Genomic DNA, 57,003 nt, shown 5'->3' with positions numbered 1-57,003 from the left:
ACGATCGCGGCGCGGCTGTCGTACAACGTGCTCAAGTCGGCGCGCGTCCGCCGCGAGGCGTACCCCGGCCCATGGCTGCCCGAGCCGCTCCCGACCGGCCCGGACACCGCCGACCAGGTGATCGCGGACGAGTCGATCGGCACCGCGATGCTGCTGGTGATGGAGGAGCTGACGCCGCCGGAGCGGGTGGCGTTCGTCCTGCACGACGTGTTCGACGTGCCGTTCGACCAGGTCGCCGGGGTGCTCGGGAACTCGGCGGCGGCGTCCCGCAAACTCGCGTCGCGGGCCCGCAGACGCGTGGCGGACGCCCGCGAACAGCACCCGACCGCAAGCCGCACCGAGCGGGAGCGAGTCCTGGCGGCATTCCGCGCCGCAACAGAACAAGGCGACTTCGACCAGCTCGTGAAGCTGCTGCACCCAAACGCCGTCTACACGGCGGACGGCGGCGGCAAGGTCGTCGCGTCCCGGCGTCCCGTGGCCGGCGCGGCCCGCATCGCACGCCTCCTCGCACGCATCACAACGCACTACCGGGCCGAACGAATCGACTTCATCGAATTCAACGGAGAACTCGCGCTGGCCACCTTCCGGGACGGCGAGGTCATCTGGGTCGACACGGTCGAGGTCGGCGACGACGGCCGGATCACCGCCGTGCGCCGCGTGGCGAATCCGGAGAAGCTCGGTCACATCTGAGCCGTCCGTCTTGTCTCCCTGGCGTTGATCGAGCTGAGAGGGAGAACGGAATGTCGCACGTGGTGATCGTCGGTGGCGGTTTCGCCGGAGTGTGGAGCGCCGCCGCGGCGGCCCGGGTGCGCGGGTCCGGCGACCTGCGCATCACGCTGATCGCACCCGGCGCGGACCTCGTCCTGCGGCCCCGCCTGTACGAGCCGGAGCCAGAGCGCGCAACCGTCGCACTGAAGCGGGTCCTGGACCCCATCGGGGTCGACCATGTCCGCGCGGCTGTCCAAGACATAGACGTGGACGCCCACCGAATCACAGCGGACGGTGTGGACATCGCCTACGACCGCCTGGTCCTCGCCGCAGGAAGCCGTCTCGTCCGTCCCGTCCTCCCGGGCGCCGATCGCCTCTTCGACGTAGACACCCTGCCCGCCGCCCAACGCCTCAGAGGTCACCTGCGAAGCCGCGACGGATACACGGCCGTCGTGGTCGGCGCCGGTTTCGCCGGCCTCGAAGTCGCCACGGAACTGGCCGGACAGGGACGGGTCGTCCTGGTCGAGCAAGCCGGAGAGATAGCCCCCGACCTGGGATTCGGCCCCCGCCCAGCGATCGAGGTGGCCCTAGACCACCTAGCCATCGAACGACGGCTAGGCACAACGGTCACCGAAGTGAAGGAGAACGGCGCGGTCCTGAGCGACGGCTCCTTCATCCCCGCAGACGCGGTCATCTGGACGGCCGGTCTCCAGGCGAACCCGCTCACCGCGCAGATCCCCGGCGACCGCGACCGCCTCGGGCGCCTCATCGTCGACGCGCGCCTCCGGGTGGACGGCGACGTGTTCGCTGCCGGTGACGTCGCCGCCGCCCGCGCGGACGAGGGCCACTGGACGGTGCAGAGCTGCCAGCACGCGGTCCCGATGGGCAAGACGGCTGGGCACAACGCGGTCGCCGACCTGCTAGGCGTCCCCCTGGTCGACTTCGCCCCGGCCCCTTACGTCACAGGCCTGGACCTGGGCGCGGCCGGCGCCGTCTACGCCCGCGGTTGGGACCGCCTGATCGCCCTCTCCGGCGCCGAAGGGAAATGGGTGAAGCGCTGGATCATGAACGTGATCCACCCACCCCTGGACGACCCCGCAACGATCTTCGCCCACGCCGGCGTCATCACAACCCCGATCCCGTTCTGAGCCGCCACCCGCACCGAATGAGCAGCACGAACAGCAGGAAAGGAGCGACGAGAACGGCAGCGCGCAGCGTCGTGAGATCGGCGAGCGTCCCGAGGACCAGCGGGGCGACGCCGATCGCGACACCGGACGCGAGCGCGCACCTCGCCGCGGCCCGGACGGGCTGGGACGGCCACGCCGCCAGCGCCTGCCCCAGGATGACGGGGTAGAGCAGCGCGACACCGAGCCCGACGACCAGGAGTCCGGCGACGGCGAAGGGCGCGGGCGCCGTCCACAAGACCGTGAACCCGGTGACGCCGATGAGGGCGGCCACGGCCAGCAGCCGGTCGGGCCGCCCGGCCGCCCGCACCATCGGCGCGGAAACAGCGCGTCCCGCCGCCATGCCCAGGACGAACGCGGCCGAGAACGTCGTCGCCGCGCCCGAGCCGAGGTCCTTCACCGACCGGAGGAAGTCCGCCGCCCAGAAGACCATGCAGAACTCGACGCCGACCGCGAGCACGAGGTCCAGCCAACGGCTGACGAAGCCGCGCGGCACCCGCTCCCCCGCCGCGTCCGGCACGGCCTCCGCGCTCATCGGCGCGACGGCCCGCCGGGTGAGGAGCAGCACGGCGGCCAGCGCCAGCGGCGGCACGGCGAACGCGGCCCGCCAGCCGAGCCCCTGCGCCAGCGCGGCGCCGATCAGCAGCGGGGACAGCACGGACGCGGTGCTCGCGACCGCGTTCGCCTCCCCGATCGGGACCGTTCCATCGCCACCGTGCAGCACCCGCAGCCCCGCCGGGACGAGCTGCACGAGCCCCGCCCCGCCGAGCCCGAGCACCAGGGCTCCGATCCCGGCCCCGGCCCGCCCGCCGCCGACGGCCATGATCCCCGCGCCGCCCACCAGCGCGACCAGGGCCGACGGAAGCGCGAACCGCCCGAGCCGCTCCGCCGCCCGGTGCCCGACGATCCCCACGACCATGAGCCCGAGCGCGAACGCCGACGGGTAGAGCGCGACCTCGCCGCGCGGCAGCCCGCGCTCCTCCCGCAGCTCGGGCAGGATCGCGCCGAGCGCGGTCAGCAGGTACCCGAGACAGGCGAGCGCCGCGTACAGCCCGTACGTCCCGGACGTCCGCCGCAGTGCTCCCGCATCCGCCACGCGCCCACCTCCAGAGGATTATCCTCGTTCAACGAGGATAAATCTCGAAGGCCAGGATGTCACCATGCACCCGAAGACCGCGCACTCGGCGCGGGCCCTGCGCAGCCAGGGGGCGCTGGCCGTGCTCCGGCACGTCCACGCGCACCCGTCCGCGACCCGCGCGGACGCGGCCCGCGCGCTCGGCCTGAGCAGCGGTTCCGCCACCGAGATCACGAGCCGCCTCAAGGCGTCCCGCCTGCTGGAGGAGGACGCGGCCCCGCGCACCGGCGTGCGCGGCCGCCCCTCCCCCAGGCTCGTCGCGCACCCGGAGGGGCCGCTCGTCTGCGTCGCCGACATCAGCCACGAGCGCTGGCGGGTGGCCTGCGTCGAACTCGGCGGACGCGTCCTCGCCGAGGAGTCCGGCCGCCACCCGGGCTCCCCCGGCGTCCTGCGCACCCTCGGCGAGCACGTCGCGGCGCTCCACGCCCGCCACGGCCGCCGCCTCCGCGCGGTCTCCGCCTGCGTCGCGGCAGCGGTCAGCGGGACGACGATCGTCCAGGCGTCCGGCATGGGCTGGACCGACATCAGCCTCGAACCGCTCCGCCCGCCGGGCGTCCCCCTCCTGGTCGGCAACGACGCCTCGCTCGCCGGCCTCGCCGAGGCGAGGCGAGGAGCGGGCGCCGGGGCGCGGGTCGTCCTGCACCTCACGGTCGAGGTCGGCGTCGGCGGCGTCCTCGTCGTGGACGGACGTCCGATGGGCGGCGCGACCGGCGCCGCGGGCGAGTTCGGCCACATGCCGTTCGGCGATCCCGCCCGCCGCTGCCCGTGCGGCGCGAACGGCTGCTGGGACCTGGAGATCGACGGCCGCGCCATGGCCCGCGCCCTGCACCGTCCCCCGCCCCGCGACCCGCGCACCGCCGCCGGCCAGATCATCGCCGCCGCCGCGTCCGACCCCGAGGCCCGTGCCGCCGTCGCCGCCGCCGCGCACGCCCTCGGACGCGGCGTCGGCGCCCTGGTCAACGCCCTCGACCCGGACGTCGTCACCCTCTCCGGCCTGGCCACCGACCTGACCGCCACCGCACCCGCCGCCCTGAACGACGGATACGCCAACGCCCTGATGAGCTACCGCCGCGCCGCGCCGCCGCCCGTCCTGCCGTCCACCCTCGGCCCGCGAGGCCCCCTGACCGGCGCCGCCGACGCCGCCTTCGACGTCCTCCTCACCGAGGAGGGCCTGGACGCCTGGAACACCCCGTAAACGCGGTCACCTTCGACGCCGCCGACTCGTCTGCCCTGCGGACATCCCCGACCATCGAGGAGCCGCTGATCATGCAGACCGCCTACATCGTCGTCACCATCGTCACCGTTCTGGCCAACGTCGCAATCGTCGTCGCCGATTTGATGAGAGCCAACTTCGTCCTCGCCAACGGAGCCGAAGTGGGAGTGCCGCAGTGGTCAATTCCAGCGCTGGCCGCGCTCAAGACCGCTGGCGCGGCCGGGCTCGTCCTCGGCCTGCTGGGCCTGGACATGATCGGTATCGCCGCAGCCACCGGCCTCGTGGCCTTCTTCACCGGCGCGGTCGCCCTCCACCTGCGAACCCGCGTCCTGCACAACATCGCGTTCCCAGGCACCTACCTCGCCTTGGCCGCCGCCTCCCTGACACTCGCCGCTGCCACACAATGACCACCCGAGGTGCATGCAAAACCCCCCGGCCTCAAGCCGGGGGGCTGCTGTGGGGGCTACAGGTCCAGGCCGCCGGTCTTGATCCGACCAACGAGACCCCGGAGAGCCTCGCGACCCACCACCAGGTGCCCCGCATTCACGTTCTTGGAGTCCCGAACGCCGATCTTTCCGTCCACGGCGGCTAGCTCAACGCAATTTCCGCCAGTCGAGCTGCTTCGACTGGCCTTGCGCCAGACCGGAGCCGACTCGTTCATGTGATGGCCTCCAGTGCCTTAGCGGGATGCTGTGGGGGTACTACAAGTCCAGGTCGCCGACCTTGATTCGACCGACAAGGCCCCGGAAAGTTTCCCGGTCGACCTCTAGGTGACCGTACTGGGGGGCGTTGCTGTCCCGGATGCCCACAGAGGTATCCAGAGAGACCAGCTCGACACAGTCAGACTGTGCCCCCGATCCACTTCGGCTGGACTTTCGCCAGGCGGGTTCCGCGGGGGTCATATCGCCTCCATCGCTTCGGTGATCAGGCGTCGGGAGAGGTCCTCTGGCAACGCCTTCAGCCCGATTTTGTCGTACCGTACCCCGAATTCCCGGACCTCAGCAGAGTCCATGATCAGTCGCCCACCTGTGGGAGCTTCGGCGTAGGCCACCTCACTGTCCGAGGTGAGGATCTTGAAGGCTCCATCCTGACCGATGTAGCCTCCGGCGGCCCACGGCACCACCCGAACCGCGATGTTCGGGAGTTCACTCATCCTGATCAGATGGTCGAGCTGTGCTCGCATGGTCTCCGATCCCCCGACGGGTCGGCAGAGTACGGCCTGGTCGAGGATGACCCATAGCAGCGGCGGGTTCGACCTCTGAAGGATTTCCTGTCGAGACAGCCGTGCGTCGAGTGCTGCCTGATGGGCTTCGGGACCGTCCACCTCGAGGGCCGCCCGTGCGTACTCAGGGGTCTGGAGCAGTCCAGGCACGTACATGGTCTCGAAGATCTTGAGGATCCTGGCCTTGGCCTCGTAAGTCACATGCTCTCGGAACCAGTCCGGGTCATGCGCGAGCCGCGCGAACAGGAGCAGTCGGCGGAAGTGACCTCCGGTGTCCCAGATCTTGTCCAAGACCCTGGCCTCGTCCTCGGTGATGGTGCGACGGCCGGCCTCGCAGTTGGAAAGGCCAGATTCTGACCTCCCGATGATCTTTCCAAGCTTTTCAAGTGTCAGACCGTACTTCTTCCTGTAGAAGCGCAGGTCGTGCGCCAACCAGGCGTACAGACTGCTGTCCGGATCGGGGGGATTCGTCTGCGGCATCAACCACACCGGCCTTTTCAATCTTTTCGGCAACCTAGCCAGGATACGACGTTGACGACACTCTGTCATCGAGTCACTACGACCGGAGATGGCAATGAGCATCGACACGCCCCGCCGAGGAGATCGCGAAGGAGCGATCCCGTACGTGGACGAGAGAGACCCGCTCCCTGCGCTGCCTGAGCCGGAAGGGCGTTGGGCCGAGCCCTTCCTGTCGGACAGGAGCGGCATGTGGACGGTCCTCACTCGGCATCCGCTGACACGAGGGCAGATCCACTTCGGCCTGCGGTCCATCGTCGCCGCCCAGACGCTGGAGCGCCTCCGCCGTCAAATGGCGGAGCAGGACGAGAAATGGGACGAATACAGCGCCCAGAAGAGGAGCGTCGAGTGATCACGGCCGGTGAAATGGTCCAGCAGGTCTTCGTCCAGCTGGCGGTCCTCAGTGTCGGCTGTGTGCTCGGCGGGATCGTGATCGGCCTCCTGCTGCACCCCAGGCTCTTCCGCCGTGGACGGCACGCAGCCAAGTCGAGCCACTCCCGCGCTCCGGTCGAGCGGCGTCTCCGGCAGAGAGACGTGGCGCCCCTCACCCGGTCATGGGAGTCCAGAGGCCGGTGGTGACCCCCAGTCGCCACGATTACCGATGACGGAAAGCGGGTGGTTTATCGACCTCAGAAAGCGTTCGATGTGCAGCATTGGGCCCCGCGGTGAGCGGCGGGGCCCTTCACTATGCAAGATAGGGAGCCCGGGCATGCCGAAGTACACACCGGAGATCGAGCCTCTCTTAACCCCGGCCGAAGTGGCGTCGGTGTTCCGCGTGGACGTCAAGACCATCACGCGGTGGGCGCAGGCGGGGAAGCTCAGTTTCGTCCTGACGCTCGGAGGGCACCGCCGTTTCCGCGAGTCGGAGGTCCTGGCACTGCTCACGGAAGGGACGCGTCGGCGGAACGTGTAGCACGGCCGTAGGTGCGAGGGTTCTCTGTGAAGCACTGGAAGGGGTGCGGTGGTGGAGCGTCAAGAGGAGCCGGGCGGGGTGGTGCGGCTGGGGACGCGTACTTCTCCGCTCGCGATGGTGCAGGCGCGGAGTGTGGCCGCGCGGCTGGAAGAGCTGGCGAATGTCCGGGTCGAGGTGATCGGAATTCAGACGGCCGGGGATCGGCATCGGGGCCACCTGGGTGAGCTGGGCGGCAAGGGCGCGTTCATGCGGGAGATCGACCGGGCGTTGGCGGCGGGCCGAATTGATATCGCCGTGCACTGCCTGAAGGACGTGCCCGGTGATGTGCCGCGCCCGGATGGGCTGGTGTTCGCCGCCTACGTGGAGCGTGACGACACCGCCGATGTGATGCTGTTTCCGATGGCGAGCAAGGTTCAGCGCATGGCCGATCTCGCATCGGCGGCGCGGGTGGGGACTTCGGCGGTGCGGCGTCGTGCGCAGCTCGGGCGGATCCGGCCCGATCTTCGGGTCGAGTACCTGCGCGGCAACGTCAATTCCCGGCTCGGGCGGCTGGACGCGGGTGAGGAGTTCGACGCCATTGTGCTGGCGCGGGCGAGCCTGGCGCGGCTGGGCATCGACCGGGCGGGCGAGGTGCTCGACATCATCCCGGCCGTGGGCGCGGGCGTGCTGGCGGTGGACTGCCGCCGCGCCGACCTCGACACCGTGGAACTGGTGCGGCTGCTGGACCACGAGGACACCCGGCGGTGCGTGAGCGCGGAACGGGCGATGCTGCACGGGTTGCAGGGGCATTGCAACAGTCCGATCGCGGGACATGCGCGGCTGGAGCGGGACGGGCGGTTGGCCTTGCGGGGAATGGTCTTCACCCGTGACGGGTCCGAGTTCGTGCACTCGCACGAGTGGTCGGCGCCGGATAAGGGCGAGGATCTGGGCGCATACGTGGCAGGTGATCTGCTACACAAAGGCGCCCGTGACCTTATCGACGGTATCCCGAACTGAGGAGAACCGGCTAAGCCTGGCGCCATTCTGGGATGGCGCCGGGGGCGTGGAGGCAGAAGTCGGGGGCGCCTTCCAGTGCCTTTTCCTCACCACCTGGGGTGTAGGTGACGATCAGGCGGAGGGGGCGCCAGGTCGTGTTGTACGTGGAATGCCACACGCCCTTCGGGATGTGGACGGCGTCGCCCTCGCGGATGATGAACGGGTCGCCGTCGTCCACCATCTGCGTCGCCTCGCCGGAGATCACGTAGATGACCTCCTCCGCGTTCGGATGGTTGTGCCGCGCGTGGCCCTGGCCGGGGTTGACGATCACCTCGCCGAGCGTGCTGCCCGCGCCCGGCACGCTGGACGGCGTGACGAACCATTTGATGGACCCCCAGTCGAAGGTCATCGTCGTCACGTCGCCGGGATTCACCAGCATTCAGAGCTCCAAATTCTTGAAGGCGGCCACCTGTCGGGTGATGGCCCGCTCGGTCGGCAGCCGTTCTACGGAGGAGGCGCCGAAGAAGCCCACGACGCCTTGGGTGCGGGAGAGGACGTAGGCGGCGTCGTCCGGCTCGGCGATGGGGCCGCCGTGGCAGAGGACGAGCACGTCGGGACGGACGGCGGCCGCCGCGTCCCGCATGGCCTGCACCCGCTCGACGGCCTCGTCCAGCGTCAGCGCGGTGCCTGCGCCGATGCTGCCCTTGGTGGTGAGCCCGACGTGCGGGACGAGGACGTCCGCGCCCGCCTCGGCCATCGCCCGCGCCTGGTCCTCGTCGAAGACGTACGGGGCGGTGACGAGGTCGCGTTCGTGCGCGAGCCGCACCATTTCGATTTCCAGGTCGTATCCCATGCCCGTTTCTTCGAGGTTCTGCCGGAACACCCCGTCGTAGAGGCCGACTGTCGGGAAGTTCTGCACTCCGGAGAAACCCATCGCCTTGAGCTGGTCGAGGAAGACGGGCATCAGGCGGAACGGGTCTGTGCCGCATACCCCGGCCAGGACGGGGGTTTCTTTTACTACCGGCAGGACTTCGGACGCCATTTCCACGACGATCTGGTTCGCGTCGCCATATGGGAGGAGTCCGGCGAGTGAGCCGCGTCCCGCCATCCGGTAGCGGCCCGAGTTGTAGATGATGATCAGGTCGACGCCGCCGGACTCCGCGCACTTGGCGGACAGGCCCGTGCCCGCCCCCGCGCCGACGACGGGCTGCCCCTCCGCGACGGCCGCCCGCAGCCGCGCCAGGACGTCCTGCCGGTTCATGCCGATCCCTCCGTGATCATCCGGTGCAGCCGGTCGGCCATCGCCCGGCCGAAGGCCGGATCGTTGATGTTCAGGTCGAGGCGTTCTGTCTCCACGGCTCCCTCCATCGCCGCGAAGCACGCCTCGTCCGCCTTCGGATCATGGAAGGGCAGGCCGGGCGCGTCCAGCGCCGACACGCCCCCGAGCGGGATGAACAGGCTGGTGGGGCCGGTCGCGGCGGCCAGCTTCGCCGCCACTCGGCGTCCCAGTTCAGCCATCTCGTCCGGGGTCGTCCGCATGAGCGTGACGGTGGGGTTGTGGACGTAAAGGTTTCGTCCCGCGAAACGTTCCGGGACGGTCTCGCGCGGCCCGAAGTTGACCATGTCGAGCGCGCCCGGCGCCACGACCTGCGGAAGCCCATGGCGGCCCGCTGCCGTGAGGCGGTCGGGGCCCGCCGACAGGACGCCGCCGACCAGGTCGTCCGCCAGCTCGGTCGTGGTCAGGTCGAGCACCCCGGCGAGCAGCCCGCTCTCCACGAGCCCCTCAAGGGCCCGGCCGCCGGCTCCGGTCGCGTGGAAGACGAGGACCTCGTAGCCCAGCTCGTCCAGCCGTTCGCGGGCGGCGTCCACCGCCGGTGTCGTGACGCCGAACATCGACGCCCCGACCAGCGGGCGCTCCTCCGCCGAAGGGGCCGGGACGTGCGCCTTCGCCATCCCGGCCGCCGCTGCCGCCGCGTTCCCGAGGATCAGCCGCGACACCCGGTTGACGCCCGCGATGTCGACGACGCTGTACATCATCGTGACGTCCTTGGCGCCCACGTAGGGCGTCACGTCCCCGGACGCCATCGTGGACACGATCAGCTTGGGCAGCCCGATCGGCAGGTCCCGGACGGCCCGCGCCGCGATGGACGACCCGCCGCTCCCGCCGACCGCGAGCACGGCGTCCACGCGTTCCAGCCCGGCGAGCACGGCCGCCGCGCCTTCCCCCATGACCGTGACCGCGGCGCCCCGGTCGCCCGCGTCCCGCAGCGCTTGCAAGGTCGCGCCGCCAGCCCGCGCGACCTCCTCGGCGGAGACGTCGGCGTCCACCTCGGACGGCCCGGTACCGGCGTCGACCAGCACCACATCGCAGCCCAGCGCCCGGAGCCGGTCACGCAACCACGCGTACTCCGCCCCCTTGGTATCGAGCGTCCCCACCAGTACGACAGTCGCCATACGCCCCTCCCATCCCGGTACCGATTCCCCGGACGCTCAGAGGGCAACCGGCATCAGCTCGGGGCGGGCACAGGTGTTTCGGTCGTCACGCCGTCCTCCAGGTTGAGGACGCGGTCGGCTTCGGCCAGGAGCGCCTCGTCGTGGGTGGCGACGATGACGGTGACGCCCTCGCTGGAGACGACCGCGCGCAGCAGCGGCATGATCGCGGCGGCCGTCTCGGAGTCGAGCTGGCCGGTGGGCTCGTCCGCCAGGAGCAGGCGGGGGCGGTTGGCCAGGGCGCGGGCGATCGCGACGCGCTGGCGCTGGCCGCCGGACAGCTCGTACGGGCGCTGAGGGGCGTGGTCGGCCAGGCCGACGAGGCCCAGCAGGATACGGACGCGTTCGTCGCGTTCCGCAGGAGGCGTCCGGACGAGACGCAGCGGCACCTCAACGTTCTCCGCAGCCGACAGCACAGGGATCAGCCCATGCGACTGGAACACGTAGCCGATGTGGTCGCGGCGCAGGGCGAGAAGCTCGTCCTCGCTGAGGGCGCCGACGTCGCCGCCGTTCACCCGGACGGTCCCGCCGTCCGGCGTTTCGAGGCCGCCGATCAGGTTCAGCAGGGTCGTCTTCCCCGAGCCCGAGCGCCCCTTGATCGCGACGAGCTCCCCGGCCCCGACGGTGAAGGACGCGCCGCGCAGGGCAGGGACCTCCAGGTCGCCGGTCCGGAAGGTGCGGGTGAGATCCTCCACCACCACCATCGGCTCAGTCATCGCTCTCCTCCCCGTCGGCGGCCGTCTGGTCGGGCCAGACGCCGACATGGTCGGGCTCCAGGTTGAGCCGGACGCGGTCGCGCATGTCGAGGGCCGCGGTGAACCCCTTGGGGAGCTGGACGCGCCCGGCGCGGTCGAGCACGGCGTACTCCTCGGCGGTCCGGGTGCCGTCCGCGGCGGAGCGGCGGCGGACCTCGCTGCTGGTGCGGCCGTCGCGGATGCCGATCGTCCGGTCGACGCGCTCGGTCACCTGCGCGTCGTGGGTGACGACGACGACGGTGGTGCCGAGCTCCTCGTTGACGCGGCGGAGCGCGGTGAAGACCTCGGCGCCGGTGGCGGTGTCGAGCTCGCCGGTGGGCTCGTCGGCGAGGACGACGTGCGGCTCGTTGGCGACGGCCACGGCGATCGCGATGCGCTGCTGCTGGCCGCCGGACAGTTCCTGCGGGCGGCGTCCGGCGCAGTCGCCGACGCCGAGCATGCCGAGCAGCTCGGCCGCGCGGGTGGCGCGGGCGCGGCGGGACCGTCCGGCGAACCGCATCGGAAGCGCGACGTTCTGCTCGGCCGTCAGGTACGGGAGCAGGTTGCGGGACGTCTGCTGCCAGATGAACCCGACCTGCTCGCGCCGGAACCGCAGCCGTTCCTTGGACGCCATCGTCAGCAGGTCGGACCCGGCGACCCGGGCTACCCCGGCGGTCGGCACGTCCAGCCCGGACAGGATGTTCAGCAGCGTGGACTTCCCGGAGCCGGACGCCCCGACGATCGCGACCAGCTCGCCCGCGTCGACGAGCAGGTCGAGGCCCTGCAGCGCGACGACCTCGACGCCGTCGGTCTTGTAGATGCGGACGAGGTTGTCGCAGACGATGTGGGCGCCCTCGCCGTACACGGGGCCGCGTTCGGCGGCGCGCCGCTCCAGCTCGGCCAGGTCGGGTGTGTTGATGCTGCCGGGTGCGCTGATGCTGCCGGGCGTGTTGGTGCTCATTGGTCCCCCGTTCTCAGGACGGTTCCGGGGCGGGCGTCGAAGGCGCGGTCCACGGCGACGGCCGCGGCGGCGCCGAGGAGCAGCGCGCCGAGGAGGCCGAGCAGCGCGGGCAGGCTCGGGACGTGGGCGGTGACGGCGTAGCCGCCGGTGTAGGGGCGCAGGTCCACGACCGGGCCGGTGATCTCGGGCAGCAGCAGCCCGAGCACCCAGCCGGCCCCGACCGCGCAGAGCAGCACGGGCGCGATCTCGACGAGCGCGAGGCCGCGGCTCTGCCGGCGGCTGAGGCCGAGGGCCCGCAGGTGCGCGACTGTCCGGCCGCGGGCCCTGGCCCCGACGACGAGGACGAGCAGGACGGCGAGGAGCCCGAACGCGCCGCCGATGAGGGAGCCGTCCCGGAACGTGTCGCGGACGACCGACACCAGCGGCACCCGGACCATGCTCCGCAGCACGTCCTGGCGGAGCTGGACGCCGCGTCCGGGGGCGGCGGCGCGGAGCTTCTCCGCGTCCAGGCCGGGCCCGAAGACGAAGACCTGCGACGGGAAGCCGGTCGCGGCCGCGACGTCCTTGTACGGGACGACGATGTACGCGCTGCCCGGCAGCTGCCCGGGGAAGTGCTCGATCACGCCGGGCGCCTTGACGCGGATCGGGTCCATGCCGGCGCGGCTGAGCGTCGCGTCGCCGGGGCCCATCGTGCGGGCTGCGAGCGGCGACGCCAGTGCGCCGGGCGCCGAGCCGGGGATTCCGGGCACGTCGGACGCCAGGTCGCGGTAGGCGCCGAGGTCCACGCCGACGACGGTCATCGGCGCGGTGTTCGACTGGGTCGTCACCTCCGTGATGACGCGGGCGCGGACGGCCCCGGTCACGCCGGGGACGGCGCGGACGCGGGCGAGGGTCGCGTCGTCCATCGGCCCGGCCTCGATGCGGGCGTCCGCGCCGACCTCGGCCCACGACGCGCGTTCCTGCCCGGTTTGCAGGGCCGTGTCGACGGTGGCGGTGAAGCCCGCCACGGTGGCGGCGAGCAGCAGGACGACGAGCGGGAGCGCGCCGACGACGGTCTGCCGGGACGCGCGGGCGATCCCGATGAACGCGACCGCGCCGCGGCGCCGCCGCAGGAACGGCCCGGCGGCGCGCAGCAGGTACGGGTAGGCGCGCAGGACCAGCACGGCGAGCGCCGCGCCGAGCAGCACCGGCACGGCGGCGATCAGCGGGTCGGTGCCCGCCGCCTCGCCGCGCTGCCGCAGCAGCACGACGCCGATCACGGCGAGCCCGACGAGCAGCGCGTCCAGGACGAACCGCCGCCGCGACGGCCGCGCGGAGACCAGGTCGTCCCGGCGGCCCGACGCCGACCCGACTCCGGCGTTCCGCTCCCGCAGCACCATGACGGCCGACACGGCGAGGACGGCGGCGACCGGCACGGCGACCACGTAGATCGAGGCGGCCTGCGGCGGCCCCGCGTCGAGGAGGCGTCCGGCGCCGTATCCGAGGGCGGCGGACGGGACGGCGGCCAGCGCCGTCAGCCCGCAGGCGGGCAGGGCGAGCTGCCGCAGCGACGCGCCGCGCGCCCGCATCGTCCACAGGACGGGCCGGAGCCGTTCGCCGAGCAGCCCGGCGGCCAGCAGCAGCACGCCCGCCGCGACGGCGACGAGGCCGCCGAGCGCCAGCCCGAGGACGGACTCGGCGGCGCGGAGCTGGCCGGCGAAGGCGTCCAGCCGGTCGTCCAGCGCGGTCACGACGGAGTTGCGGAAGATCCCGGTGCGGCCTTCGACGGCGGAGCGGAAGGCGTCCATGTCGCCGGCGACGTCGCGGGCGCCGGCCGCGCTGATCGCGCCGGGGCGCACCGGGAACCGCCAGCTGAAGGTGAAGTAGCGGCCGGGCGTGCGCGCGGCCCGGGAGTACCCGGCGCCGTCGATCAGCGCCGTGCCCGCGTCGGCCTCGAGGGCGTCCATGCGGTCGCCGGTCGACTCCCTCGTCGGGCGCAGGATCCTGGCGCGGGGCGACCAGTACCGGTCGGCGGCGTTCACCGGCTCGTACAGGCCGGTGATCTGGACGCGCAGCGTGGTCCCGGTGGGCGCGCCGCCCGCCATGACGCGGTCGCCGACCTTGTAGCCGAGCCTGTCGGCGTAGGTCTTGGAGACCATGACCCGCAGGTCCTCGCCGGGCTTCAGGTCGGCGCTGTGGGCGGGCGTCCCGGCGACGACGCGGACGCGTTCCCACGCGCCGAGGTCCCAGCCCAGGTAGAGGAGCCGCGGCCGCGGGAACCGCCCCTCGATCTCCATGCGGTCGCTGGTGGCGGACCCCTCGGGCTGGCCGGTCACCCCGCGCAGGGACGACGGCATCAGCTGCTGCCAGGTCAGGCCGTGGGAGACCAGCGCGTCCTCGCTCGGGACGGACGTCGTCGCGGCCAGGTCCGCCGCGCGGCCCTCGACCCGGACGTCGGCGCCTAGCCCGGCCGCCGCCGCCGCGCTCCGGTCGTATCCGGCGGCCATGCGCGCCGGGACGGCGACGGCGAGCAGCGCGGACACCAGCGCCAGCACGGCGAGGGCCGCGAGCGGCGCCCACTGCGCACGCACGAGCCGCATGCCCCCTCCGGTCACCGGTCCTCCCCCACACGCAGCCCGGCGCCGGCGTTCCTACGGCGCAGCACCCGGATCACCGGCGGTAGCACCAGGCCGAGCACCGCCGCCACCCCGGCGACCATGCCGAGCACCACCGGCCACTGGACGATCAGCTCCGCGGGCGGGTACGGCTCGGTGGCCTGCACGCTGAGCACGACGTGCGGGACGACCAGCCGCGCCACGACCAGGCCGAGCAGCGTCCCGCCGAGGAGGCCGAGCACGACCAGGTACGCCTGCTCGATCGCGAGGACCCCGGTGACCTGCCGGGGCGGGACGCCGAGCGCCCGCAGCACGGCGAACTCGCGGGACCGCTCGCCCGCCGTCACGGCCGCGTTCACGACGAACGCGATGACGGCGAACGCCAGCGCCGCGCCGAAGCCGAGGACCAGCGCGCCCTGGAGCGCCGCGCCGAGCGGGGCGTCGCGGAGGCGGGAGCGCAGCTCGGCGCGGTCCGCGGCGACCTCGCCCCAGCTGGGGTGGTCGGCCAGCGACTTCGCGGCCGGGCCGGTGCCGCCGCCCACGGACGCCCACCATTCGCCGGGCGCGATGCTCGTCGGGTCCGTCCCGTTCGCGGCGAGCCGGGTGCCGGTCAGGGTCGGCAGGTCGACGAGGATGCCGGGCTCGCCCGGCGGGACGCTCGGCAGCGCGGGCGCGATCCCCAGCACCCGCACCGGCTGCTCGCCGTCGACGGTGCTGACCGTGACCTTGCCGCCGACGCCGACGTGGGCGCGGCGGGCCGTCTCCGCGGTGATGACGCCCGGCACGAGCGGCTGGAGGTCGGTGTTCGTCCCGGCGGCCGTGCCCCTGGACGGCGGCGTCCCCGCGATGAGCATGGCGTGGACGCCCCCGATGGCGTCGGAGAAGACCACGTCCCCGGCCCAGGACGGGGGCGCCGGGATGGCGAGCTTCGTCAGCGCGCCCTTCGCGGCCTCCGCGGTCGCTCTCGGCATCGCGTCCTCGGGCTGGACGAACGCGTCCCAGCGGGCTCCGGCGGGCGATGCGGCCGCCCCGGTGCCGTCGCCCCGGACGTGCAGCAGTTCCAGGTCGAGCGGCCCGGAGAAGGCGTTGTCGTCGTAGGAGAAGTGGACGCCCCGGACCGACAGCGGATAGGACGGCACGCCGCCAGGGCCCGCCAGGTTCGCGGCGTCCAGCGCGAGGGTGCGCTCGCGGCCGTCCGCGAGGAGGCCGGGCAGCGTCACCTGCCGGGTCAGGCCGCGCGCGTCGACGATCGTCACGGCGATCTTGTAGGGATAGTCGGCGGGCGGCTTGTAGTTCCGCTCGGTCTCGGGCACCGGCCCGGCGCGGCTGAGGCGCAGGTCGAACAGCAGCCGTCCGGGCCTGCCAGGGACGGTCAGCGCAGGGGCCGCCGGACGTGCCTTGGCCAGCTCGTCCAGCCGCAGGTCGTCCCGCAGGCCGGGCTGGACGCGCAGGATCCGGCCGAGCGTCCCGGCGTCGGCGGCGAGCAGCGTCGCGGGGGCGTTGCCGAGGTCGGCGTCGGTGCGCAGGACGGGCGTCGCCGCGGTCACGCCGGGCAGCGCCGCGACCCGTGCGCCCTGCCCGAGCACGGACGGGGCCCCCGCGCCGTTCGTGCTCGCGCGGGTGACGCGCAGGTCGGCGGCGGCCTGGAAGTCGGCCTGGTCGGTCTGGGACCGGCGCCAGGTCGCCATCGTCGTCACCGACAGCACCCCGACCGCCATCGCCATGACCAGCAGCAGGACGGGCCCCGCGTACCGGAGGCGGCGCCGTCCGACCTGCCGGGTGCCGAGCGCGGGGACGAGCCCGCGCCCCCTCGTCGCGGCCCGTTCGGCGACCCTGGACGTCACCGGCACCAGCCGCAGCAGCAGCACCCCGCCGGCGAGCAGCGCGAGGGCCGGGCCCGACACGATGAAGGGGTCGATCCCCGACGTGCCGCCCCCGCCGCCCGTGCCGTCCGCGCCGTACCGGGTGAGCTGCCAGATCGCGAGCCCGGCGACGACCAGGAGGGCCAGGTCGGCGCCCGAGCCGCGCAGCCGCCCGGTCCGGCCGATCCCGGCCTGCGCCTCGACGAACGTGCGGTTCGCGCCGCGCAGCGTCGGGACCGTCAGGACGGCCGCGCAGGTCAGCGCGGTCGCCACCGACACGATCCAGAGCGGGGCGCTCGGCCCGGCGTCCAGCCGCAGCCCGGAGTCGCGGACCGTCGGGGCGTGCGCGGCGAGCCGCAGCAAGGGCCGCGCCAGCAGCGGGCCCAGCACGGCGGCGGGCAGCACGATCAGCAGGCCCTCGGCGAGGCCGAGCCGCGCGAGCTGCCGCATGCCCATGCCCCGGGTCCGCAGCAGCGCGACCTCGCCGCGCCGGTGGTCGGCGAGCAGCCGGGAGACCAGCAGCCACGCGACCCCGGCCAGCAGGACGAGCTGGATCACCGGGATCAGCATCGTGGACCGTGCCACGAGGACGGCGTCGTCGAGCTGCGCGGTCAGTTCGGGGAGCGCGGTCACGACGGAGAACTGCCCCCCGCCGCCGGCTTTCGTGAACGTCTCCTCCGCGTTCGCGACACGGTCGCCGAGGGGCCCGAGCTCGCCGGACTCCACGCCGCGCAGGTCGGGCATGACGGTGAACCGGGCGTCCGCGCCGGTCCCGGTGAAGCGGGCCGCGAACACGTCCGGCGGCACCACGAACGGCCCGTACGTCGTGTAGTCGAGCTTCTCGACGCCGGTCGTGAGCAGCCGGTCGCCCTGCCAGAAGTAGCTCTCCGGGTCGGTGACGTCGAACAGCCCGACGACGCGGACCTTGACGACGGAGTCCTTGTCGACCCGTCCGCGGAGGGTGAGGACGTCGTCCACGTCGGTGCGCATCGCGCGGGCGGCGGCGCCGGGAAGGGCCGCCTGGACCTCGCCGTCGCGCGCCACGGCCGGGTCGGCGCCGGGCCAGCGCCCGCGCGTCAACCGCGCGTGCTTCTCGATCCCGGTGTAGGTGCCGAACGCCGTCAGCTCGGGATGGTCGCTCTTCTCCTGCCCGGGAAGGGTGTAGGAGTCGCTGCGCACGCCCACCGAGATCGTAAGCGGGACGTCCCCGTACATCTGCTTGAGCGCCTGGCCGACCTGTCCCCGCACCTTGTCGAGCCCGTCGGCGGGGACGTTGGTGCCGACGGTGGTCCCGACCGACTCGAACGTCGCGTCGGCGAGGGTCTGGCGCAAGCCCTCGCGGGTCACCGACCCGGTGTAGCCGACCAGGGCGGCGAGGACGGTGGTGGCGAACAACGCGGTCGCGCACGCGGCCAGGATCAGCGTCCTGTCCCCGGCCATGCGCCTGAGAACCATCCCCCGTCGCCTCACGATCGATCATGATCATTCATGGGTCGCGGGCGTCACAAGGGGCCGTGATGATTCTGTGCCGATTCGCAACCCTCCTGAAATACGGACAAGTTACGTATTACCGGCCCAGATCGAGGGGCCTTCCGGCGGGACGCTCCCGGCCCGCCGCAGGATCTCCGCGGGCTCCAGCGCCGCCCCCGCCACGAACGCCGCAGCGAACGCGTCGCCGTCCAGCGCGCTCCTGGCGCGTCCTTCGGCGCGGTCGGCGCAGACCTGCTCCTCCCGTCCGGCCCGGACGCCGGACGACTCCCGGACGGACGCCGCCCTGCCGAGCGCCTCGGCCGCCTCCCGGTGATGTCCGGACAGCGTCAGCGCGCAGGCCAGCCCCTCCAGGGCCGCGGCCGTGTCCCTGGGCGCCTCCAGCCGGATCGCGACGGCCAGGGCGTCGCGCTGGTAGGTGAGGGCGGCGGCCGCGTCGCCGCGCGCCTCGGCGACCTGGCCGAGCGCGCTCTGGACCAGCGGCAGGTACAGCGGCGGGAACTCCTCCGGCGACGCGGCCCTGAGCAGGGGTTCGAGGCGGTCTTCCGCGTCGTCCAGGCGTCCTTCGGCGCACGCCGTCAGGCCCAGCCCGATCTCAGCGAACATGACCGCCCCCGCGTGGCCCTGCTCCACGGCGACCCGCAACGCCCGGCCGAAGAGCCGCCGCGCGGCGGACGGGTCGCCGCGCAGGTGCGCGACCCAGCCCCGCCACGCCATCCGGACGGCGGCGTCCGGCCACATGTGCAACTCCTCGGCCATCCGCTGCCCGTCGAGCTGCAGCCGGTCCGCCCGGTCGTAGTCGCCGGTCAGCTCCGCCAGCGCGCCGAGCCACTCGACCGTCTGGAGCTGCCCCCACCGGTCGCCCGTCTCGCCGAACAGCACGGCCGCGCGCTCGGCGTCGCGCCGCAGCGCGACCGGGTCGCCGTGCGCGTGCGCCTGCTTGGCCCGCAGGACCAGCGCCGCCGCCTCGCCCCACCGGTCGCCGCACGCGCGGAACCCGGCCAGCGCCTCGTCCACCGTCACCGCCCCGGCGGCGGTGTCCTCCACGTCGAAGTACGCGAACGCCAGGAACCAGCGCGCCCAGGCCCGCATGCGCGGGTCGCCGGACGCGTCCACGAGCGCCAGCGCCTCCTCGCGGCGGGCCGCGGCGTCGCCCCCGGCGCCCTTCAGGACCGCCAGGCCCGCCCGCCACGTCAGCGCCCGCGCCCGCACGCCGGACGGGCCGCCGTCCAGGGCGAGCGCGGCGTCCAGCGAACGCAGCGCCTCGGTCAGCCTGCCGCGCAGGAACCAGTACCAGGCCAGCGGGTTGACCAGCCGCAACGCGTCCTCGGCCGCGCCGTCGGCGACGGCCTCGTCCAGCGCGGTGCGGACGTTGGCGGCCTCGGTGTCGAGCGTCCGCAGCCAACGCGCCTGGTCGTGCCCGTAGAGGTGCCGCTCGGCGCGCTCGGCCAGGCCGATGTAGTGCAGCCGGTGCGCCCGCCGGACGTCCCCGCCCTCCCCGGCCTCGGCGAGCCGCTCAGCGGCGTACGCGCCGACCGACTCCAGCAGCCGGTACCGGGGCGCCTCGCCCGGACGCTCCGTCATGACGACCAGCGAGCGGTCGACCAGCCGGACCAGCACGTCCAGGACCTCGCCCGCGGGGACGTCCCCGCCCGCGCACACCGCCTCGGCGGACTCCAGCGCGCAGCCGTCGGCGTGCGCCGACAGCCGCCGCAGGACGGCCCGTTCCGGCGCGGTCAGCAGGTCCCAGCTCCAGTCGATCACGGCGGTGAGCGTCCGCTGCCGGGCCGGGGCGCCGCGATGCCCGGACGACAGCAGCCGGAACCGGTCGTCCAGCCGGGCGACGAGGCCCTCGACGCCGAGCGTCCGCACCTTGGTCGCGGCCAGCTCCAGCGCGAGCGGGATCCCGTCCAGGCGGCGGCACAGCTCCCCGACCGGCCCGGCGGTCGCGCCGTCCAGCCGGAACCCCCGGGACGCCGCCTCCGCCCGCGCCGCGAACAGCCGCACCGCGCTCGCCGCGCTCGCCGCCGCCGGGTCGGCGCCGTCGCCGGGCACCTCCAGCGGCGGGACGGCCCACACCACCTCGCCCGCCAGCCCGAGCGGCTCCCGGCTCGTCGCGAGGATCCGCACGCCGGGGACGCGGCGCAGCAGCCGTTCCGCCAGCTCGGCGGCCTGCTCGATCACGTGCTCGCAGTTGTCCAGGACGAGCAGCAGCCGCCGGGCGCCGAGCGCCGCCGCGAGCCGGTCCAGGGCCGCCTCCGGCGCGCCCGGCGCGTCCCGGATGTCGAGGCTCGCGGTGACGACCTCGGCCAGGTCGGGCACCGTCGAGCGCTCGAATCCGGCCAGCTCCGCCATCCAGACGCCGTCGCCGAACGCGTCCACCAGCCCGGCGGCGGCCTCGACCGCCAGCCGCGTCTTGCCGACCCCGCCGGGGCCGGTCAGCGTGACCAGCCGGTCGGTGCCGATCCTCGCGCGGATCTCCTTGGCGGCGTCCTCGCGTCCGATCAGCTCCGTCGCCGGGACGGGCAGGTTCGATCGCGGGCCGGGCTCGGGCGGCGCGGGCGCGCTCAGCCCAGGGTCCTGCCGCAGGATCGCGCGCTGCAGGTCGGCCAGGTCGGCGCCGGGGTCGAGGCCCAGCTCGTCGGCGACCAGCGTCCGGTGGCGCTCGAAGCTCTCCAGCGCCTCGCTCTGCCGTCCCGCCCGGTACAGCGCCAGCATGTGCGCGGCCCGGAGCCGCTCGCGCAGCGGATGCTCGGCGACCGCGTCCCCGAGCTCCCCGGCCAGCGCCCCGTGCTCGCCCAGCAGGAGCCGCGCCTCGGCGTGCTCCTCCAGCGCGGTCAGCCGCAGTTCCTCAAGCCGCGCGGAGGCCGCACGGGTGAACGGCTCGTCGGCGAAGTCGGCGAACGCGGGGCCGCGCCAGAGATCCAGCGCCTCGGCCAGCAGCGCCGCCCTCTCCTTCGGCTCGCCCGCCTGCCGCGCCCGGTCGACCAGGCTCTGGAACCGGAGGGCGTCGACCCGCTCCCGGCCCGGCCCGGCGCCCGGCCCGGGGCCTGGGTCGCCGCCCGGGTCGCCGCCCGCGGCCAGCAGGTATCCGGCGGGACGCGACTCCACCAGCGCCCGCGCGCCCGGCTCCGCGTCCTCCAGCACCCGCCGCAGTTGCGACACCTTCGCTGACAGGGAGCCCATCGGGTTCCCGGGCAGCGCGTCGCCCCACAGGTCGTCGATCAGCCGGTCGGCGGGGACCGGACGTCCCTCGTTGACCAGCAGGTCCGCCAGCAGCGCCCGGACCTTGATCCCGGGCACGGGGACGAGCCCGCCGTCGTCCGTCCACACGGCGAGCGGTCCGAGCACCCCGAAGCGCACGCTCCGCACCCTATCCGCGCCCTCGGACGGATAAGGACCGTAAGAATCCCGTAAACGGTCTGGACCATTGTGGTTCCAGCGCCGCCGGACGGCGAACGATCGACCACGGAGGACATCATGCGCAAGATCATCAACTCGACCTACATCTCGCTGGACGGCGTCATCGAGAACCCGCAGAACTGGACCTCGGCGTACTTCCAGGACGAGGCCGCCGCCTACGCCCGCGAACTGCTGTTCTCGTGCGGCGCGGTCCTGATGGGGCGCGCGACGTTCGACGGCTTCTCGCAGGCGTGGCCGGCGATGGAGGAGGCGACCGGCGACTACGGCGTCCGGATGAACACCCTGCCCCACTACGTCGTGTCCGACACGCTGAACAAGCCCGGCTGGGGCGACACCACGGCGATCCGCCGGGCGGACGCCGTCGCGGAGATCACCAAGCTGAAGGAGCAGGACGGCCAGGACATCGTCCAGTACGGCTTCGGCGACGTGACGCGGACGCTCGTCGACAACGGCCTGCTGGACGAGCTGCGCCTGTGGATCCACCCGGTCGTCGTCGGCACCGGCGACCCGGCGGAGCTGCTCACCCGCGCGGACTTCTCGGCGACGTTCGAGCTGGCCGACACCAAGTCCTTCAAGACCGGCGTCATCGTCGCGACCTACACCCGCGCGGCGAAGTAGCGGGGGGGCGCGCCGGGCGGCGCCTGCCTGCCGAGCGCCGCCCGGCCCCTCACCACCCCGCCCAAGGGGGAAGGCTTGAGGAGATCGGTCAGGGAAGCTGGTCGAGCATGCCGTCCAGGATTCCGGGCGTCCGGACGGGCGGCTCCGCCTGGAGGCCGAGCCGGTTGAGGACGTCCCTGTAGCGGGTGATGTCGGAGGGCTTGTCCGGATAGAGGGCGCCGGCGAGTTGCTCCAGATAGACGACGTCGGGCAGTTCCGGCTCGGCGAAGCGCAGCAGCGTCACCGGGCCGCACTCGGCGGCGTGCCCGCCGGACGCGAACGGCAGGACCTGCAGCGAGACGTTCGGCAGCCACGAGATGTCGATCAGGAACCGGAGCTGCGCGCGCATGATCTCGGGGCCGCCGACCGCGCGGCGCAGCGCCGCCTCGTCCACGACGGCCCACAGCTTCAGCGGGCCAGGCCGCTCGAACACGCGGCGCCTGCGGCGCATCCGCAGCTCGACCCGCCGCTCGATCTCGTCCGCGGGCGCCTCCGGATGCCGGGCCGTGATGAGGGCGCGGGCGTAGTCGGGGGTCTGCAGCAGCTCGGGGACGTCCTGGACCTCGTACACGCGGGCGACCACGGCGCCCTGCTCCAGCCCGAGGTAGGGCTCGAACCAGGCGGGCACCAGGTCGCCGTACTGCTGCCACCAGCTCGGCCGGTTGGCGAGGTCGACCAGTTCCAGCAGCGAGTCGCGGCGGTCGGGATCGGTCACGCCGTAGAGGGTGAGCAGGTCGCAGACGTCGCGCTCCTTGAACCCGACCCGGCCGAGCTCCATCCGGCTGATCTTGGAGTGGGAGCCGCGGATCTCGTAGCCGGCGTCCTCGGTGGTGATCCGCGCGGCCTCGCGGAACCTGCGCAGCTGCGCCCCGACCAGCAGGCGCGGCACCGTCGGGCCCGCCGTCCGCTGCCCGTTGCCGTGCGCGTGGCCGTACGCGTGCCCGTTCGGAGGGACGATCCGTCTCGGCGCCGAATCCGCCACGTCGTCCGGGTGCTCGCTCGCGCTCATCGCGGGATGCCTCCTCGAACGCGCAAGAACCTTTCTCTCCGCAGAAGTTACTCGTAAATCCCTGACTTGCCCAGCTATCCCGATTGTCCGGTTTCGTGACAATCTCGGTGGATATAGCCAACCATCGGGTGCTCACCCCTCGTGACCTGGCACGATACGGCTTCGAGAAAATCTTGGAAGAAGTCCGGCGGCGGTGTCGATCCGGCCGGGCCCTCTTCGACGCGTCAGTGAGGGCCGGGAGGGACCGGCCGCCACGAGACAGAGGAGACTGCGATGCGGTTCTTGCTGATGACCACGGACGACGACTCCGGCGACACGCCGCCCGACGAGGCGATGATGGCCGAGATGGGCAAGTTCATCGAGGAGACGTCCAAGGCCGGGGTGCTGCTGGCGACCGGCGGGCTCGAGCCGCACGGCACCCGGATCGCCTCGTCCGGCGGCAAGGTCACCGTCACCGACGGCCCGTTCGCCGAGGCCAAGGAGTCCGTCGTCGGGTTCGCGCTGGTCGAGGTGCGCACCCGCGAGGAGGCGATCGAGCTTTCCCGGCGGTTCTACTCGATCGTCGGGGACGGCGAGGGCGTCATCAAGCAGGTCTTCGGCCCCGAAGACCCCTTCCCCGGCGAGTGACCGCCGCGGCCCCGTGAGCAGCCGCTGAGCTTGCGCGGCGGCCGGTGCGAATGCTCTCATCGGCAGCGTGACGACTCCGGACAGGGGCCGCGTGCACGCGAGCGTCGACGCGGTGTGGCGGCTGGAGGCCGCCCGCATCATCGCCGGCCTCGCCCGGATGGTGCACGACATCGGGCTCGCCGAGGAACTCGCGCAGGACGCGCTGGTCGCCGCGCTCGAACAGTGGCCGGAGTCAGGCGTCCCGGACAACCCGGGCGCCTGGCTCATGGCCGTCGGGAAGCGCCGCGCGATCGACCGGATCCGCCGCCTCCAGCGCCTGGAGCACAAGCTGGAGGAGATCGGCCGCGACCTGGAGACGCAGCCGCCGCCGGAGGTCGACGTCCCGGGCGACGAGCACATCGAGGACGACGTGCTCCGCCTCGTCTTCACCGCCTGCCATCCCGTCCTGTCCACGCAGGCCAGGGTCGCGCTGACGCTGCGCATGCTCGGCGGCCTGACCACCGAGGAGATCGCGCGGGCGTTCCTCACGTCCGAGCCGACCGTCGCGCAGCGGATCGTCCGGGCGAAGCGGACGCTGTCGGACGCGGGCGTCCCGTTCGAGGTCCCCGAGGGGCCGGACCGGGCCGCCCGGCTGTCGTCCGTCCTGGAGGTCGTCTACCTGATCTTCAACGAGGGCTACACGGCCACGGCGGGCGACGACTGGCTGCGGGCGGACCTGTGCCAGGAGGCGCTGCGCCTCGGCCGGGGCCTCGCCGAGCTGGCGCCCGGCGAGCCGGAGGTGCACGGGCTCGTCGCGCTGATGGAGATCCAGGCGTCCCGCACCAGGGCTCGCACCGGCCCGTCCGGCGAGCCCGTCCCGCTCGCCGACCAGGACCGCGGCCGCTGGGACCGCCTCCTCATCCACCGCGGCTTCGCCGCCCTGCTCCGCGCGAAGGCCATCGGGGAGCCGCCGGGGCCGTACGTCCTGCAAGCGGCGATCGCCGCGTCCCACGCGCAGGCGCCCGCCGCCGAGGACACCGACTGGACGCAGATCGCGTCGCTGTACGAGATCCTCGCGAGCGTCGCCCCGTCCCCCGTCGTGGAGCTGAACCGGGCGGTGGCGGTCGGCATGGCGCACGGGCCCGAGCAGGGCCTCGCGGTCGCGGACGCGCTGCTGGACGAGCCGTCCCTGCGCGGCTACCACCTGCTGCCGAGCGTCCGCGGCGACCTCCTCGCCCGGCTCGGCCGCGCCGGCGAGGCCCGGACGGAGTTCGAGCGCGCCGCGGCGATGACCCGCAACGAGCCCGAACGCAAGGTCCTCCTGAACCGCGCCGCCGCACTGGGCGATCGCTCGCCGAGGTGACGCTCCCGTCCCCCGGTCAGCCGACCGGCGTCCGGGCGGCCGGGTCCGGTTCGGGCGGGACGGCGACCGGCCGGGACGGCTCCACCCGGAGGATCCGCGCGGTCCAGTCCGGCAGGTACCAGTTCCACCTGCCCATCAGCGACACCAGGGACGGCAGCAGCATCGACCGCACGACCGTGGCGTCCAGCAGGATCCCGAACCCCAGCGCGGTCGCCATCACCTTCAGGTCGGTGCCCGGGCTCGACGCCAGCGCCGCGAACGCCAGGAAGAGGATCAGCGCCGCGCTGGTCACCAGCCGGCCGGTGCGCCCGATGCCCCGCACGATCGCGGTCGTGGTGGACCCCGACGCGTCGTACTCCTCACGCATGCGGGCCAGGATGAACACCTCGTAGTCCATCGACAGCCCGAACAGGAAGGCGAACACCGTCAGCGGCACCCAGAACGTCACCGCTCCGGTCTCGGAGATGCCGAATACCACCTCCGATCCGATACCCTGCTGCCAGAACACCACGACCATCCCGAACGTCGCCCCCATCGACAGCAGGTTGAACAGCACCGCCTTCAGGGGCAGCAGCAGCGACCGGAACGCCCGCACCAGCAGGACATAGGTGAGCAGCGCGATCAGCGCGAGCATCATCGGGAAGTTGCCGTAGACCGCGTTCAGGAAGTCGATCTGCGCCGTCCCCGTGCCGGTGACGCCGAGGACGCCCGGGGTGCGTTCGGCGCGGTCGATGACGTCCTCGACCGTGCCGACGGTCTTGGAGTTGACCGTCTCCTCGTCCGGGATCAGCACCACCACCGTCGTGCCGGCCCGGTTGCTCGCGGCGTCGCCGGGCACGAGCGCCCGCTCGATCCCCGGCACCGTGCCCAGCTCGGCGGCCGCCGACCTCGCCTCGCCGGTGGACGTGAGGACCTCGATCGGGGTGAGGTTCCCCGTGGTCACCCCGCCGCGTTCAAGGGTGGCCAGCGTCTCGTGGGCGGGCCCGCTCTTGGCCAGCGAATCGCTGGAGGCCATCCCGATCCTGATGCCGGCGAAGGCGCCGACCAGCGCAAGCAGGGCGGTGATCGACACCGCGGCCGCGATCCAGCGGCGCCGCACCATCAGGGCCGCCCACCGGCTCCACGACCGGCTCGCGGAGTCCTCCCGGCGGATCCTCGGCCAGTCCCACCGCGGGCCGACGGAGCCCAGGATCGCCGGGGTGAGGGTGAGCGTGGCGGCCACGCTGGCCAGCGGGATCAGCGCACCGCCCACGCCGACGCTGCGCATGAACGGGACAGGCAGCACCAGCAGCGCCAGCAGCCCGATCGCGACCGTCACACCGGAGAACACCACGGCGTGCCCGGCGGTCCGCGTCGCGATGACCACCGCCTCGTGGTTGCTCACGCCGCGATGCCGCTCCTCCCGCCACCGGGTCACCACCAGCAGCGAGTAGTCGATCGCCACCCCGAGCCCGATCAACGCGATCAGGAACTGCACGAGGGCGGAGAAGGTGCCGAGCTCGCTCAGCGGCAGCAGCAGCAGGAACGTCGCCAGGATCGACGCCGCGGCGATGATCAGCGGCAGGAACGCCAGCATCGAGGCGAACACGAACGCCAGCACCGCCAGGGCGCCGATCGAGCCGATGAGCACCTCGATCAGAACACCGGGCCCCTCGGACTCCGAACCCGTGGCCAGCACGCTCTCACCGGTGACGCCGATCGTGGTGCCGGGCGGTTTGGCGGTGTCCAGCGCCCGGCGGACGTCGTCGGTCGGGATCTTGGCCGTCGCCGACGTGTCGTACTGGAAGAACACCATCGCGTAGGCGGTGCGGCCGTCCTTGGTGACGAACGCCGGATCACCGGTGTTGGCCTGATCCAGGATCCGCACGTTGGGGACCTCGGTCCGGATGTTGGCGAACGCGGCGGCCACCCCGGCCTGGTCCCCCGCCGCCGTCCGGCCCTCCGGATAGCTCACCGTCACCAGGTAGGGGGCGGTGTAGCCGCCGTTGCCGAACGTCTCGGTGATCTGTTCGGCGGTCTTGCCGCCCGGCTCGCCCGGCAGCGCGAAATCGGTCGTCATCCGTTCGCTGACCGGGCCCGAGACGGCCGCGCCCGCAATCGCCACGACGAGCCAGAAGACCATCACCAGCCTGCGATGGGCCAGCATGAATTCAGCCCAGCGACGCATAATCTCTCCTCCGTTGATCGACGACGGTCCGCGCAGCGGCGCGCTCGCCGCCGCGCGGACCGTGGTCTCGACTGGTTCAGCTCGCCGGCTGGATGAGGCCGAGAATGTTGCCGTCGGCGTCGCGCACCGAGGCGACGAGCTTGCCGTCGCCGACGTCCCGGACGTCCTGGACGGACTCCGCGCCGGCGTCCAGAAGCTCCTGGTACCTGGCCCGGATGTCGTCGACGTGCCAGTAGGGGGTCGGATGGGTCAGGCCCTTGTCGTGGGCGTTGGGGTCCAGGCCGACGTCCTGCCCGGCGATCTTGAAGCCGACGTAGTAGGGCTCGTCCATGTAGGGCTCGCCGCCGGCGACCACGGCCAGCAGCCGCTTGGCCCCGTCCAGGTCCTTGACTGGGAAGATGATGGTCTTGACGCCTTCGTTCATCTCTCGTGCTCCTGTGCCTGCTCGTCACACCGCCGCTGTTCGGGCGGTCATAGCTATCGACAACCCGCGACGCGAGGGTGTGACTGATGAACGACGACGAATACCTGGCCGCGCGGTTCGAGAGGCACCGGCCCCACCTCCGGAAGGTGGCCTACCGGCTGCTCGGATCGCCGGGCGAGGCCGACGACGCCCTTCAGGAGGCATGGCTGCGGGTCAGCCGCGCCGGGGCCGACGAGGTCGAGAACCTGCCGGCGTGGCTGACCACGATCGTCGCCCGGGTCGCGCTCAACATGCTCAAGTCCCGCTCCGCGCGCCCGGAAGGCCCCATGGCGGACGAGCCGCCGCACACCGGACCGGTGGACGGCGACGGCCGGCACGATCCGGAAGGCCAGGCGCTGCTCGCCGACTCGGTCGGCCTCGCGATGCTCGTCGTGCTGGACACCCTCACCCCGGCCGAGCGGCTCGCGTTCGTGCTGCACGACGTCTTCTCCGTGCCTTTCAGCGAGATCGCGCCCATCCTGGAGCGCAACCCGGCCGCCGTCCGGCAGCTGGCCAGCCGCGCCCGGCGGCGCGTCCGGGGCGCGTCCGCCGACCCGGCCGCCGACCCGGCCCGGCAGCGCCACGTCGTCGACGCGTTCCTGCTGGCCTCGCAGCAGGGCGACCTGTCCGCACTGGTCTCCGTCCTGCACCCGGACGTGGTGCTGCGGGCCGACCGGGCCACCGTGGACGCGGGCCTCCCCGCCATCCTCCGGGGCGCGGCCGATGTGGCCGGCGCCTTCTCCGGCCGCGCCCAGGCGGCGCGCCCCGCCTTCATCGACGGAGTTCCGGGGCTGGTGTGGGCTCCGGGCGGCCGGCCGCGCACGGTGTTCGCCTTCACCGTCATCGCCGGGGAGATCACCGAGATCAGAATGATCTCCGACCCGGACCACATCGCCCTGCTGGACATCCAGACGGCCCGGCACGGGTGACCTCGCGGGACAGCGACTCCGCCCCCGGCCCGGACCCTCGCCGGCCATCGCTGAGGGAACATGTCCGAAACGGTGTTTGCTGCTTAGGGGGATGCCGATGCTCGGAGAGGAACCCCGGTGATCGATCGCTCAGACGTCCAGGCCGCCGCCGCCCGGGTGGACGGACGCGTCCGCCGCACGCCCGTGCTCGCGGTGGACCCGGCGCCGCTCGCGCCCTCCGCGCGCATGTGGCTGAAGCTGGAGCTGACCCAGCACACCGGGTCGTTCAAGGCGCGCGGCGCGTTCAACCACATCCTCGCCGCGCGGGACGAGGGCCGCCTGCCGGACGCCGGGGTCGTCGCGGCCTCCGGAGGCAACGCGGGCCTCGCGTTCGCGTACGCGGCGTCGCAGGCAGGCGCCCCGGCCGAGGTGTACGTGCCGGAGACCGCGCCCCCGGTGAAGGTCGCCCGGCTGCGCGCGCTCGGCGCCGCGGTCGTCCAGGTCGGCACCCGGTACGCCGAGGCGCAGGACGCCGCCGTCAAGCGCGCCGCCGACACCGGGGCGCTGTTCTGCCACGCCTACGACCTCCCCGAGGTCTGCGCCGGGCAGGGCACGCTCGGCATGGAGATCCTGGAGCAGACCGGCGGGGAGATCGACACCGTGCTGCTGGCGGTCGGCGGCGGGGGGCTGATGGCGGGCGTCGCCGCCGCCCTCGACGGCCGCGCCCGCGTCGTCGGCGTCGAGCCCGAGCGCATCCCGACCCTCGAACGGGCCCTGCACGCCGGACGCCCCGTCGACGTGGACGTCTCCGGCGTCGCCGCCGACTCGCTCGGCGCCACCCGGCTCGGCCAGATCGCCTTCTCCGTCGCGACCCGGACCGGGGTGCGGCCCCTCCTCGTCACCGACGAGGCGATCATCGAGGCGCGCCGGTTCGTCTGGGACGAGTACCGCCTGGCCGTCGAGCACGGCACCGCCGCCGCGGTGGCCGCGCTCCGGTCGGGCGCCTACCGCCCGGCGCCCGGCGAGCGGGTCATGGGCGTCCTCTGCGGCGCCAACACCGACCCGTCCGACCTGGCCTGACGCGCTACGCCTTCACATAGGCGACGCGCTACGTCTTCAGGTAGGCGGCCAGGGCGCGGGCCTCGCGGACGAGGTCGGACGAGCCCTTCCGGGCCGCGAGCTCCTCGACCTCGGGGACGCCGCCGCGCGCCCCCGACCAGCGCGCGGTCCTGAGCCCGAGCGCGATCAGCCGCTTCAGCCCGTGCAGCGGACGCTCGCCCGGCTCCGGGCACAGGACGGGCAGCGCGGCGGCGATGACGTCCCAGATCTGGGGATAGGCGCCCGCCTCCGCGGCGCGTTCGAGGGCCTCGACGATCCTGACCAGCTGGACGTCGCCGTCGCGCGCGAGCCGCCCGAGGTGGCGTCCGAACTCGGCGGCGGGCAGGTCCCCGCGAGCGGCCATCGTGAGCAGCGCCCTGTCGGCCTCGTCGTGCCTCCGCAGGACGAGCTGCCGCGCCAGGAAGTGCCCCACGGCCTCCGCGAACGGCCCGTCCCCCGGCACCAGCCGGACGAGTTCCCCGACCGATGTCCCATAGCTGAAGGAGTACGTCCCGTGCCGCAGATGCGGCAGGACGTGCGACGCGACGACGTCCGGGTGGGACGGCAGCAGCCGCGGCCATGTCCGCTGGTACCAGCCGTGCTCGTCGTAGACGTACTTCGGCGCGCCCGTGAACACGGCGTCGACCAGCGGCAGCCCGGTCGCCGGCGCGCGGATCACGGCCTCCGGGCGGTCGTGCTCCAGCGGCCGCATCGAGACCTCCGGGACGGGCAGCCCGCCCTCGGCCAGCCATGACGCGACGGTCCGCCCAGCCGGCGAGGCCAGCGCGGCCGCGCGCCGGACCGCTTCGGGGGCGATGTCGCGGGGCAGCCGCAGCAGGGCCTGCTGGAGGTCGGCGGGTCCGGGGTCCGCACCGGCGGCCTGGAGAAGCTCCAGCCGCTCCACGAGCGCGAGCGGGTCGACGTGCCCGGTCGGTTCCGTGGGGGCGGAGAGGAGAAGCGGCGGCGGCGAGCCCTTCTCGACGGCGGCGAAGATCTCCGCGCAGCGGTGCAGGTAGAGCAGATGCGGGGCGGAGACGCTTCGGGACGACGGGAGCTTACCGCGCCAGTTCGGGGGCACCGGCGGCGCGGCGGTCAGTAGGTACGCGGCCGCGACGAGCCATGTGCGGGGCCGTATCCAGGGTGCGTCCGATTCCAGACCCGGGAAGGAATTCGGCCGCAGGACGGGCGTGAGAGCGGCCCGGACGGCGTCCGGGCCGTCATGGCTGAGCCGGACGAAACCGTCCATCATCCCCTCCATTCCGGCCCAGCCGAGATGGACGTCGCCGATGGCCTCGGCCAGGGCGGCGGCGGTGGTGATCGGCGGCGGAAGCGCGGGAAGCGGGTCCGCGGGCGGGGGTGGCGGAAGCCGGGGCGGCGGCTGGTCGTCCAGGTCGGCCTGTGTCACGTCGCCGCCGAAGCGGGCGGCGGCCTTGGCGCCGAGATCCGGCGGGAGCAGGGGGACGGCGTCGGCGATCGGCGTCGCGTCGGCCGCCTCCGGGAGCTTGAGCGCGACGCGGACGGCGCGCTGCTGCACGCTGTACGACTCGTGCGCGAACGCCTGGGCGAGGGCGGCGGCGCAGTCGCCGGCGAGCCCAGGCCGCCGCTGGACGGTCTGCTCCAGCCACGACAGCCCCGACTTCACCAGCCCGGACTCGGCGCGGAACAGCACCCCGTCCAGCGCCTCCACCACCTGCTGGGACGGCAGCCCAGGAACCTCCCTGAGCAGGTCAAGCGCGACATCGGCGACCGGGCCCGGCGCGGCCGGGAGCAGCCGCACGTAGTCGAGCGCGTGCTCGCGGATCTCGCGTTCCCTGACGGCCGGGTCGTCCGGCATGAGCAGGCCGTGCAGCCGGACGAAGAAGCGCAGGTCGTTGGCCGTCCCGCCGCGGAGGAAACGGCGGACGCAGCCGTCCAGGAGCATCCGCCGGGCGACGGCACCGCGGTCGGCCAGCGTGGCGAGGGTCCGCGGCCAGGACGAGCTGTCGCGCAGCCGCCGTCCGACGCCGTCCGCCTCGAAGACGCGCGGCAGCAGGAACGGCAGCAGCGGATCCTTCGGGCGGGGCGGCGCGGACGCGACCCAACCCACGACGAGCGGGTCGTGGTCGGGCGGCTCGATGCCCGTCTCGGTCAGCAGCGCAAGCACGAGGTCGAGCCCGATGTGCCGCGGGCCGCGCAGCCGGAGCGTGAGGCGCCGCGCGAGGTCGGCGAGCCACGCGTCGTCGCGGTCGGCCCAGAGGTCGAGGAGCAGGCCGGTGTCGTCGTGGTCGCCGAACCAGCGGGTGTTGAACTCGCGCCGGTTGAGCCAGGTCGCGACCGCGGACGCGCCGGTCAGCGTGCCCGCGCCCGCGGCGCGGAAGGCGGGCGCGTAGTCGTCGATGCCCTCCCAGGGCTCGCGCCGCGCCCGCAGCAGCTGGACGTGGCCGGGGAGCGCCTTGGCGACCGCGCGGCGTCCGGCGGCGTCGAGATCGCGGACGGCGTCGGCGACCACGTCCGGTTTCCGCTCGTCGATGAGGGCGGCGATCGTCTCCCACGCGCGGTCGCCGTCCAGGACTGGTAACTGCGTTGCGCTCGACATGCCCGGGACACTAGAGCCCGCCACCGACAGTTTGGCGTCGGGTCAACGCCCGAGTCAGCCCGGGGTGAGCACCGCCTCAGCCGAGGGTGCGGAGGGACTGCAACGGCAGCGGCCGGACGGGCCGCTCCGGCCCGCTGGACTGGATCTCGCGCCCGCTCCCGCACAACGCCTCCACCACGTGCGCGCTCAGCGCGCTGTCGATCGGATGCGGGACGGGAACGCCGTTGGAGTCGGGCTTCTGGTACTTCGAGAGGTTGAGCGCGAAGGTGATCTGGCGCGCCCCGCCCGCGGACGACAGCGACTGCGTCCCGGCGCCGAAGACGGCGCCGTCGTGGCCCCAGAACGTCCCGCACGGCAGGTCGGTGGAGTAGAGCCCGAGACCGTAGTTCAGCAGGACGTTGCCGTCCGCGTCCTTCGCGGGGACGGTGCGCTGCATCTCCCCCAGCGCGGTCTCGCCGATCAGCCCGCCGGTGAGGAGTTCGCGGTAGAAGCGGTTGAGGTCGTCCGTGGTGGAGACCAGTGCGCCCGCCGTCCACGCCCAGCTCATGTTGAACGTGCTGTAGTCGCGGGGTGGTTTCACGTGCTGGTAGAGCGACTCGTACATCCGCGAGTGCGGCTCGTCGATATGCGGACCGGACGGAAAGTACGTGTGCTTCAACCCCGCCTTGCCGATGACGTTCTGGGCGATGTACTTCTCCGCCTTCGTCCCGGTGACCTTCTCCAGGAGCCGTCCGGCGATGACGTAGTTGGTGTTGGAGTAGGACCAGCGCTCGCCCGGTTCACCGGTGCGCGGTGCCTGCATGCCCCACTTGATGAGCTGCTCGGGTGAGAGCTTCCGCAGGCGGTTCTCGTCCAGGCTCTTGGGAGAACTCTCCGTCAGCGACGGGAACGCCAAGGCGACATAGTCGCCGATGCCGCTCGTGTGGTTGAGAAGCATCCGGACGGTGACCTGCTTGCCGGGCCGTCCGGGGAACACGTCGGGCAGATACTGGCCGACCGGTACGTCGAGCCCGACACGGCCCTTCTCGACCTGTTGAAGCAGCGCCGTAGCGACGAACGTCTTGGTGATGCTTCCGGCCCGCTGATGCATGCGCGGCGTGACAGGACGTCCGGTCTGGGTGTCGGCGATACCGGACGCGCCGTCCCACGCGGTGCGTCCGTCCTGGACCGCCGAGAACAACCCGGGCATGCCCGCCTCGTGCGTGGCGTCGAGGGTGGCGCGCAGCTTCGCCGGATCGGACGGCGCGGTCGGCGGAAGCCCGGCGGCGGCGCCCGCGGCCGCGCTGGCGGTGGCCGGGACGGTCTCCGGTCCGGCGGCCGACACGGCGTGGACCAGCGTCGCCGTGAGCGCCACCATGACACCGGCCGCGGCGCCCCACGCCGCACCGGCGCCCGCGAGCCGCCCCCGCCGCCTGAACCGCTTCGCCATCGCCCTCATCTCCAGTCGTCCAGCACGTCCAGAGAGAGTCTCATGGAGATCATCGACGGTGTCATCCGACTACGGAAGGAACTCGGCTCCTCCCGCAGAGTGCCCCGTCCGGGCCTTCGGGCGGGCCCGTCCGGGCTCGGGTCAGCTCAGCAGGTCGGCGAGGGTCTCGCGCCGGGACGGGTGACGCAGCTTGTGCATCCCCTTGGACTCGATCTGCCGGATCCTCTCGCGCGTCACCCCGTAGACCTTGCCGACCTCTTCGAGAGTTTTGGGTTCCCCGCCGGACAGCCCGAACCGCATCGAGATCACGCCCGCCTCCCGCTCGGTGAGCGTCTCCAGGACGGCGTCGAGGCGTCCGCGCAGCATGGAGGTCGCGACGACGTCGGCGGGGTCGCCGCCGTCCGGGTCCTCGATGACGTCGCCGAGCTCGCCGTCGCCGTCCTCGCCGAGCGGGGTGTGCAGCGACAGCGGCTCGCGGGCCTGCCGGCGCAGCCACTCCACCTTCTCCGGCGTGATGTCCAGTTCGACGGCCAGCTCCTGCGAGGTCGGCTCCCGGCCGAGGTCCTGCATCATCCGCCGCCGGACGCGCGTCATCCGGTTCAGCACCTCGACGACGTGCACGGGGATGCGGATCGTCCGGCTCTGGTCGGCCAGCGCGCGGCTGATCGCCTGCTTGATCCACCACACCGCGTAGGTGGAGAACTTCAGGCCGCGGCGGTACTCGAACTTCTCGACGGCGCGGATCAGCCCGAGATTCCCCTCCTGGACGAGGTCGTTGAGCGGCAGGCCGTGGCCCATGTAGCGCTTGGCGAGCGACACGACAAGGCGGAGGTTCGCCTCGACCATGTGCTCCTTGGCGCGTCGCCCGTCGGCGGTGATCCACTCCAGGTCGGCGCGGTCCTGAAGGCTGAGGTCGTCGCCGAGCGTCTCGAGTCGTTCGCGGGCGAACAGCCCGGCCTCGATGCGTTTGGCCAGGTCGACTTCCTGCTCGGCGGTGAGCAGCGCGGTGCGGCCGATGCGCGAGAGGTAGTCCTTCATCGGGTCGACGAGGTTCACGGTCGCGCGCGGGATCCCACGGGGGGCCGCGCGGCGCGCGTCGGTGGCGTTCAGGGCGGTGTCCTTTGTTCGTCCGGCCGGGAGGGAACGGGTCACCCGTTCTCGGTACCCGATAGCCTTGCGACCTAAACTTAGGACAGACATAGAAATATGTCAATGACAAACTTGGGTCACGTATGAGATGATGGCGGCATGGGACTCCGGGAGATGAAGAAGCAGCAGACGAGGGAGAACATCTCGCACGAGGCGACGCGCCTCTTCCTGCGGCACGGCTTCGACCGGGTCACGATCGCCGACGTCGCCGCGGCGGCGCAGGTGGCCAAGATGACGGTCACCAACTACTTCCCGCGCAAGGAGGACCTCGCGCTCGACCTGCACGAGGCGTTCGTCCAGCGGCTCGCCCGCACGGTCGCCGACCGCGCGCCGGGCGAGTCCGCGCTGACCGCGCTGCGCCGCGGGTTCCTCCACGCCGCCGAGCGGCGCGACCCCGTGATCGGCTTCTCCGGCGCCGGCTTCGCCCGCATGATCACCGACAGCCCCGCGCTGGTGGCCCGGCTCCGCGAGTTCCACGAGGAGCGCGAGGACGCCCTCGCCGCCGTCCTCGCCGAGGACACCGGCGCGGCCCCGGACGACCCGCTCCCCCGCCTCGCCGCCGCCCAGCTCGCGGGCGTCCACCGCGTCCTGTTCAACGAGACCCTCCGCCGCACGCTGAACGGCGAGACCGACGACGAGATCGCCGCCGCCGTCACCGCGACGGCACGCCTCGCCTTCGACCTCCTGCAACCGTCCCTGGGGGATTACGCCCAGAGGGGCGTATTCGCCCAGGGGGGCGACCCCCTGGAACCCCCGTCGCGAGCCGGTCGATCCTCACGCCACAGTGCGGGTCCTCCGTGACCGTGCGGGTCTGTGACCGTGTCGCTGCGGTCGCCCGGCTCGGCGGGTCGTGCGGGTCCTGCGGGGCTCAGGTGATTCAGGTGATTCAGGTGATGACGAGCAGGAGATCGCCTGCCTGGACCTGGGTCGCTTCGGGGACGGCCAGGCGGGCTACCGTGCCCGCGGTGGGGGCGGTGATGGCGGCCTCCATCTTCATGGCCTCGATGGTGGCGACGACGTCTCCGGCGGCGATCTCGTCGCCCTTGGACACGCGGAGGGTCACCGAGCCGTCGAACGGGGCGGCGACGTGGCCGGGCTCGGACGGGTCGGCGCGCTCGACCGGCGGCGCGTCCGACACGACCGACTTGTCGCGGACGGAGAGCGTCCTGAGCTGGCCGTTCACGGTGCAGATGACCTGCCGGACGCCCGCCTCGTCGATGGCGCCCACCGCCTCAAGGCTGGCGAGGACGCGCACGCCGGGTCCGATGTCGAACGCGACCTCGTGCCCTGTGCGGAGCCCGTAAAGGAACGGGCCCGTGGGCAGGACGGACAGGTCTCCGTAGGCCGCGCGGGCTTCGCGGTAGTCCTTCGCTGGGCCGGGGAAGAGGAGGCGGTCGAGTGTGTCGCGTACTTGGGGGCTGTCCAGGGCCTTCTCTTCTGCGCCGTCCAGTTCGGCACGGACGGGCGTGTACTGGCGTCCTGCGAGGGCCTTGGTGCGGAAGGGCTCGGGCCATCCGCCGGGAGGGTCGCCCAGTTCGCCGTTCAGGAAACCGATGACGCTGTCGGGGATGTCGTAGCGCTCCGGGTTCTCCGCGAAGTCGTCGGGGTCGGCGCCTGCCGCGACCAGGTGCAGGGCGAGGTCGCCGACGACCTTGCTGGACGGCGTGACCTTCACGAGCCGTCCGAGGATCGCGTCGGCCGCCGCGTACAGGCGCTCGATCTCCTCGAAGCGGTCGCCCAGGCCGAGCGCGACGGCCTGCTGCCGCAGGTTGGACAGCTGCCCGCCCGGGATCTCGTGCTGGTAGACGCGTCCGGTCGGCGACGGGAGGCCCATCTCGAACGGTGCGTAGAGCTTCCGGACGGCCTCCCAGTACGGCTCCATGACGGTGAGCGCGTCCAGGTCGATTCCGGTGGCGTGGTCAGTGGAATCGGTCGCGGCGACGATCGCCTGCAGGGGCGGCTGGCTCGTCGTGCCCGAGAGCGGCGCGGCGGCTCCGTCGACGGCGTCGACACCGGCTTCGATGGCGGCGATGTAGGTGCCGATCTGGCCGCCCGCCGTGTCGTGGGTGTGCAGGTGGACGGGCAGGTCGAACCGCTCACGGAGAGCCCGGACGAGCGTACGGGCGGCGGGAGCGCGGAGCAGCCCGGCCATGTCCTTGATGCACAGGATGTGGACGCCCGCTTCGACAAGTTCCTCTGCAAGGCGCAGGTAGTAGTCGAGGGTGTAGAGCCGCTCACTCTGGGACGACAGGTCGCCGGTGTAGCAAAGCGTCCCTTCGACAAGCGCATGCGTCTGCAGGACGGCGTCGATCGCCGGACGCATCCGCTCCACGTCGTTCAGTGCGTCGAACACGCGGAAGATGTCGACGCCCGTACTGGCCGCCTCCTTGACGAAGGCTCGCGCAACCGAGTCTGGGTACGGGGTGTATCCGACGGTGTTGCGGCCACGCAGAAGCATCTGGATACACAGGTTCGGGGCGGCTTCGCGGATCGCGGCCAGCCTGTCCCAAGGCGACTCGCCGAGGAAGCGGAGTGCGACGTCGTACGTTGCGCCGCCCCACGCCTCGATGGACAGAAGCTGCGGAGTCATACGCGCCAGGTAGGGCGCCGCTGCGAGCAGGTCGTACGTGCGTACTCGGGTGGCCAGGAGTGACTGGTGCGCGTCCCGGAACGTGGTGTCGGTGACGGCCAGGTTGCTCTGGGAGCGAAGCTGCTCCGCGAACGCGCGCGCGCCGAGCGACAGGAGCCGGTCACGCGAACCTTGGGGGAAAGGGCCGTCCATGGCGAGCGGGGGCAGTTTGGTCGCCGGGTCCAGGTTGGTGGGCGGCTCGCCGTGCGGCTTGTTGACGGTCACGTCCGCCAGGTACCGGACGAGCCGTGTCGCACGGTCGCCGCTAGACCGGGCCGTGAGCAGCTCGGGATGGTCGCCGATGTAGGACGTCGTTACACCGCCCGCGCGGAAGTCCGGCTCGTCCAGCAGCGCCTGCAAGAACGGGATGTTCGACGCCACGCCGCGGATGCGGAACTCGGCGACGGCCCGGCGCGCCCTGCGCACCGCCTCCTCGAACGTCCTGCCGCGGCAGGTCAGCTTGACCAGCAGCGAGTCGAAGTGCGGGGAGATGATCGCGCCGCCGTAGGCGGTGCCGGTGTCCAGCCGGACGCCCGCGCCGCCCGGCGACCGGTACGCCGAGATCTTGCCGGTGTCGGGACGGAAGCCGTTCGCGGGGTCCTCCGTCGTGATGCGGCACTGGACGGCGAACCCGCTCACCGCCACCTCGTCCTGCGCCACGCCGAGGTCGGCCAGCGTCTCGCCGCCCGCGATGCGCAGCTGGCTCTGCACGAGGTCGACGCCGGTGACCTCCTCGGTCACGGTGTGCTCGACCTGGATGCGCGGGTTCATCTCGATGAACACGTGATCGCCGCGGTCGTCCACCAGGAACTCCACGGTGCCCGCGTTCTCGTAGCCGATCTCGCGGGCAAACCGGACCGCGTCCTCGCAGAGCCGCCGCGCCACCTCCGCGTCCAGGTTCGGCGCGGGCGCGATCTCCACCACCTTCTGGTGGCGGCGCTGCACCGAGCAGTCGCGTTCCCGCAGGTGGACGATGTGCCCGGCGCCGTCCGCGAGGATCTGCACCTCGATGTGGCGCGGCCGGTCCACCGCCTGCTCCAGGAACACGGTCGGGTCGCCGAACGCGCTCTGCGCCTCGCGGCGCGCGGTGTCGACGGCGGCCTCGAGGTCCTCGCGGTGGTCGACGCGGCGCAGTCCCCGCCCGCCGCCGCCGGCCGCGGCCTTGACGAACAGCGGGAACCCGACCCCGTCGGCCGCCGCCAGCTCCCGGCCGGGCTCGGGCGTCGCCGAGCCGAGGACCGGCAGGCCCGCGCGCCGCGCCGCCGCGACCGCCTCGATCTTGTTGCCCGCGAGGTTCAGCACGGACGACGGCGGGCCGACGAACTTGATCCCGTTGCGCTCGCACGCCTCCGCCAGCTCCGGGCTCTCCGACAGGAACCCGTAGCCGGGGTAGACGGCGTCGGCGCCGACCCGCAGCGCGGTCTCCACGATGCCGTCGACGTCCAGGTAGGCGCGGACGGGATGGCCGTGCTCGCCGATCTCGTACGCCTCGTCCGCCTTCTGCCGGTGCAGGGACAGCCGGTCCTCGTGCGCGTAGACGGCGACGCTGGCGATGCCGAGTTCGTAGGCCGCGCGGAAGGCGCGGACGGCGATCTCGCCACGGTTGGCGACGAGCAGCTTCGTGATCACGTGGGCACTCCAGGAGACGGCGGCGCGGGGGCGTCGGAATCTTCGGATACCTACCCAGTTGAGCGGTCGGGACAGCCACCCGGCGCGGACGAGAGTTGGGAACAAAGTGATAGATCATGCCTAGTGGGAAAAAAGCACGTCATTCACTGCGGCGGGTCCCTCGCCAGATGGTGACGCCCGCCACGACCGCCGCCGTGACGAGCCCCACCAGGGAGCCGACGAGGAAGCGCGTCCGGGACTCCGCGGGCGCGAACGCGACCCAGCCGACGCAGACGGCGATCCAGAAGCCGAAGTAGCAGGAGACGAAGACGTACAGGCGCCTGCTCCAGAAGAGGCGCTTGCCGGGCATCCTGGGCGGCAGCCGCAGGGCAGCGTCCGAACCGAGGCCGGCCGCCTTCGGACGTGTGACGTACTCGTGGTACCGCAGTTTCCCGCCCGGCTCCCAGCCCTCAGCCGGGACGAGCCGGGCGGCGAACTCCTCCGGCGTGCCGAACTCGTCGTCCGGGTCGGCCCCGGACTCGGCGACGTAGGCGGCGAGGTCGTCGACGGTCCCGGCGACCTCGTCCTCCGGGACGCCGCTGTCGCGCAGCCGTCCTGCCAGCTCGTCGAAATAGGCCGTCTTCACTGGGGAGCTCCTTGGGCGAGCACGTGGCGCACACTGATCCGTCGAATTCGAGCAACAGGCTAGGCGGCGGCGGAGGGACCGGCGAAGCGCGGACGGGCCTGGCCGGATCAGGACGCGGGGCTAAACGGAACGATCACTCGGAATAGCCGTAAAGATCTTGCCGTTGCAACTACCGTGCGGAATCCGGCGAACCGGGTAGCACCCATGTCCACGCCCCATGGAGGTGAACCGTGCCGAGCAGCATTCCCAGGACCCGCGACAACTCGCAGCGCGAACACGTGAAGACCACGTCGCTGCGAGCCCTCGCGGTCGCCGCGCGACTGGAACGCAATCACGCCCAGGAGGGACCGCCGGGCAACGTCGACGGCCGGGCGGAGCACGGCGCGGAGCGCCGCAGCCCCGACCCGGCCTGACCCAGCGTTTCTCCTGGCCCCTGCGCATACCGCAGGGGCCTTGGCGTTTTACAGGCCGCTATTCGGGCGCGGCTTGAGAACCCGCCGCGTTGAAGAGTGCGTGTACGGCGGCGCGCGCGCGTCCCGGACCCACGGTCTCCACCATCGCCGTGAGATGTTCCGCTCCGAGGACGGCCAGCAGCGCGTGCGCCTGGGCCTCCCCATCGGCGACGGTCTGGTCGAGCAGGATCGTCAGGTGCCGATGCCAGAAGCCGTAGGCGCCGATGCGGTACCGCGCGCCAGGCGAAGCCGTTTCCGACATGCGGACCAGGGACAGGTGGTCCAGGACGTAGTCGAGGTAAGCGTCGGCAAAAGCATGCAGCCGTTCGGACGGCCGGACGGCCGCGTCCCCACCACCCGGGCCGAGCGGGGCCGGGCCGGACAGGATCGCGTCCTGCAAATCACGTTCGCGTTCGTCGAGGAGGGCCACGGCCAAGCCCGCCTTGTCGCCGAACCTGCGGAAGAGGGTTCCCTTGCCGACGCCGGCGGCGGCGGCGACCGCGTCCATCGTGACCGACTCCACGCCGTGCCGGGCGAAGAGCGCGGCGGCCGCTTCGAGCACCTTGGCGCGGTTCCGCGCGGCGTCCGCCCGCTCCTTGGGCGGCGGCGTCCGCATCAGCTCCAGGTCGACGCGTCTCCCACCGGCCGGACCACGGTCCATCACGTCCCCTCCCCTCTCATGCGGACTGTAGTCCACTTACCTCGGTCATGCCACCGCACTAGATCAACACCTTTGCGGAGCACCTACCATCTTCTGGCCATAGGCTGGTGCAGGTCTGCCGACGAGCCGAAAGCGACGGGGAGCGAGTGGTGTGACGGACAGGACGATGCCGGACGCCCTTCCACTGCGGTCGGGCGACCCGACCGAGCTGGGCGGGTACGAGATCCTGGGCCGCCTGGGCGAGGGCGGTCAGGGCTCGGTGTTCCTGGGCAGGCGGGCCGGTGAGAGCGGGTCCGTCCCCGCCACGGAGCACGTCGCCATCAAGCTTCTCCACGGCGGTCTCGCCGGGGACGATTCCGCCCGCGCGCGTTTCGTCCGCGAACTGGAAGTCGCCAAGCGCGTGGCACGGTTCTGCACCGCGCAGGTCCTCGACGCCGACGTGGCGGGCGACCAGCCCTACATCGTCAGCGAATACGTCCCCGGAGTGACGCTGCACCACGTGGTGCGCTCGGAAGGGCCCCGCACCGGCGGCGCCCTGGAGCGGCTCGCCGTCAGCACCCTGACCGCGCTCACCGCGATCCATCAGGCCGGGATCGTCCACCGCGACTTCAAGCCGCACAACGTGGTGATGGGCCCGGACGGCCCGCGCGTCATCGACTTCGGCGTAGCGCGCGCACTGGGCGCAGCCGGGGAGACGCAGAACGTCGGCACGCCCGCCTATATGGCGCCCGAGCATTTCACCGGCGGAGAGGTCAGCACGGCGTCCGACATGTTCGCCTGGGGCACGACCATGGTGTTCGCCGCCACGGGACGTCCCGCGTTCGGCAACGACGAGATGGCCACGGTCATGCACCGGATCCTGACCGGCGAGCCGGAGCTCGGCGAGCTGTCCGGCCCGATGCGCGATCTGGTCTCCGCCTGCCTGGCCAAAGAGCCCGCGCACCGTCCCACTGCCCGCGAGGCCCAGGAACGGCTGGTGGGGGCGTCCACCGGGACGGCGCCGGGCGCGTCGCCCGTCCAGCCGCTGCCAGCGTTCCCCGGCCTCCCGGCCGACCTTCCGACGCCCCAGCCGCCGGGCACGCCGGTCGGGTCAGCGCCAGGGTCGACGGACCCGCACGCCAATCCACACGCGATGGCCGGGGCGGTCCTGCCGCCCGATCACGTCACGGACCCGTCCGCTCCAAGGCACAGGACGGCCCCGCAGCCCCCGCCCTACGAACCCGTGGGGCACCCGCAGGGCGCGCCTGGCATGGCGCCACCGTTCCCTCCTGGCCCGTCCAACGCTCATGGGTCGGGAGGCAGGAAGCGCGGCCGTCTGCTCCCCATCGCGGCGGCCGCCGCAGTGGCGGCCATCATCGCGGGCGGCGCCGTCTGGGCCGCGACCAACTCCGGTGAAGGCAAGGGCAAGGACCAGCAGGTCGCCGCGTCCAACGACGACCAGGACGCCCAAGGCGGCCCCGGCAACGCGTCCGGCCCCAGCGGCGACGCCCAGAACCCGGGCAACAAGAAGCCAGGCCAGCCGAACGGCAACCGGAACCCCTCGGACCCGAACTCGTCCCAGAAGCCCGGCGCACCGCCGGACGGTGGATCCACACCGTCGAAGGGCGGAGGGGGCGGCGGAGGAACACCGCCCAGGGAACCGGCCAACAAGTACACCCCGCAGCAGGTGTGCAACAGCGGCGGCCATGGCGGCGGCTACTACATCCAACGCTCGTTGAGCGTTTCCGGCGGCACCGCCTACCTGCTCTACAACAGCTCCACCTACAACTGCGCCGTCACGATCAAGACCCGCAACGTGGGGACGAAATCCTCGGTGTCGGTCTGGATCCAGAAGCAGGGCGGCAGCACGATCGCCGACAGCGGCTCGTTCGCCTGGTACGCGGGGCCGGTGTACGTGAAGGCGCCTGAGACCTGCGTCCGGTTCGGCGGCAACGGCCGCACCGCCCCCTACGGCAACTGCGGCTGAACAGGAAAGGCCACCCTCGCGCCGGGGGTGGCCTCTGCTCTGTCGGCGGACGTGTCTCTGTCGGCGGACGTGTCTTCGTTGGCGGACGGACGTGTCTCTGTTTGGCGGACGGGTCGACGCTCGGTTCCCCGGAGCCGACCCGTCGCGTTTTCAACTGACCGCCAGGGCGCTCGCCCTAGGTGAGGGTTCGGCCCTCTGTAGCGTGCTCGGGCGGCGGCCGTTCGGCGGGTTCCGACGTGTCAGTTACGGGAGGCGATGAGATGGTCGAAGTCGCCGTCCTTTGCACCAAGGATGAGCGCTTCGATCTCGGGGCGGGTGTAGATGAGGGCCGGGCCCTCGGGATGACGAGAGTTGCGCATCGCCACCTGCCCTCCGGGCAGCTCGGCGATCTCGACGCAGTTCCCCTGGGAGTTGCTTCGACGGGACTTCAGCCACCGGGCCCCTTGCAGGTCCGTGGCCGGCATCCCGTTGTCGTAATCGGTTTGGAGCATCATGTCTCTCTGAGAAAATCACCGAGAAGCTCGACGGTGCGTTCCGGGGTCGCACTGTCGACGCACAGGCGTTCCATCGCCTGCAGATAGGTGTCGACGTCGTCGCGCTTGTCCAGGTACATCGCGCCGGTGAGGTTCTCGACGTAAACCACGTCCGGCAGGTCCTGCTCGGGAAAGCGCAGGATCGTGAACGCGCCTCCCTCGGCCGCGTGGCCTCCGAACCTGAACGGCATGATCTGGATGGTGACGTTGGGCAGTTTGGACATCTCGATGAGGTGTTCGAACTGGCCCCTCATCACCTCCGGGCCTCCGATGGGGCGTTTCAGTGCCCCTTCGTCCACCACCGCCCACAGGCGCGGAGCTTCCGGGCCCGTGAGGCGTTCCTGCCGTGCCATGCGCAGTTCCACGCGCTGTTCGATCTCGTTTTCCGCGGCACCGGCGTTGCCCAGGCGGATCACCGCTCGCGCATACCCCTCCGACTGCAGCAGTCCCGGGACGAACTGCAGTTCATACGTGCGGATCAGCGCCGCCGACTCCTCCAGACCCACATAGGTCTGGAACCAGCCGGGCAACACGTCGTTGTACCGGTGCCACCAACCGGGGGTGTTGGCCTCCCGCGCCAACTGCAGCAGCGCTTCGCGTTCTGTCTTGTCGCTGACGCCGTACAGTGACAGCAGGTCGTCCACGTCACGTTCTTTGAAGCTGACTCGTCCGAACTCAAGGCGGCTGATCTTCGACTCCGACGCACGGATGACGTAGCCGGCGTCCTGACGGGTCACGCCCTTCTGCTCGCGCAGACGGCGAAGCTGTGACCCGAGCAGGATCCGGCGGACCGTCGACCCGCTTCCCGGCGTCTCTGGAGTCACGCCCAACCTCCCGGCTATTCGGCGGACAGCGAACCTAGTGTGCCACTGGCCTCTGTGTCCTGCGGTTACCTCCGATCACTTGCGTGCGGTCCACGCCGCCCCACACCCTCACGACGCAGATGCACGTGCATTGGGCCTTGCATTCGCACGCTACGATGCGCAGGATAACGCACGAGACTTCCAAGCCACGGCTGCACAACAAGATCACTTTGCGGGGTCCGGTTGGAATGACGTCACGCCACGCGCACGACGACACGCGGTGGGGGTTCGGTCCGCTCTGCGGACCGGCCGATCCGCACGGCCATGCCGCGCCGTCGACTCCCGTCCCGGAGTCGTCCGACCTGCCCCAAAGCCTGGACACGGCCGTCACCGCCCTGACCGAACTGAAGGACTCGACGGTCTCGTTCACCGTCAGGCCCGATCCGGAGTCGGTCACCGCGGCCCGGCATTTCGCCGTGTCACGCCTCATCGAGTGGGGCGTGCCCGACCTGGCCGACGACGTCGGGCTCGTCGTCTCCGAACTCGTCACCAACGCACTGCGGCACAGCGGCGGGAAGTCGCGCGGCCGGTCGGGCGACGACGTGCACCGCGAGGGCGTGTACGACGACCCGGCCGACCCGCTGGGCTCCGCGCCGTCCGCGATCAGGCTGCGGCTCAGCCTCGAACAGCCGTGGCTGCTCTGCGGAATCATGGACGCGAGCCCCGCGGCGCCGCGCCGCAGGGAACCCGACTACATCGCCGAGACGGGACGGGGCCTGCACCTGGTGGAGTCGTTCAGCGACCGCTGGGGATGGCGTGCTCTCCCGCAAGGGAAGGTGGTGTGGGCTCTGTTCCGTTCCTCCTAGGCCGCGCGTAACTGGCGCGTCACAGGGGTAACAAAGGAGTTCCCACTCGGACCCCGAGAACGACCGGCAGAGAGGAGCAGCGGTGGACTTCGCCGTCGAGCATCGCGTCGAAAAGGGCCTGACGGTCGTGAAGATCAGCGGCGAGATCGACGTCTTCACCAGCCCCCGGCTGCGGGAGGCCCTGCTCGGCATCATCGACAACGGCGGCGCGCACCTGGTCATCGACCTCGGCGAGGTCACCTTCCTGGACTCCACGGGCCTCGGCGTACTGGTCGGCATCTACCACCGGCTCCGCGCGCGCGACGGCTCGATGTCGTTCATGGGCGTCAACGACCGGGTACGGCGCGTCTTCCACGTCACCCAGCTCACCAAGATCTTCGTCCTGCACCGCTCCCTTGAGGACGCCATCGCGGCCCACGAGTCCGCGACGTCCTGATCGCCCCCTTGCCGCCTCCCGCCTCCCCGCTCCCCCATGCTTTTGCCGGTATTCGCCCCCTCTTGGGCGACTTCGTTCTCGCCGGTTATCCACAGTTCCGGGGGACGCGCCCGTCGTCGCGAGTACCCGGTACGGTGAGACCGAGATCAAGCCCGCCGCCTGGGCACGTCCCTCCGACGCGCGCGGTGCTGTCCGCCAGCCGACCCATCGAACGGACGGGAGCGCTCCGTGGCAGAACAGCCGCTGCATGAGCACACGCTCGGCAATGGCCTGCGCGTGGTGGTCTGCGAAGACCACGTCGTACCACTGGCCGCCGTGAACATCTGGTACGGGGTGGGTTCACGGCACGAACGCGCCGGCCGGACGGGCCTCGCCCACCTCTTCGAGCACCTGATGTTCCAGGGCTCGGCGAACGTCGCGGAGGGCGAGCACGCGGCACTGCTGGAGAGCGCGGGCGCGGCGTTCAACGCCAGTACCTCGTTCGAGCGCACGAACTACTACGAGACGGTGCCGGTCAGCCATCTCGACCTCGCGCTCTGGCTGGAGGCCGACCGGATGGGCACGCTGCCCGCCGCGCTCACCCAGGCCAACCTCGACAACCAGCGCGACGTGGTGAAGAACGAGCGCCGCCAGCGCTACGACAACCAGCCCTACGGGACGGCGTTCGAGCGGCTGTGCGCGCTGACGTTCCCCACCGGGCACCCGTACGCGCACACGCCGATCGGCTCCATGGAAGACCTCGACGCCACCACCCTCGAAGACTGCGCCGACTTCTTCGCCACCTGGTACGCGCCGGGCAACGCCGTCCTGTCCGTCGTCGGCGACGTCGACCCGGAGAAGACCATCGCCGCGGTGGAGCGCTACTTCGGCGGGCTCCCGGCGGGCCCGGACAAGCCCCCGGCGCGGCCCGGCGAGCTCGGCCCGCTGACCGGCGTCCGCGAGGAGACGCTGGACGAGGACGTCCCGTCCCCCGCCTACTTCGCGATGTTCACGCTGCCCACCGACGGCGGCGACGACGTCGAGGCCGCCGAGCTCGCGGTCGAGATCCTCGGCGGCGGCTCCGGCTCCCGCCTCTACGACCGGATGGTGCGGCGCGACGAGATCGCCACCGAGGTGTGGGCGGGGGTGACCCGGCTGGCGTCCGGCCAGTCCCTCGCCATCGTGGACGCGATCGGCCCCGAGCCCGACAAGATCGCCGCCGTGCTGGACGAGGAGCTCGAACGGTTCGCCGCCGACGGCCCCGACGCCGACGAGGCCGCCCGCGCCACCGCCCAGGCCGAGCGGGGCTTCCTGGAGCAGACCGAGACCGTCACCGGCCTCGCCAACGCGCTCTCGCAGAACGCCACCCAGTTCGACGACCCGGCCCGGGTCTTCACCGCCCCCGGCCGCGCCGCCGCCGTCACCGGGGACGCGATCAAGGAGATGGCGGGCCGCTGGCTCGCGCCCGGCGGCCGCACCGCCCTGACCTACGGAGGCGCCTCATGACCAGCGGCCTGGACCTGCAGCCCCGTCCCGTCCCGGGGCCCGTCCCGGCGTGGGCGTTCCCGGCCGCCGACGCGGGCCGCGTCCCGGCCGGGCCCGGCACGCTCCGCTGCGACCTGCCAGGGCGCCGCCTCGCGGCGGTCCGGCTCGTCCTGCACGCGGGCGCGGGCCGCGAACCCGGCGACCTCGACGGCGTCGCGACGCTCGCGGCGCGCGCGCTGATGGAGGGCACGGAGCCCGGCGGCGGCACCGCGCTGACCGCCGCCTTCGAGCGGCTCGGCGCCAGCCTGTTCGCCGCCGCCGACCTGACCGCGCTGCGGATCGCGCTCGACGTCCCGGTCACGCGGCTCGGCCCGGCCCTGGAGCTGTTCTCCTCGGTGGTGCGCCGCCCCGCGCTGGACGACGCCGACGTCCGCCGCCTCGTCCGCGAACGCCTGGAAGAGATCGCGCAGGAGGACGCCGACCCCGGTTCCCGCGCCATGCGCGAGCTCCGCGCGGTGATGTTCCCCGCGGAGGCCCGCGCGTCCCGCCCCACCGGCGGCAGCCGCACCTCGGTCGACGCCCTCCAGGGCTCCGACGTCCGCGCCTTCTACGGCTCCGTGGTGCCCGCTGAGGCCACGGCGGTCGTCGCCGGCGACCTGTCGGGGGCCGACGCCGACGCGGCCCTCACAGCCGCTCTGGAAGGCTGGGCGAACACCGGGGCGCCGCTGCCCACCGCCGACCGGATCATGCCGGAGTCCGCCGCCAGGATCGTCGTCGTCGACCGTCCCGGCTCGGTGCAGACCTACCTCAGCTTCGGCCACGGCGTCCCCGACCGCTCGCACCACGACTGGCCGTCCCTGATGGTCGCGTCGCACGTGCTCGGCGGCGGGCTGACGTCCCGGCTCAACGCGGTGCTCCGCGAGGAGAAGGGCTACACCTACGGCATGCGCGCCGGCCTGCTGCGGATCCGGCACTGCGGCCTGTTCATCGCCCAGGGCGCCGTCCACACCGAGGTCACCGCCGACGCCGTCACGGACGCGCTGACGGAGCTGCGCGGCATCCTGTCCCGCGGCATCGACGCCGACGAGCACGGCTCGTCCGTCCGCGCGCTGGCCGACCGCGCGCCCGCCGAGTACGAGACGGCCCGCGCCGTCGCCGCCGAACTCGCCGACGTGTCCGCCAACGGCCTGGGCGCCGACTACCCCAGCGCCTACCTGGCCGCCGTCCGCGCGTCCACCCCGGACGGCGTCGCCCGCGCCTACCGCAAGCACATCGACCCCGAGGCCCTGACCATCATCGCCGTCGGCGACGCCGCCCAGATCCGCGAACCCCTGGAAAACCTCGGCTACGCCCCCGTCACGGTCACCGCCAAGGAGTAGAACCGCATCGCCCGATCCCGGAACCGGCAGACGAAATCGGCCCGGTGATCCGCTTTCTGGCGTGAACCAATGGCATGGTGGACTAGGTCTCATATGCGTTGGCCGGGTCCGGTCGGACTCATGCCGGGAACGCGCAGGCTGACTTGCGCGGGGAACGTCCTCGCCGTCTGAAGAGGGGAACGGCCGGTGTCCTACGGGCAGATGGCGGGCGGCGGACCGTCCGTCGACACGATCCTGTCGGAGCCGAACTGCAAACCCGGCGGCGTCGTGGCGGGCAAGGTGCACCTGCGCGGCGGAGCCGGGCCCGTGGAGATCCGGCACGTGACGCTGGCGCTGATGCCGCGGATGCAGAACGGGTACGGCGGCGAGACGGCGGGCCCCGAGGTGTACCGGGGCGCCCTCACGCGCGGTTTCCGGCTGGACCCCGCGCAGCAGCGCGACCTGGCGTTCTCCATTCCGCTGCCGTACGAGCTGCCGTTCACGACCGTCCTCGGCCACGAGCTGCCCGGCTTCACGATCGGGATGTGCACCGAGGTCGACGCGAAGGGCCAGCCCGACCCGGGCGACGTCGACCCGATCTCCGTGGAACCCCTGGAATCGCAGCAGTGGGTGCTCGCCGCGATCGCCCGGCTCGGGTTCCAGATCACGAATGTCACGTTCGAGGAGTCCAAGCTGCGGGGCGTCTCCCAGCAGCTCCCGTTCCACCAGGAGATCCACCTCAACCCGCCGTCCTCGTTCCAGGGCCGGATCGGCAAGGTCGGGCTGAGCTTCGTCGCCAGCCCCCGCAGCATGTCCTTCGTCCTGCGCGCCGAGGACCGCGAGCCCCCGTCCGACCAGTCGTTCGGCGTGTTCCAGGTCCCGCACGCCGAGGCCGCCGAGACCGACTGGAACGCCAAGATCAACCAGTGGCTGGAGTCCGCGGCCGCACTGCCGCGCGCGTCCCGCCCCTCCCACGGCGCCCCGACGCCACCACCGGGTCAGGCTCCGCTTCCGCCCCCCGGTGGCCACTCGCCGTTCCCGCCCCCGCCTCCGGCCCACCACGCCGCCGCGTCCTACGGCGGCCCCAGCGAGTACGGCAACGCGGCCAACGCGAACTTCCCGCCGCCGGCCCCGCCCCCCGGCCAGTCACCACCCCCCATGCACAACCCGGCCCACGCCCCACCACCGGGCCCGGCCCACGCACCACCTCCCACCCCGAACCACGCCCCACCACCGGGCCCGGCCCACGCACCACCTCCCACCCCGAACCACGCCCCACCGGGGCCGGCCCACGCACCACCTCCACCCACCCCGAACCACGCCCCACCGCCACTCGGCCCCGGATACCCACCGGGCCCGTCCCACGCCCCCAAACCCGGCGGCCAGGCCTTCCCACCACCGCCTCCGGGAAGCCCCCCACCCCACTCCCCCATGCCCGGCCACGGCGGCCCACCGCCCCCGGCCCACCCCGCGCCCGGGGGTCCGCCCCCACCCGCGCCGGGAGGCCCCGCGCCGTACGGGCCCCCAGGCCACGCCGGTCCGCCACCGCCCGCCCCAGCGGGCCCCGCGCCCTACCCGCCCGCGGCACCCGGCCACGCGGGCCCGCCGCCCATGCACGTCCATCACGGCTCGCCCGGCTACCGCAGCCACCACCGCCACGGCGCCGCCGCAGCGGGCCTGGTCGGCGGCGCCGCCGCGGCCGGAATCGCAGGAGGCGTGGCCTTCGGCGCAGTGGGCGACGCGGCCGGATACGCGGGCAATGTCGCCGGCTACGTAGCCGGCCAGCCCGTGGACGCGTTCGGCAACGCGGTCGCCGGATACGCAGGCCAGGCCGCCGGCCAGATAGCCGGAAACGTGGCCGCGGACGTCGCCGGCGGCGTAGCGGGCGACGTGGCCGGCGAGATAGCAGGCGGCGCCGCAGAAATCCTCGGCGGCCTACTAGGCGGCCTCTTCGGCTGATCCCCGCCCATTCCCCGGCAGCCTGAAATGCCGACATGCCGCGACACCGGTGAGCCAGCCCATCGAGATGCAAGAGCACCGGCAGCTCAGAGCGCTTACGTTGTCGTTCGCGACATCGCGGAAGACGCGGCCGGCGAGATCCCGCGACACATCAGAATTCCTCGGCAAAGGCCAGGGCCTGTCCGGCGGATCATGCCGGGCGGTCCACCGGCGGTGAATCGCTGTGGCGACCCGCCGGACAAGGAGCCGGGTGGAGGAGGTTGGGCCCGTCGTTAAATACCTCGACATCGGTCGCGGTGATAGGGAACGCTTCCCGCGATGACCAGAATCGACGACACACCGCCCGCGTGGGACGAGCGCACCCAGCTCACCACGTTTCTCGACTACGCACGTGATACCGCCCGCGCCAAGTGTGATGGCGTCTCCGCGGAGAACGCCCGCAAGGCGCTCCTGCCGGGCTCACCGCTGATGACCATGAGCGGAGTGATCAACCACCTCCGCTGGGTCGAGTACTACTGGTTCCAGGTGGTCTTCCTCGGCGAGGACGACCGGGGCCCCTGGACCGAGGAGGACCCCGACCGCGAGATGCGCATCGCCGTCGACTTCCCGCTCACGCAGTTGCTCGACGAATACGCGGAACAGAGCGCCCGCTACCGCGAACTGGTCGCCGGGAACGGCCTGGACAATCGGGCCCAGCGAGCCGTCCGCGACGATCTCCATGTCGACCTGCGCTGGATCCTCCTTCACCTCACCGAGGAGACGGCCCGCCACAACGGCCACCTGGACATCCTGCGCGAGATGCTCGACGGCACGACCGGCGACTAGATCCGGCGGAGATCATGGGCGGATCCAGAGCCGGATCGAGGCGACGGAGGCGGCGTCGGATACATCGGGGCGGCGCGGCGGAAATCCTTCGGCGGACGCCAGGTGGCCGCTTCGTGTGGGTTGGGGCGCTCGCGGTGTTTGGCCAGTGGCGTTGCGGGCGGATCGGTGAATTTCGGCAGAGGTTTGGTTGACCGCGCCTGGTGCGCGCGTGGTGGGTTGGCGTCCTGTCTGCCAGGGAGTTGTGGTCTGGCGGGGGGTGGAAAAATGCGGGGCCTTTTGGACGAGATCTGTTGCGGTCTCGGCCAACGGGGCCGCGGGTGGTTATCGTCGTGACCATGACCACCGTGATCCTGGTCCTGCTGTGCCTTGCGATCGGCGGACGCGAGTTGTATCTGGCGTCCGACAAGCGGCTTCCCCGGGCGCAGGCGGAGCTGCGGGAACTGCGCAACCAGGTGTCCGAGCTGGCGCGGCGGCATGAGGCGCTGACGGCGCTGGTGGACGAGGCGACGGAGCCCGCCGGGATTCCGATCCAGCCGCCGCCGCTGCCCGAGGCCCCGTCCAGCGAGATGTTGGACAGGCTCGATTCTCTTACCGGCCGGGTGGAGCGGTTGGAGAAGCAGTTCGGCGACGTCTCCGGCGAGCTCGCGGGCGTCGATCTCGATCGCGACGCGCAGCACTCGCTGGCCCGGTCGCTGGACGCGGTGGAGCGGGACGTCCTGGAGCTGCACCAGGAGATGCTCGACCGCCTCGACCGCGAGGAGGGCATCGTCACCGGGGTCGTGCTCAGCGAGGAGGGTGAGGCGGAGGCGCTGCTCTCCGGTGCGTACGAGCGGTGCGCCGCCGAGTACGGGCTGCGGGTCCGCGTCCGCGATCAGCGTTCCGCGCAGGCCACGGGCGCCTATCGCGGGACCGTCTACCACCTTTCCGGACGCCGTCCTGAGGTGCTCGCCGAGGACCTGCTCTCGTATGTGCGGGGCCTGTACGACCCGCGTGACTCGTCCGCCCTCAACGCGCTGCTGACCGAGCTGGGGGCGCTGCGCGGCGGGGGCGTCGCGCGGTTCGGGCCGTTCACCGCCGTCGGCACGCAGAGCGCCCTGGTCTGCGGCGTCCTGCCGGATGACGGCGCGCCGCCGGCCGAGCCGTGGCAGCTCGTGGACCGGCTCCGCGAGCTGCCCGCCGACCGGCAGAGCGACCTGACCTGGCTGCGCTCCGACGACTAGGGGCGGACGAAGCGCGGCGCTCCTTCCGTGCGGTCCACGCCGAACGCGAGCAGGCAGCGGGGGACGCGGGCCGCGTCGATCCGCAGGCACAGGCCGAGCCCGAGGTCGGGGTCGACGAAGACCACGCGCCGCAACGCCCACAGGGTCCTTCGGGTCCGGGCCCGTGTTTCCGGACGCGCCGGCTCGTGCAGCGTTCCCGTGACGACCTGGCCCGCGTACCGCCAGAGCCCGGCGGAGTCCAGCACGCGGACGCCCGCCGATGTCAGGTTCGCGACGATCACCACGCCGCTGTCGTCGTCCTCCGCGGTCGACGGCATCGGTGTGCCCTGGCCGGGCAGGTCGCGCGGCGCCCGGGGGCCGCCCACCGCCCGGTGGTAGCGCAGCGGATCGAGCGTGTCGATCACGAATGCGCCGGCGTAGGGCTTCGATGCCCGGGGCGGGGCCGTCCGTCCGCCGGTCAGGGTCCGGACGGGCCGCGGCGCAAGGTGGGCGCTGAGGTCGAACACCATTCCGGCGTCGTCCAGCCACACGGGGACGCCGAGTTTGGGGGCCGCTGTCCGGTCGACGGCGTCCATCGTCCGCCACAACTCGTCGGTCTCGCGCGACAGCCTTGCGGCCATGCCCAGGCCGGGGAACGCCCCCTCCAGGACGGCGAGGGTGGCCCGCCACGTGGTGCTGTTCACGAACTCGGCCACGAACTCGTCCGCCAGCGCCTTGCGGCGGGCGGGGTCGGACATCGGGCCCGGGCGCGCGGGCGGGTCCTGCGCCTCTCCCCAGCGTGGCTCTGGGACCGCTGCCGACCAGCGCGAGTCCGGGGCCGTCACGTCCGGCGTGGTGAGTGGCGGTGGCTCGGACGCCAGTCCCTTCCCCGGGAGGAACGGCTCGTCGGCGGTGCGTTCGTGGCGGCCCGCTTCGTGCCGTCCCCACGATTGCGGGGGCTCCGGTGATCCCGTGCCGGCGGGCGGAGCGGTGTCGGTTTCGTGTTCCGGCCAACCCGGCGACGGCGCGCCTCCGAACGCCGGCTCTGATCCGGATCCGGTGCCGGATTCGAGCGGCGTCCACGACGGCGGCTCGGCGGACGCCTGGTGGCGGCCTCGTGACGGCGGGATCTCCGGTGGCGGCTCCGTCTCGGCGGACGGAGGCGGGGCGGGCGGAGGCGGGGCGGGCGGGTCCAGGGACGTCCAGGAAGGACCGGCGGGTTGTTCGTGGGGCGTCCAGGACGTGTCGGCCGGTGCGGCGGCGCCCCAGTTCGACGGCGGCTCGGGCGGTTGCTCTTCGGTGCTCGGGGGCTCCTGCGGCTGGACGGGGACCCAGTCGGAGGCGGGCTGGTCGTCGTCGGGGGCGGGGACCCCTCCGGCGGGGGTTTCGCCCGCGGGGGTTTCGCCCGCGGGGCTTGCGCCCGCCACGCGGACGTCTTCCGGGTAGGGGGCGGGACGCGCCGGTGCGGCGTCGTCCGGCTCCGGGGGGCCGGAGTCCTCGGGCTCGGGGCTTGGACGGTCACGCGGGCCGAATCTCACGGTGTCGATCCTGCGCTCAGATCAAGATCATCGGCAAGCTCATCGCCGGCTTTCGGGTGCGCCGAAGAGGGCCTCGCACAGGGCCTCCAGGGCGTCGGGGCCGCCGTGCGCGGGCAGGACGGTGAGGGCCGGCTCCGGGTCCGCGTCCAGGCGCAGCCGGACGGCGACCTCCCGCTGGAGCGGCTCATCCGTGCCCTGAGCGGCGGCGATGTCCCGCAGGCCGACGGAGATGATCTCGGGGACGTCGACGGCGAGGGGCTGTTCGCCGGCGGGCAGTTCGTCCAGCCAGAGGTCGAGGACGCGGCGGGCGAGGCCGTTGAGGAGACGTCCCCACGCCTCGACGAGACCAGGCGGGACGTCGTCCGTCTGCAGTTCGGGCAGCCCGAATCTGCCGAGGCCCTTGGTCGTGAAGTAGAAGCCGTGCGGGCCGGACGTGTGCGGAAGCAGCATCCAGTCGGTGAGCCGGACGGCGCCGTCTGGGCCGGGCAGGGACCGTTCGAGGTGGCCGAGCGTGAGGATCTGCGGGGTGAACACGTCCACGACGGGCGCGCCCAGTGCGGCGGCGATGGCGCCGGCGACCGTGCGGGCCGCCCATTCGTGCGCGGGCGGGCGGCCCGGACGGTACGCGGCGCTGACGGCGAGGAGGTGGGGGGCGGCGTCGACGGCCGCGAGGTCGGGCGGCGCGGCGCCGTAGGCGGCGAGGAGGTCGCGGGGCAGCGGCGGGAACTGGGACGCGGGGCGCTGGTCGAGGGTCAGCATGGGGCTGTCGAGCATGCCGAGGACGAGGCCGCGCAGCGGCGGTTCGGTGCGCCGCGCGACCTCGTCGTGAGCCAGCCGGGCCGGGTCGGCGATCGGTTCCGCGAGCGCCACGGCGTAGGTGCCGTAGAGCGTCTCCGGGACCGGCAGCGTCAGATTCTCACCCAACAGTTTCCCCCGTGGGCATCGATGAGCGTCGACAATATCGATCAGAGCCCACGGGGACGTTGGAAACTATCCGTCGCAACGGGACAATTGCCTCACAATGCCGCCATTAATCCCTTGTCCGTGCTGGTCAAACGGGCGGTCGGGGCAGCGGGAAATCGTGCTCGAACCAGACGACCTTCCCCGGCTCGGCGCGGTGCGTGCCCCAGCGCGAGGCCAGGTGGGCGACGAGCTGGAGCCCGCGGCCCGTCTCGTCGGTGGCCTCGGCATGGCGGAGCCGGGGCAGGTCGGCGCCGTCGTCGTAGACCTCGCAGAGCAGGTTCCGGCCCTTGATCAAGCGGAGGTCGATGGCCCCGGCGCCGTGCACGAGCGCGTTGGTGACGAGCTCGCTGACCAGCAGCTGGACGGTGTCGGTGAGCGGTTCGAGGTCCCACTCGGCGAGCTTCCCGGCGACCTCGCCGCGCACCCACGGGACGGCGCTCGGCTCCGGTTCGAGCTCCCATCCGGCGACGTCCTCCTTGGGGATGCCGTCGAACCCGACCGCCACGATGGCGATGTCGTCGGCGGGCGTGGCCGCGCCGAGCGTGTCGAGCAGGGTGTCGCAGGTGAGGTCGAGGTCGGGGGTCGCGTCGGCGAGCCGGCCGCGCAGCTCCTCCAGCCCGTGGTCGATGTCGTGGCCGCGGCGCTCCAGCAGGCCGTCCGTGCACAGGACGAGCTGCGACCCGTCCTCGACCTGGACCTCCATCGCCTCGAACGGCTCGCCGCCGACCCCGATCGGCACCCCGGACGGGACGGGCAGCACGCGGCTGTCCCCGAACGGCGACACCAGGACCGGCGGGACGTGCCCGGCGTTGGCGAACGTGCACCGCCGCTCGACCGGGTCGTACACCGCGTACAGGCAGGTGGCGAGGTAGTCCTCGCCCAGGCGGCGGGCGAGGCCGTCGAGCTGGCGCAGCAGCCGCGCGGGCCGCATGTCCTCGGCCGCGAGGGTGCGGACCGCGGTGCGCAGCTGCCCCATGATCGCCGCGGAGGTGAGGCCGTGGCCCATCACGTCGCCGACGACGATGCCGAGCCGGCAGCCGGGCAGCGGGATGGCGTCGAACCAGTCGCCGCCGACCTTCGCGGCCTGCTCGGCCGGCCGGTAGCGGTACCGGACGCGCGCGCCCGCGACGTCCGGCGGGTCGTCGGGCAGCATGCTGCGCTGCAGTTCCTCGGCGACCTGGACCTCGCGCCGGTACAGCCGCCCGTTGTCGATGCACAGCGCGGCGCGGCGGCCCAGCTCGTCGACCATGGCGAGGTCGAGCTCGTCGAACGCGGGCCGGTCGGGCTTGCGGAGCAGCTTGAACGTGCCGAGCACCCGGCCGCGGGCGATCAGCGGGACGATCAGCAGCGCCCGGCCGGCGAACAGGGACCGCAGGGCGTCGCGGTCGCCGAACGAGGCGGCGATCTCGGCGGCCCGCGCGGTGCCGACGCGCGGGATGTGGACGGGACGTCCGGTCCGCATGGCCTGGACGAACGGCGTCCCGGGCGACAGGAGCAGCGGCTCGCCCTCGGGGGCGGCGTCGTCCCAGCGTCCGGGCTCATCGTTGTGGACGACCGCGACGCGGCGCATCTGGGTGGTCTCGTCGATCTCGGCGGCGGGCGGCGCCGAGTCGGCGACGACGCGTTCGAGCAGCTCGACGGCGGCGAAGTCGGCGAGCCTCGGCACGAGCACCTCGGCGAGCGCCCTGGCGGCCTGCAGGTGGTCGAGCGAGCTGCCGATCTGCTGTCCGGCCTCGCCAAGATAGGTCAGGGGTTCCCTCACGGCCATCGTCTCCAATCCCTTCTCAGGGTGCGGACTCGGGTCGGGGGGCGGATGCGGCGCATCCGGGCATGAACTGAGCGGTGAGCGGGCTGCTCGGGGGGGCTGACCTGGTCGGGGCGGCGACTGATCAGCGTGGAGCGGTCGATCTGAGCGGGGCGGCTCATCGGCGCCGGGCGACGCGCCCGTGCCTGGTGGACGGCTGGTTCTGGGCGGGTCGGCCGGACGGGGCGGGTCCGACGTGTCCGGCGGGGCTGCCATGCCTGGTGGGGCGGTGGTCGTGCCCGGTGGGGCGGTGGTCATGCCCGGTGGGGCGGTGGCGCGGGGCTGGGGTGGGGCGGTTCTGGGCCACGAGGCGGGGCCGTGCGCCGAGGCGGGTGGCGAGGCGGGTGGCGAGGCGGGTGGCGAGGCGGGTGGCGAGGCGGGTGGCGAGGCGGGTGGCGAGGCGGGTGGCGAGGCGGGTGGCGAGGCGGGTGGCGAGGCGGGTGGCGAGGCG

At 72.7% G+C, this 57,003-nt stretch carries 49 protein-coding genes (1 of these 49 only partly in view); 22 read left to right on the top strand and 27 right to left on the bottom strand.

Annotated features, from left to right (window positions below; translation table 11 throughout):
• Together sigJ and ACH35V_RS36460 are read left to right on the top strand one after the other, a co-directional pair.
• Positions 1-690, top strand: the 3' portion of a protein-coding gene (sigJ, locus tag ACH35V_RS36465) for an RNA polymerase sigma factor SigJ (RefSeq protein ID WP_395979430.1). Its footprint begins 162 nt before the window's first position; 690 of the gene's 852 nt are visible here — the last part of the coding sequence; the start codon falls outside the window, past its left edge; its stop codon occupies positions 688-690.
• Positions 691-740: 50 nt separating this feature from the next.
• Entirely contained in the window at positions 741-1,856 is a 1,116-nt protein-coding gene (locus ACH35V_RS36460) for an NAD(P)/FAD-dependent oxidoreductase (protein WP_395979429.1), read from the top strand.
• Here ACH35V_RS36460 and ACH35V_RS36455 read toward each other — a convergent pair.
• Positions 1,834-2,988 (bottom strand): MFS transporter, encoded by a 1,155-nt coding sequence (locus ACH35V_RS36455; protein WP_395979428.1) that lies wholly within the window; start codon positions 2,986-2,988, stop codon positions 1,834-1,836. The genes ACH35V_RS36460 and ACH35V_RS36455 overlap by 23 nt on opposite strands.
• 64 nt (positions 2,989-3,052) lie before the next feature.
• Between ACH35V_RS36455 and ACH35V_RS36450 the strand changes: the two genes are divergently transcribed.
• Positions 3,053-4,222: an ROK family protein gene (locus ACH35V_RS36450; protein ID WP_395979427.1), complete on the top strand. Its 1,170-nt coding sequence runs from the start codon at positions 3,053-3,055 to the stop codon at positions 4,220-4,222.
• Between the two features lie 71 nt (positions 4,223-4,293).
• On the top strand, positions 4,294-4,647 hold the full coding sequence (locus ACH35V_RS36445) for a DoxX family protein (RefSeq protein WP_395979426.1): 354 nt from the start codon (positions 4,294-4,296) through the stop codon (positions 4,645-4,647).
• Between the two features lie 56 nt (positions 4,648-4,703).
• Here ACH35V_RS36445 and ACH35V_RS36440 read toward each other — a convergent pair whose 3' ends face one another.
• Genes ACH35V_RS36440 through ACH35V_RS36430 form a run of 3 tightly spaced genes read right to left on the bottom strand, consistent with a single transcriptional unit; the run spans position 4,704 to position 5,942 of the window.
• Positions 4,704-4,901, bottom strand: a complete 198-nt coding sequence (locus ACH35V_RS36440; protein ID WP_395979425.1) for a DUF397 domain-containing protein — start codon at positions 4,899-4,901, stop codon at positions 4,704-4,706.
• A gap of 40 nt (positions 4,902-4,941) precedes the next feature.
• Positions 4,942-5,142 carry a DUF397 domain-containing protein gene (locus ACH35V_RS36435; protein WP_395979424.1) on the bottom strand — a complete coding sequence of 67 codons (201 nt, stop codon included), beginning with the start codon at positions 5,140-5,142 and terminating at the stop codon, positions 4,942-4,944.
• Positions 5,139-5,942 (bottom strand): helix-turn-helix domain-containing protein, encoded by an 804-nt coding sequence (locus tag ACH35V_RS36430; protein WP_395979423.1) that lies wholly within the window; start codon positions 5,940-5,942, stop codon positions 5,139-5,141. Before ACH35V_RS36430 ends, ACH35V_RS36435 begins: the two co-directional genes overlap by 4 nt.
• Before the next feature lie 145 nt (positions 5,943-6,087).
• On the opposite strand from ACH35V_RS36430, the gene ACH35V_RS36425 reads away from it, so the two are divergent.
• The 3 genes from ACH35V_RS36425 (at position 6,088) to hemC (ending at position 7,887) form a co-directional block, all read left to right on the top strand.
• The gene (locus tag ACH35V_RS36425) at positions 6,088-6,330 is read left to right on the top strand and encodes a hypothetical protein (protein ID WP_395979422.1); all 243 of its coding nucleotides are present in this window, start codon (positions 6,088-6,090) and stop codon (positions 6,328-6,330) included.
• A gap of 357 nt (positions 6,331-6,687) precedes the next feature.
• A complete protein-coding gene (locus ACH35V_RS36420; protein ID WP_395979421.1) occupies positions 6,688-6,891 on the top strand; it encodes a BldC family transcriptional regulator in 204 nt (67 codons plus the stop codon).
• Positions 6,892-6,942: 51 nt separating this feature from the next.
• The gene (gene hemC, locus ACH35V_RS36415) at positions 6,943-7,887 is read left to right on the top strand and encodes a hydroxymethylbilane synthase (protein WP_395979420.1); all 945 of its coding nucleotides are present in this window, start codon (positions 6,943-6,945) and stop codon (positions 7,885-7,887) included.
• Positions 7,888-7,897: 10 nt separating this feature from the next.
• Here the strand turns inward: hemC and ACH35V_RS36410 are convergent, their stop codons facing one another.
• The 8 genes from ACH35V_RS36410 to ACH35V_RS36375 all read right to left on the bottom strand — a co-directional run bounded on the left by ACH35V_RS36410 (position 7,898) and on the right by ACH35V_RS36375 (position 21,358).
• Positions 7,898-8,305, bottom strand: a complete 408-nt coding sequence (locus tag ACH35V_RS36410) for a cupin domain-containing protein (protein ID WP_395979419.1) — start codon at positions 8,303-8,305, stop codon at positions 7,898-7,900.
• Positions 8,306-9,127 carry a phosphoenolpyruvate hydrolase family protein gene (locus tag ACH35V_RS36405; RefSeq protein WP_395979418.1) on the bottom strand — a complete coding sequence of 274 codons (822 nt, stop codon included), beginning with the start codon at positions 9,125-9,127 and terminating at the stop codon, positions 8,306-8,308.
• Positions 9,124-10,320 carry a Tm-1-like ATP-binding domain-containing protein gene (locus tag ACH35V_RS36400; RefSeq protein WP_395979417.1) on the bottom strand — a complete coding sequence of 399 codons (1,197 nt, stop codon included), beginning with the start codon at positions 10,318-10,320 and terminating at the stop codon, positions 9,124-9,126. Before ACH35V_RS36400 ends, ACH35V_RS36405 begins: the two co-directional genes overlap by 4 nt.
• 53 nt (positions 10,321-10,373) lie before the next feature.
• Positions 10,374-11,072, bottom strand: coding sequence for an ABC transporter ATP-binding protein (locus tag ACH35V_RS36395; RefSeq protein ID WP_395979416.1), 699 nt, complete (start codon positions 11,070-11,072; stop codon positions 10,374-10,376).
• Complete coding sequence (locus ACH35V_RS36390) at positions 11,065-12,051, bottom strand: ABC transporter ATP-binding protein (RefSeq protein WP_395979415.1); 987 nt, start codon at positions 12,049-12,051, stop codon at positions 11,065-11,067. Before ACH35V_RS36390 ends, ACH35V_RS36395 begins: the two co-directional genes overlap by 8 nt.
• Positions 12,048-14,630, bottom strand: a complete 2,583-nt coding sequence (cas5, locus tag ACH35V_RS36385) for a CRISPR-associated protein Cas5 (protein ID WP_395979414.1) — start codon at positions 14,628-14,630, stop codon at positions 12,048-12,050. Before cas5 ends, ACH35V_RS36390 begins: the two co-directional genes overlap by 4 nt.
• An 11-nt stretch (positions 14,631-14,641) precedes the next feature.
• Entirely contained in the window at positions 14,642-17,962 is a 3,321-nt protein-coding gene (locus ACH35V_RS36380) for an FtsX-like permease family protein (RefSeq protein ID WP_395979413.1), read from the bottom strand.
• Positions 17,963-18,067: 105 nt separating this feature from the next.
• Positions 18,068-21,358, bottom strand: coding sequence for a BTAD domain-containing putative transcriptional regulator (locus ACH35V_RS36375; RefSeq protein WP_395979412.1), 3,291 nt, complete (start codon positions 21,356-21,358; stop codon positions 18,068-18,070).
• A 117-nt stretch (positions 21,359-21,475) separates the two neighbouring features.
• Here ACH35V_RS36375 and ACH35V_RS36370 point away from each other — a divergent pair, with 117 nt between their 5' ends.
• Positions 21,476-22,036 (top strand): dihydrofolate reductase family protein, encoded by a 561-nt coding sequence (locus ACH35V_RS36370; protein WP_395979411.1) that lies wholly within the window; start codon positions 21,476-21,478, stop codon positions 22,034-22,036.
• Between the two features lie 88 nt (positions 22,037-22,124).
• Here the strand turns inward: ACH35V_RS36370 and ACH35V_RS36365 are convergent, their stop codons facing one another.
• Entirely contained in the window at positions 22,125-23,084 is a 960-nt protein-coding gene (locus ACH35V_RS36365; RefSeq protein WP_395979410.1) for a helix-turn-helix domain-containing protein, read from the bottom strand.
• 273 nt (positions 23,085-23,357) lie between these two features.
• Here ACH35V_RS36365 and ACH35V_RS36360 point away from each other — a divergent pair, with 273 nt between their 5' ends.
• Positions 23,358-23,711 carry a YciI family protein gene (locus ACH35V_RS36360; RefSeq protein WP_395979409.1) on the top strand — a complete coding sequence of 118 codons (354 nt, stop codon included), beginning with the start codon at positions 23,358-23,360 and terminating at the stop codon, positions 23,709-23,711.
• Between the two features lie 157 nt (positions 23,712-23,868).
• Complete coding sequence (locus ACH35V_RS36355) at positions 23,869-25,053, top strand: RNA polymerase sigma factor (protein ID WP_395979490.1); 1,185 nt, start codon at positions 23,869-23,871, stop codon at positions 25,051-25,053.
• 16 nt (positions 25,054-25,069) lie between these two features.
• Here ACH35V_RS36355 and ACH35V_RS36350 read toward each other — a convergent pair whose 3' ends face one another.
• Together ACH35V_RS36350 and ACH35V_RS36345 are read right to left on the bottom strand one after the other, a co-directional pair.
• Positions 25,070-27,220, bottom strand: a complete 2,151-nt coding sequence (locus ACH35V_RS36350; protein WP_395979408.1) for an MMPL family transporter — start codon at positions 27,218-27,220, stop codon at positions 25,070-25,072.
• A gap of 76 nt (positions 27,221-27,296) precedes the next feature.
• A complete protein-coding gene (locus ACH35V_RS36345; RefSeq protein WP_395979407.1) occupies positions 27,297-27,644 on the bottom strand; it encodes a VOC family protein in 348 nt (115 codons plus the stop codon).
• Positions 27,645-27,730: 86 nt separating this feature from the next.
• Between ACH35V_RS36345 and ACH35V_RS36340 the strand changes: the two genes are divergently transcribed.
• Together ACH35V_RS36340 and ACH35V_RS36335 are read left to right on the top strand one after the other, a co-directional pair.
• Complete coding sequence (locus tag ACH35V_RS36340) at positions 27,731-28,612, top strand: sigma-70 family RNA polymerase sigma factor (protein WP_395979406.1); 882 nt, start codon at positions 27,731-27,733, stop codon at positions 28,610-28,612.
• 117 nt (positions 28,613-28,729) lie between these two features.
• Positions 28,730-29,671, top strand: a complete 942-nt coding sequence (locus ACH35V_RS36335; RefSeq protein WP_395979405.1) for a threonine/serine dehydratase — start codon at positions 28,730-28,732, stop codon at positions 29,669-29,671.
• Between the two features lie 28 nt (positions 29,672-29,699).
• On the opposite strand, the gene ACH35V_RS36330 is transcribed toward ACH35V_RS36335, so the two are convergent.
• The 3 genes from ACH35V_RS36330 to ACH35V_RS36320 all read right to left on the bottom strand — a co-directional run bounded on the left by ACH35V_RS36330 (position 29,700) and on the right by ACH35V_RS36320 (position 34,845).
• Positions 29,700-32,264, bottom strand: coding sequence for a DUF6493 family protein (locus tag ACH35V_RS36330; protein ID WP_395979404.1), 2,565 nt, complete (start codon positions 32,262-32,264; stop codon positions 29,700-29,702).
• Positions 32,265-32,340: 76 nt separating this feature from the next.
• Positions 32,341-33,693, bottom strand: coding sequence for a serine hydrolase domain-containing protein (locus ACH35V_RS36325; RefSeq protein WP_395979403.1), 1,353 nt, complete (start codon positions 33,691-33,693; stop codon positions 32,341-32,343).
• 141 nt (positions 33,694-33,834) lie between these two features.
• A complete protein-coding gene (locus ACH35V_RS36320) occupies positions 33,835-34,845 on the bottom strand; it encodes an RNA polymerase sigma factor (RefSeq protein WP_395979402.1) in 1,011 nt (336 codons plus the stop codon).
• A 96-nt stretch (positions 34,846-34,941) separates the two neighbouring features.
• Here ACH35V_RS36320 and ACH35V_RS36315 point away from each other — a divergent pair, with 96 nt between their 5' ends.
• Positions 34,942-35,643, top strand: coding sequence for a TetR/AcrR family transcriptional regulator (locus ACH35V_RS36315; RefSeq protein WP_395979401.1), 702 nt, complete (start codon positions 34,942-34,944; stop codon positions 35,641-35,643).
• An 85-nt stretch (positions 35,644-35,728) separates the two neighbouring features.
• Here ACH35V_RS36315 and ACH35V_RS36310 read toward each other — a convergent pair whose 3' ends face one another.
• Positions 35,729-39,100 carry a pyruvate carboxylase gene (locus ACH35V_RS36310; RefSeq protein WP_395979400.1) on the bottom strand — a complete coding sequence of 1,124 codons (3,372 nt, stop codon included), beginning with the start codon at positions 39,098-39,100 and terminating at the stop codon, positions 35,729-35,731.
• 139 nt (positions 39,101-39,239) lie between these two features.
• A complete protein-coding gene (locus ACH35V_RS36305; protein WP_395979399.1) occupies positions 39,240-39,725 on the bottom strand; it encodes a hypothetical protein in 486 nt (161 codons plus the stop codon).
• 230 nt (positions 39,726-39,955) lie between these two features.
• Between ACH35V_RS36305 and ACH35V_RS36300 the strand changes: the two genes are divergently transcribed.
• Positions 39,956-40,138, top strand: coding sequence for a hypothetical protein (locus ACH35V_RS36300; RefSeq protein WP_395979398.1), 183 nt, complete (start codon positions 39,956-39,958; stop codon positions 40,136-40,138).
• A gap of 58 nt (positions 40,139-40,196) precedes the next feature.
• On the opposite strand, the gene ACH35V_RS36295 is transcribed toward ACH35V_RS36300, so the two are convergent.
• Positions 40,197-40,838 (bottom strand): TetR/AcrR family transcriptional regulator, encoded by a 642-nt coding sequence (locus ACH35V_RS36295; RefSeq protein ID WP_395979397.1) that lies wholly within the window; start codon positions 40,836-40,838, stop codon positions 40,197-40,199.
• Positions 40,839-40,989: 151 nt separating this feature from the next.
• Between ACH35V_RS36295 and ACH35V_RS36290 the strand changes: the two genes are divergently transcribed.
• Positions 40,990-42,804, top strand: coding sequence for a serine/threonine protein kinase (locus ACH35V_RS36290; RefSeq protein WP_395979396.1), 1,815 nt, complete (start codon positions 40,990-40,992; stop codon positions 42,802-42,804).
• Positions 42,805-43,043: 239 nt separating this feature from the next.
• Here ACH35V_RS36290 and ACH35V_RS36285 read toward each other — a convergent pair whose 3' ends face one another.
• Entirely contained in the window at positions 43,044-43,295 is a 252-nt protein-coding gene (locus ACH35V_RS36285; protein WP_131967679.1) for a DUF397 domain-containing protein, read from the bottom strand.
• Positions 43,295-44,116 (bottom strand): helix-turn-helix domain-containing protein, encoded by an 822-nt coding sequence (locus ACH35V_RS36280; protein WP_395979489.1) that lies wholly within the window; start codon positions 44,114-44,116, stop codon positions 43,295-43,297. Before ACH35V_RS36280 ends, ACH35V_RS36285 begins: the two co-directional genes overlap by 1 nt.
• Positions 44,117-44,388: 272 nt before the next feature.
• On the opposite strand from ACH35V_RS36280, the gene ACH35V_RS36275 reads away from it, so the two are divergent.
• The 7 genes from ACH35V_RS36275 to ACH35V_RS36245 all read left to right on the top strand — a co-directional run bounded on the left by ACH35V_RS36275 (position 44,389) and on the right by ACH35V_RS36245 (position 52,268).
• The gene (locus tag ACH35V_RS36275; protein WP_395979395.1) at positions 44,389-45,006 is read left to right on the top strand and encodes an ATP-binding protein; all 618 of its coding nucleotides are present in this window, start codon (positions 44,389-44,391) and stop codon (positions 45,004-45,006) included.
• An 82-nt stretch (positions 45,007-45,088) separates the two neighbouring features.
• Entirely contained in the window at positions 45,089-45,442 is a 354-nt protein-coding gene (locus ACH35V_RS36270; RefSeq protein ID WP_131967670.1) for an STAS domain-containing protein, read from the top strand.
• A 228-nt stretch (positions 45,443-45,670) separates the two neighbouring features.
• Complete coding sequence (locus ACH35V_RS36265; RefSeq protein WP_395979394.1) at positions 45,671-46,927, top strand: M16 family metallopeptidase; 1,257 nt, start codon at positions 45,671-45,673, stop codon at positions 46,925-46,927.
• Positions 46,924-48,285, top strand: coding sequence for a M16 family metallopeptidase (locus ACH35V_RS36260; RefSeq protein WP_395979393.1), 1,362 nt, complete (start codon positions 46,924-46,926; stop codon positions 48,283-48,285). Before ACH35V_RS36265 ends, ACH35V_RS36260 begins: the two co-directional genes overlap by 4 nt.
• A gap of 186 nt (positions 48,286-48,471) precedes the next feature.
• On the top strand, positions 48,472-50,223 hold the full coding sequence (locus tag ACH35V_RS36255; RefSeq protein ID WP_395979392.1) for a sporulation protein: 1,752 nt from the start codon (positions 48,472-48,474) through the stop codon (positions 50,221-50,223).
• A gap of 318 nt (positions 50,224-50,541) precedes the next feature.
• The gene (locus ACH35V_RS36250; protein ID WP_395979391.1) at positions 50,542-51,048 is read left to right on the top strand and encodes a DinB family protein; all 507 of its coding nucleotides are present in this window, start codon (positions 50,542-50,544) and stop codon (positions 51,046-51,048) included.
• 335 nt (positions 51,049-51,383) lie between these two features.
• Positions 51,384-52,268: a hypothetical protein gene (locus tag ACH35V_RS36245; RefSeq protein WP_395979390.1), complete on the top strand. Its 885-nt coding sequence runs from the start codon at positions 51,384-51,386 to the stop codon at positions 52,266-52,268.
• On the opposite strand, the gene ACH35V_RS36240 is transcribed toward ACH35V_RS36245, so the two are convergent.
• The 4 genes from ACH35V_RS36240 to ACH35V_RS36225 all read right to left on the bottom strand — a co-directional run.
• A complete protein-coding gene (locus tag ACH35V_RS36240) occupies positions 52,265-53,785 on the bottom strand; it encodes a hypothetical protein (protein WP_395979389.1) in 1,521 nt (506 codons plus the stop codon). The genes ACH35V_RS36245 and ACH35V_RS36240 overlap by 4 nt on opposite strands.
• 39 nt (positions 53,786-53,824) lie before the next feature.
• Positions 53,825-54,709 carry a hypothetical protein gene (locus ACH35V_RS36235; protein ID WP_395979388.1) on the bottom strand — a complete coding sequence of 295 codons (885 nt, stop codon included), beginning with the start codon at positions 54,707-54,709 and terminating at the stop codon, positions 53,825-53,827.
• Between the two features lie 127 nt (positions 54,710-54,836).
• Positions 54,837-56,510, bottom strand: a complete 1,674-nt coding sequence (locus tag ACH35V_RS36230; protein WP_395979387.1) for a SpoIIE family protein phosphatase — start codon at positions 56,508-56,510, stop codon at positions 54,837-54,839.
• A 160-nt stretch (positions 56,511-56,670) separates the two neighbouring features.
• A partial coding sequence (locus tag ACH35V_RS36225) for a hypothetical protein (RefSeq protein ID WP_395979386.1) occupies positions 56,671-57,003 on the bottom strand: 333 nt, incomplete at its 5' end.

Source organism: Actinomadura sp. 1N219 (assembly GCF_044326405.1).
Taxonomy (GTDB): Bacteria; Actinomycetota; Actinomycetes; order Streptosporangiales; family Streptosporangiaceae; genus Spirillospora.
The sequence above is the reverse complement of the archived record's forward strand: the minus strand, read 5'-3'. Positions and strand labels throughout refer to the sequence as shown.

What these genes read in the sequence shown, in the direction of transcription:
- ACH35V_RS36460 (WP_395979429.1), top strand. Translation starts at nt 741, where the DNA reads ATGTCGCACGTGGTGATCGTCGGTGGCGGTTTCGCCGGAGTGTGGAGC.
- ACH35V_RS36450 (WP_395979427.1), top strand. Translation starts at nt 3,053, where the DNA reads ATGCACCCGAAGACCGCGCACTCGGCGCGGGCCCTGCGCAGCCAGGGG.
- ACH35V_RS36445 (WP_395979426.1), top strand. Translation starts at nt 4,294, where the DNA reads ATGCAGACCGCCTACATCGTCGTCACCATCGTCACCGTTCTGGCCAAC.
- ACH35V_RS36440 (WP_395979425.1), bottom strand. Translation starts at nt 4,901, where the DNA reads ATGAACGAGTCGGCTCCGGTCTGGCGCAAGGCCAGTCGAAGCAGCTCG.
- ACH35V_RS36435 (WP_395979424.1), bottom strand. Translation starts at nt 5,142, where the DNA reads ATGACCCCCGCGGAACCCGCCTGGCGAAAGTCCAGCCGAAGTGGATCG.
- ACH35V_RS36430 (WP_395979423.1), bottom strand. Translation starts at nt 5,942, where the DNA reads ATGCCGCAGACGAATCCCCCCGATCCGGACAGCAGTCTGTACGCCTGG.
- ACH35V_RS36420 (WP_395979421.1), top strand. Translation starts at nt 6,688, where the DNA reads ATGCCGAAGTACACACCGGAGATCGAGCCTCTCTTAACCCCGGCCGAA.
- ACH35V_RS36410 (WP_395979419.1), bottom strand. Translation starts at nt 8,305, where the DNA reads ATGCTGGTGAATCCCGGCGACGTGACGACGATGACCTTCGACTGGGGG.
- ACH35V_RS36405 (WP_395979418.1), bottom strand. Translation starts at nt 9,127, where the DNA reads ATGAACCGGCAGGACGTCCTGGCGCGGCTGCGGGCGGCCGTCGCGGAG.
- ACH35V_RS36400 (WP_395979417.1), bottom strand. Translation starts at nt 10,320, where the DNA reads ATGGCGACTGTCGTACTGGTGGGGACGCTCGATACCAAGGGGGCGGAG.
- ACH35V_RS36395 (WP_395979416.1), bottom strand. Translation starts at nt 11,072, where the DNA reads ATGACTGAGCCGATGGTGGTGGTGGAGGATCTCACCCGCACCTTCCGG.
- ACH35V_RS36390 (WP_395979415.1), bottom strand. Translation starts at nt 12,051, where the DNA reads ATGAGCACCAACACGCCCGGCAGCATCAGCGCACCCGGCAGCATCAAC.
- cas5 (WP_395979414.1), bottom strand. Translation starts at nt 14,630, where the DNA reads ATGCGGCTCGTGCGTGCGCAGTGGGCGCCGCTCGCGGCCCTCGCCGTG.
- ACH35V_RS36380 (WP_395979413.1), bottom strand. Translation starts at nt 17,962, where the DNA reads ATGGTTCTCAGGCGCATGGCCGGGGACAGGACGCTGATCCTGGCCGCG.
- ACH35V_RS36370 (WP_395979411.1), top strand. Translation starts at nt 21,476, where the DNA reads ATGCGCAAGATCATCAACTCGACCTACATCTCGCTGGACGGCGTCATC.
- ACH35V_RS36365 (WP_395979410.1), bottom strand. Translation starts at nt 23,084, where the DNA reads ATGAGCGCGAGCGAGCACCCGGACGACGTGGCGGATTCGGCGCCGAGA.
- ACH35V_RS36360 (WP_395979409.1), top strand. Translation starts at nt 23,358, where the DNA reads ATGCGGTTCTTGCTGATGACCACGGACGACGACTCCGGCGACACGCCG.
- ACH35V_RS36355 (WP_395979490.1), top strand. Translation starts at nt 23,869, where the DNA reads ATGGTGCACGACATCGGGCTCGCCGAGGAACTCGCGCAGGACGCGCTG.
- ACH35V_RS36350 (WP_395979408.1), bottom strand. Translation starts at nt 27,220, where the DNA reads ATGCGTCGCTGGGCTGAATTCATGCTGGCCCATCGCAGGCTGGTGATG.
- ACH35V_RS36345 (WP_395979407.1), bottom strand. Translation starts at nt 27,644, where the DNA reads ATGAACGAAGGCGTCAAGACCATCATCTTCCCAGTCAAGGACCTGGAC.
- ACH35V_RS36340 (WP_395979406.1), top strand. Translation starts at nt 27,731, where the DNA reads ATGAACGACGACGAATACCTGGCCGCGCGGTTCGAGAGGCACCGGCCC.
- ACH35V_RS36330 (WP_395979404.1), bottom strand. Translation starts at nt 32,264, where the DNA reads ATGTCGAGCGCAACGCAGTTACCAGTCCTGGACGGCGACCGCGCGTGG.
- ACH35V_RS36325 (WP_395979403.1), bottom strand. Translation starts at nt 33,693, where the DNA reads ATGGCGAAGCGGTTCAGGCGGCGGGGGCGGCTCGCGGGCGCCGGTGCG.
- ACH35V_RS36315 (WP_395979401.1), top strand. Translation starts at nt 34,942, where the DNA reads ATGGGACTCCGGGAGATGAAGAAGCAGCAGACGAGGGAGAACATCTCG.
- ACH35V_RS36295 (WP_395979397.1), bottom strand. Translation starts at nt 40,838, where the DNA reads ATGGACCGTGGTCCGGCCGGTGGGAGACGCGTCGACCTGGAGCTGATG.
- ACH35V_RS36285 (WP_131967679.1), bottom strand. Translation starts at nt 43,295, where the DNA reads ATGCTCCAAACCGATTACGACAACGGGATGCCGGCCACGGACCTGCAA.
- ACH35V_RS36275 (WP_395979395.1), top strand. Translation starts at nt 44,389, where the DNA reads ATGACGTCACGCCACGCGCACGACGACACGCGGTGGGGGTTCGGTCCG.
- ACH35V_RS36260 (WP_395979393.1), top strand. Translation starts at nt 46,924, where the DNA reads ATGACCAGCGGCCTGGACCTGCAGCCCCGTCCCGTCCCGGGGCCCGTC.
- ACH35V_RS36250 (WP_395979391.1), top strand. Translation starts at nt 50,542, where the DNA reads ATGACCAGAATCGACGACACACCGCCCGCGTGGGACGAGCGCACCCAG.
- ACH35V_RS36245 (WP_395979390.1), top strand. Translation starts at nt 51,384, where the DNA reads ATGACCACCGTGATCCTGGTCCTGCTGTGCCTTGCGATCGGCGGACGC.